Origin of the sequence: Burkholderia sp. BCC1988, assembly GCF_905339895.1 — a bacterium.
GTDB lineage: Bacteria > Pseudomonadota > Gammaproteobacteria > Burkholderiales > Burkholderiaceae > Burkholderia.
This window is the reverse complement of record NZ_CAJPHA010000017.1, coordinates 114,466-172,136: the sequence shown is the minus strand read 5'-3', so window position 1 is coordinate 172,136 and position 57,671 is coordinate 114,466. Positions and strand designations below refer to the sequence as shown.

Annotated in this window: 49 protein-coding genes (2 of these 49 only partly in view); 20 read left to right on the top strand and 29 right to left on the bottom strand. The window is 68.3% G+C overall.

Going from position 1 to position 57,671, the window contains the following annotated elements; genetic code table 11:
* On the bottom strand, nt 1-1,264 hold the 5' portion of the coding sequence (locus U4012_RS24090) for a heavy metal sensor histidine kinase (protein WP_321801980.1). Its footprint begins 197 nt before the window's first position; only the first 1,264 of its 1,461 coding nucleotides appear in the window; it begins with the start codon at nt 1,262-1,264; its stop codon lies beyond the left edge, outside the window.
* Complete coding sequence (locus U4012_RS24085) at nt 1,261-1,938, bottom strand: heavy metal response regulator transcription factor (RefSeq protein WP_027786146.1); 678 nt, start codon at nt 1,936-1,938, stop codon at nt 1,261-1,263. The genes U4012_RS24090 and U4012_RS24085 overlap by 4 nt, the downstream gene beginning before the upstream one ends.
* Nucleotides 1,939-2,292: 354 nt before the next feature.
* Between U4012_RS24085 and U4012_RS24080 the strand changes: the two genes are divergently transcribed.
* From U4012_RS24080 to U4012_RS24065, 4 genes are read left to right on the top strand one after another with little or no spacing between them, the layout of a single operon-like run.
* Complete coding sequence (locus tag U4012_RS24080) at nt 2,293-3,135, top strand: transporter substrate-binding domain-containing protein (RefSeq protein ID WP_044844255.1); 843 nt, start codon at nt 2,293-2,295, stop codon at nt 3,133-3,135.
* Nucleotides 3,132-3,866: an amino acid ABC transporter permease gene (locus U4012_RS24075; protein ID WP_321801978.1), complete on the top strand. Its 735-nt coding sequence runs from the start codon at nt 3,132-3,134 to the stop codon at nt 3,864-3,866. Before U4012_RS24080 ends, U4012_RS24075 begins: the two co-directional genes overlap by 4 nt.
* The gene (locus U4012_RS24070; RefSeq protein WP_124487261.1) at nt 3,856-4,641 is read left to right on the top strand and encodes an amino acid ABC transporter permease; all 786 of its coding nucleotides are present in this window, start codon (nt 3,856-3,858) and stop codon (nt 4,639-4,641) included. Before U4012_RS24075 ends, U4012_RS24070 begins: the two co-directional genes overlap by 11 nt.
* A complete protein-coding gene (locus tag U4012_RS24065) occupies nt 4,628-5,467 on the top strand; it encodes an amino acid ABC transporter ATP-binding protein (RefSeq protein WP_321801977.1) in 840 nt (279 codons plus the stop codon). Before U4012_RS24070 ends, U4012_RS24065 begins: the two co-directional genes overlap by 14 nt.
* A 1-nt stretch (nt 5,468) precedes the next feature.
* Here U4012_RS24065 and U4012_RS24060 read toward each other — a convergent pair whose 3' ends face one another.
* From U4012_RS24060 to U4012_RS24050, 3 genes are all read right to left on the bottom strand, one after another.
* Nucleotides 5,469-6,800 (bottom strand): LLM class flavin-dependent oxidoreductase, encoded by a 1,332-nt coding sequence (locus tag U4012_RS24060; protein WP_321801976.1) that lies wholly within the window; start codon nt 6,798-6,800, stop codon nt 5,469-5,471.
* A complete protein-coding gene (locus U4012_RS24055; RefSeq protein ID WP_321801975.1) occupies nt 6,797-8,164 on the bottom strand; it encodes an MmgE/PrpD family protein in 1,368 nt (455 codons plus the stop codon). Before U4012_RS24055 ends, U4012_RS24060 begins: the two co-directional genes overlap by 4 nt.
* Before the next feature lie 445 nt (nt 8,165-8,609).
* A complete protein-coding gene (locus U4012_RS24050; RefSeq protein ID WP_124519856.1) occupies nt 8,610-8,786 on the bottom strand; it encodes a CsbD family protein in 177 nt (58 codons plus the stop codon).
* A 234-nt stretch (nt 8,787-9,020) separates the two neighbouring features.
* On the opposite strand from U4012_RS24050, the gene U4012_RS24045 reads away from it, so the two are divergent.
* Together U4012_RS24045 and U4012_RS24040 are read left to right on the top strand one after the other, a co-directional pair.
* On the top strand, nt 9,021-9,167 hold the full coding sequence (locus U4012_RS24045) for a DUF3096 domain-containing protein (protein WP_082088472.1): 147 nt from the start codon (nt 9,021-9,023) through the stop codon (nt 9,165-9,167).
* 688 nt (nt 9,168-9,855) lie between these two features.
* A complete protein-coding gene (locus U4012_RS24040) occupies nt 9,856-10,155 on the top strand; it encodes a hypothetical protein (protein ID WP_044844263.1) in 300 nt (99 codons plus the stop codon).
* A 320-nt stretch (nt 10,156-10,475) separates the two neighbouring features.
* On the opposite strand, the gene U4012_RS24035 is transcribed toward U4012_RS24040, so the two are convergent.
* From U4012_RS24035 to U4012_RS23975, 13 genes are all read right to left on the bottom strand, one after another.
* Complete coding sequence (locus U4012_RS24035; protein WP_415750399.1) at nt 10,476-11,696, bottom strand: M20 aminoacylase family protein; 1,221 nt, start codon at nt 11,694-11,696, stop codon at nt 10,476-10,478.
* 36 nt (nt 11,697-11,732) lie between these two features.
* Entirely contained in the window at nt 11,733-13,202 is a 1,470-nt protein-coding gene (locus tag U4012_RS24030; RefSeq protein WP_321801974.1) for an aldehyde dehydrogenase family protein, read from the bottom strand.
* Between the two features lie 86 nt (nt 13,203-13,288).
* Entirely contained in the window at nt 13,289-14,614 is a 1,326-nt protein-coding gene (locus tag U4012_RS24025) for an FAD-binding oxidoreductase (RefSeq protein ID WP_321801973.1), read from the bottom strand.
* 2 nt (nt 14,615-14,616) lie between these two features.
* On the bottom strand, nt 14,617-15,351 hold the full coding sequence (locus U4012_RS24020) for a cupin domain-containing protein (RefSeq protein WP_321801972.1): 735 nt from the start codon (nt 15,349-15,351) through the stop codon (nt 14,617-14,619).
* 116 nt (nt 15,352-15,467) lie between these two features.
* A complete protein-coding gene (locus tag U4012_RS24015; RefSeq protein WP_321801971.1) occupies nt 15,468-15,920 on the bottom strand; it encodes an AraC family transcriptional regulator in 453 nt (150 codons plus the stop codon).
* Nucleotides 15,921-15,931: 11 nt separating this feature from the next.
* The gene (locus U4012_RS24010) at nt 15,932-16,060 is read right to left on the bottom strand and encodes a hypothetical protein (protein WP_260444565.1); all 129 of its coding nucleotides are present in this window, start codon (nt 16,058-16,060) and stop codon (nt 15,932-15,934) included.
* Between the two features lie 25 nt (nt 16,061-16,085).
* Entirely contained in the window at nt 16,086-17,420 is a 1,335-nt protein-coding gene (locus tag U4012_RS24005) for an FAD-binding oxidoreductase (RefSeq protein WP_321801970.1), read from the bottom strand.
* Between the two features lie 153 nt (nt 17,421-17,573).
* Nucleotides 17,574-19,448: an ABC transporter ATP-binding protein gene (locus U4012_RS24000; RefSeq protein ID WP_321801969.1), complete on the bottom strand. Its 1,875-nt coding sequence runs from the start codon at nt 19,446-19,448 to the stop codon at nt 17,574-17,576.
* Nucleotides 19,448-20,407 (bottom strand): ABC transporter permease, encoded by a 960-nt coding sequence (locus U4012_RS23995; protein WP_124487274.1) that lies wholly within the window; start codon nt 20,405-20,407, stop codon nt 19,448-19,450. The genes U4012_RS24000 and U4012_RS23995 overlap by 1 nt, the downstream gene beginning before the upstream one ends.
* Nucleotides 20,408-20,437: 30 nt before the next feature.
* Nucleotides 20,438-21,391, bottom strand: coding sequence for an ABC transporter permease (locus U4012_RS23990; protein ID WP_044844269.1), 954 nt, complete (start codon nt 21,389-21,391; stop codon nt 20,438-20,440).
* A 79-nt stretch (nt 21,392-21,470) separates the two neighbouring features.
* A complete protein-coding gene (locus U4012_RS23985) occupies nt 21,471-23,054 on the bottom strand; it encodes an ABC transporter substrate-binding protein (RefSeq protein WP_044844270.1) in 1,584 nt (527 codons plus the stop codon).
* An 848-nt stretch (nt 23,055-23,902) separates the two neighbouring features.
* On the bottom strand, nt 23,903-25,441 hold the full coding sequence (locus tag U4012_RS23980) for a methyl-accepting chemotaxis protein (RefSeq protein WP_321801992.1): 1,539 nt from the start codon (nt 25,439-25,441) through the stop codon (nt 23,903-23,905).
* 212 nt (nt 25,442-25,653) lie between these two features.
* A complete protein-coding gene (locus U4012_RS23975) occupies nt 25,654-26,322 on the bottom strand; it encodes a haloacid dehalogenase type II (protein ID WP_044844272.1) in 669 nt (222 codons plus the stop codon).
* A gap of 470 nt (nt 26,323-26,792) precedes the next feature.
* Between U4012_RS23975 and U4012_RS23970 the strand changes: the two genes are divergently transcribed.
* The 10 genes from U4012_RS23970 to U4012_RS23925 all read left to right on the top strand — a co-directional run bounded on the left by U4012_RS23970 (nt 26,793) and on the right by U4012_RS23925 (nt 38,198).
* Nucleotides 26,793-27,653 carry a GNAT family N-acetyltransferase gene (locus tag U4012_RS23970; RefSeq protein WP_321801968.1) on the top strand — a complete coding sequence of 287 codons (861 nt, stop codon included), beginning with the start codon at nt 26,793-26,795 and terminating at the stop codon, nt 27,651-27,653.
* Between the two features lie 12 nt (nt 27,654-27,665).
* Complete coding sequence (locus U4012_RS23965; RefSeq protein ID WP_044844274.1) at nt 27,666-28,592, top strand: 2-hydroxyacid dehydrogenase; 927 nt, start codon at nt 27,666-27,668, stop codon at nt 28,590-28,592.
* 160 nt (nt 28,593-28,752) lie between these two features.
* The gene (locus U4012_RS23960) at nt 28,753-30,153 is read left to right on the top strand and encodes an aspartate aminotransferase family protein (protein WP_321801967.1); all 1,401 of its coding nucleotides are present in this window, start codon (nt 28,753-28,755) and stop codon (nt 30,151-30,153) included.
* 86 nt (nt 30,154-30,239) lie between these two features.
* Nucleotides 30,240-30,731, top strand: a complete 492-nt coding sequence (locus U4012_RS23955) for an Lrp/AsnC family transcriptional regulator (RefSeq protein WP_006749694.1) — start codon at nt 30,240-30,242, stop codon at nt 30,729-30,731.
* A gap of 97 nt (nt 30,732-30,828) precedes the next feature.
* Entirely contained in the window at nt 30,829-32,301 is a 1,473-nt protein-coding gene (locus tag U4012_RS23950) for an NAD-dependent succinate-semialdehyde dehydrogenase (protein WP_321801966.1), read from the top strand.
* A gap of 202 nt (nt 32,302-32,503) precedes the next feature.
* Nucleotides 32,504-34,024: a GGDEF domain-containing protein gene (locus U4012_RS23945; protein ID WP_321801965.1), complete on the top strand. Its 1,521-nt coding sequence runs from the start codon at nt 32,504-32,506 to the stop codon at nt 34,022-34,024.
* Nucleotides 34,025-34,263: 239 nt separating this feature from the next.
* Nucleotides 34,264-36,222 carry a phosphatase PAP2 family protein gene (locus tag U4012_RS23940; protein ID WP_321801964.1) on the top strand — a complete coding sequence of 653 codons (1,959 nt, stop codon included), beginning with the start codon at nt 34,264-34,266 and terminating at the stop codon, nt 36,220-36,222.
* Between the two features lie 297 nt (nt 36,223-36,519).
* A complete protein-coding gene (locus U4012_RS23935; RefSeq protein WP_321801963.1) occupies nt 36,520-36,810 on the top strand; it encodes a hypothetical protein in 291 nt (96 codons plus the stop codon).
* Nucleotides 36,811-37,003: 193 nt separating this feature from the next.
* Nucleotides 37,004-37,855 (top strand): alpha/beta fold hydrolase, encoded by an 852-nt coding sequence (locus U4012_RS23930; protein WP_321801962.1) that lies wholly within the window; start codon nt 37,004-37,006, stop codon nt 37,853-37,855.
* A gap of 172 nt (nt 37,856-38,027) precedes the next feature.
* The gene (locus U4012_RS23925) at nt 38,028-38,198 is read left to right on the top strand and encodes a hypothetical protein (RefSeq protein WP_185640854.1); all 171 of its coding nucleotides are present in this window, start codon (nt 38,028-38,030) and stop codon (nt 38,196-38,198) included.
* A 165-nt stretch (nt 38,199-38,363) separates the two neighbouring features.
* Here the strand turns inward: U4012_RS23925 and U4012_RS23920 are convergent, their stop codons facing one another.
* The 5 genes from U4012_RS23920 to xylA all read right to left on the bottom strand — a co-directional run bounded on the left by U4012_RS23920 (nt 38,364) and on the right by xylA (nt 45,171).
* A complete protein-coding gene (locus U4012_RS23920) occupies nt 38,364-39,563 on the bottom strand; it encodes a sugar ABC transporter permease (protein WP_321801961.1) in 1,200 nt (399 codons plus the stop codon).
* Nucleotides 39,560-41,119, bottom strand: a complete 1,560-nt coding sequence (xylG, locus tag U4012_RS23915; protein ID WP_321801960.1) for a D-xylose ABC transporter ATP-binding protein — start codon at nt 41,117-41,119, stop codon at nt 39,560-39,562. The genes U4012_RS23920 and xylG overlap by 4 nt, the downstream gene beginning before the upstream one ends.
* Before the next feature lie 84 nt (nt 41,120-41,203).
* Entirely contained in the window at nt 41,204-42,232 is a 1,029-nt protein-coding gene (xylF, locus tag U4012_RS23910; protein WP_321801959.1) for a D-xylose ABC transporter substrate-binding protein, read from the bottom strand.
* A gap of 133 nt (nt 42,233-42,365) precedes the next feature.
* Nucleotides 42,366-43,844, bottom strand: coding sequence for a xylulokinase (gene xylB / locus U4012_RS23905; RefSeq protein ID WP_321801958.1), 1,479 nt, complete (start codon nt 43,842-43,844; stop codon nt 42,366-42,368).
* Between the two features lie 4 nt (nt 43,845-43,848).
* The gene (gene xylA / locus U4012_RS23900; RefSeq protein WP_321801957.1) at nt 43,849-45,171 is read right to left on the bottom strand and encodes a xylose isomerase; all 1,323 of its coding nucleotides are present in this window, start codon (nt 45,169-45,171) and stop codon (nt 43,849-43,851) included.
* A 266-nt stretch (nt 45,172-45,437) separates the two neighbouring features.
* Here xylA and U4012_RS23895 point away from each other — a divergent pair, with 266 nt between their 5' ends.
* The 4 genes from U4012_RS23895 (at nt 45,438) to U4012_RS23880 (ending at nt 50,237) form a co-directional block, all read left to right on the top strand.
* Complete coding sequence (locus U4012_RS23895; RefSeq protein WP_044844283.1) at nt 45,438-46,631, top strand: XylR family transcriptional regulator; 1,194 nt, start codon at nt 45,438-45,440, stop codon at nt 46,629-46,631.
* Nucleotides 46,632-46,658: 27 nt separating this feature from the next.
* Complete coding sequence (locus U4012_RS23890; protein ID WP_321801956.1) at nt 46,659-47,747, top strand: aldose epimerase family protein; 1,089 nt, start codon at nt 46,659-46,661, stop codon at nt 47,745-47,747.
* A 350-nt stretch (nt 47,748-48,097) separates the two neighbouring features.
* Complete coding sequence (locus U4012_RS23885; RefSeq protein ID WP_044844285.1) at nt 48,098-48,676, top strand: DUF4337 domain-containing protein; 579 nt, start codon at nt 48,098-48,100, stop codon at nt 48,674-48,676.
* 394 nt (nt 48,677-49,070) lie between these two features.
* Nucleotides 49,071-50,237 (top strand): arabinogalactan endo-1,4-beta-galactosidase, encoded by a 1,167-nt coding sequence (locus U4012_RS23880; RefSeq protein WP_321801955.1) that lies wholly within the window; start codon nt 49,071-49,073, stop codon nt 50,235-50,237.
* Between the two features lie 108 nt (nt 50,238-50,345).
* On the opposite strand, the gene U4012_RS23875 is transcribed toward U4012_RS23880, so the two are convergent.
* From U4012_RS23875 to U4012_RS23850, 6 genes are all read right to left on the bottom strand, one after another.
* Nucleotides 50,346-51,599: a sugar efflux transporter gene (locus U4012_RS23875; protein WP_321801954.1), complete on the bottom strand. Its 1,254-nt coding sequence runs from the start codon at nt 51,597-51,599 to the stop codon at nt 50,346-50,348.
* 4 nt (nt 51,600-51,603) lie between these two features.
* Nucleotides 51,604-53,574 (bottom strand): beta-galactosidase, encoded by a 1,971-nt coding sequence (locus U4012_RS23870; protein ID WP_321801953.1) that lies wholly within the window; start codon nt 53,572-53,574, stop codon nt 51,604-51,606.
* A gap of 36 nt (nt 53,575-53,610) precedes the next feature.
* The gene (locus tag U4012_RS23865; protein ID WP_321801952.1) at nt 53,611-54,462 is read right to left on the bottom strand and encodes a carbohydrate ABC transporter permease; all 852 of its coding nucleotides are present in this window, start codon (nt 54,460-54,462) and stop codon (nt 53,611-53,613) included.
* A gap of 11 nt (nt 54,463-54,473) precedes the next feature.
* Nucleotides 54,474-55,391: a sugar ABC transporter permease gene (locus U4012_RS23860; protein WP_321801951.1), complete on the bottom strand. Its 918-nt coding sequence runs from the start codon at nt 55,389-55,391 to the stop codon at nt 54,474-54,476.
* A gap of 155 nt (nt 55,392-55,546) precedes the next feature.
* Nucleotides 55,547-56,728 carry an ABC transporter substrate-binding protein gene (locus tag U4012_RS23855; protein ID WP_321801950.1) on the bottom strand — a complete coding sequence of 394 codons (1,182 nt, stop codon included), beginning with the start codon at nt 56,726-56,728 and terminating at the stop codon, nt 55,547-55,549.
* 63 nt (nt 56,729-56,791) lie between these two features.
* Nucleotides 56,792-57,671: the 3' portion of a sn-glycerol-3-phosphate ABC transporter ATP-binding protein UgpC gene (locus U4012_RS23850; protein ID WP_321801949.1), read on the bottom strand. 275 nt of this gene lie beyond the right edge of the window; only the last 880 of its 1,155 coding nucleotides appear in the window; the start codon falls outside the window, past its right edge; its stop codon occupies nt 56,792-56,794.

Genomic DNA, 57,671 nt, shown 5'->3' with positions numbered 1-57,671 from the left:
CCGGATCGATCGGCTCGCCCGGATTCGCGACGACGACGCGCACCGCGTCGGCGGCGTCATCGACACTCAGCGTAATGACGCCGCCGGCGGGCGTGTAACGCAGCGCGTTCGCGAGCAGGTTGCCGACGGCGCGACGAAACAGCTCGACGTCGGCGGTCAGTTGCCCCCGCCCTTCGACGCGCAACGTCGAGCCCGCTTCGTCCGCGAGCCCCTCGAAATACTCCGCGATGCGCTCGAGTTCGTCGTGCACGTCGAACGCGCGCTGCCGCGTGACGAAGCTCGGATGCTCGGCGCGCGCGAGAAACAGCACGTTCTCGATCATCCGTGCGAGACGATCGTATTCCTCGAGATTCGATTCGAGCAGCGCCTGGTACTCGTCGGCCGCACGCGGCCGCGCGAGCGCGACTTCAGTGGCGCCACGCATGTTGTTCAGCGGCGTGCGCAGGTCGTGCGCGAGATCGGCGCTGAATTGCGACAGATGCGCGAATGCCTGCTGCAGGCGGCCGAGCATCGCGTTCTGCGCGTCGACGAGCGCGCGCAGCTCGCTCGGTGCACGCGACGCGTCGAGCCGCGTGTCGAGCTTGTCGACGGTGATCCGGCCGGTGTTGTCGACGATCTCGCGCAGCGGCGCGAGCGCCGTGCGGATCAGCCAGTAGCCGAGCAGCAGCGCGAACAGCGCGCCGAGCCCGCCGGCGATCTCGAGCCGGTCGCGGTAGCCGTCGAGCAGGTCGGCGCGGTCGTGCATGTTGCGCGCGATCGCGATGCGGATCGGCGTGCGGTCGCCGAGCGCGGCCTCGATCACGACGCCACGCATCGGCGTGCCGTTGTCGGCCGTCCACGTGACGAGCCGGTCGGCCGTGATCCGCTCGTCCGCCGGAACCGGCGCCGCATGCGGCGCGAACAGCTGCGCGTCGGCCAGCGGAACCGACGCGGCGGCAGGCGCATCGTCGAGCGCGGCGAGCCGCACGTTGTGGCGCGCGAGCACGTCGCCGCGCGCATCGACGGCGGCCATCGACAGCGCCTCGTTGCCGAGCACCTGGCTCGTCAACCGCTCGGCATGCGTGCGGACTGCATCGAGCGACTCGAGCTCGCCCGCGAGCCGGCGCGTGTGGCGCGCGGCCAGCACGATGTCGAGGTCGTCCTGCGTGTTCACCTGCCGTTCGAGGCCCGCATACACGTATGCGCCGACCAGCGCGAACGCGGCGAGCGTGGTCGCGGCGAACGCGAGCGCGAGCGTCGCGGCAAGCGAGCGCGGCCGCGTCATGCGTCGTCCTTCGGTTCGAGCACATAGCCGACGCCGCGCACGGTATGGATCAGCTTGACCGGAAACGCGTCGTCGATCTTCGCGCGCAGGCGCCGGATCGCGACCTCGACGACGTTGGTGTCGCTGTCGAAATTCATGTCCCATACATACGATGCGATCTGCGTGCGGCTCAGCACCTCGCCCTGCCGGCGCGCGAGCAGCTGCAGCAGCGAGAATTCGCGCGGCGTGAGGTCGATGCGCGTGGCGCCGCGCTTCACGCGGCGGCGCACCACGTCGATTTCCAGATCGCCGACCGCCAGGTGTTCGGTCTCGCGCGGCGGCCCGCGACGCGCGAGCGTCCGGATGCGGGCAAGCAGCTCGACGAACGCGAACGGCTTCACGAGGTAGTCGTCGGCGCCGAGTTCGAGGCCGTGCACGCGATCCTGCACGTCGTCGCGCGCGGTCAGGAACAGCACCGGCGTCGTATGCGTGTCGCGCAGCCGCTTGAGCACGCCCCAGCCATCGAGCACGGGCAGCATCACGTCGAGCACGATCACGTCGTAACGCTCTTCCTGCGCGAGCGTCAGCCCTTCGCCGCCGTCCTTCGCAAGATCGACGCTGAAGCCCGATTCCTCGAGCCCCTTCTTCAGGTAGGCCCCCGTCTTCGGTTCGTCTTCGACTATCAGGATACGCATGGCCGGCTCCGTCGCTTTCGTGATGACATCCGGCGATGTTACCGGCAAACGGTGACAAGGGATCGCTGCGTGCGGGCGCAAACGCCTTTGATTACAAAACGGTAATCGGGCGGTCAGCGTAGCGTGCGGTTGCGAAGCCGTGCACGGCGGAGTGGGTAACCTGCATAAACCCTCCGCCACATCGCCATTCCAGCCGCTAGAGCGCCGCCTTCCTCTGCGTAAATCTAAGGACCAGATAACGGTATGAGAATTTCTTGGTTCTTGGATGCGTTCCACATCCCGAAAATACGAGCTCCCGACAACCGGGCGCGCGATGCGCCGCCCCGCGTCGCTCAAACAACGTTCCTCTTTCCCATGTTCAGCAGATCGTTTCGCACTACGTCGGGCCACGCGCTGTGCGTCGCCGCCCTCCTTTCCGTTTTTTCCGGCGTCGCCCGCGCGGACAGCACGCTCGATCGCATCCATCAACGTCACACGATCACGATCGGCGTGATCCTGTCGGGCCCGCCGTTCGGCTCGCTCGATCCCGCGACGCAAAAGCCGGTCGGCTTCAACGTCGATCTGGCGAACGACGTCGCGAAACGACTCGGCGTCGACGTCGAGCTGACACCGGTTCAGCCGTCGAACCGCGTGCAGTTCCTGCAGCAGGGCAAGGTCGACGCGCTGATCGCCAACATGGAGCTGACGACGGAGCGCGCGGAGATCCTGTCGTATGCGCCGACGCCGTTCGAATCCATCGGCGGCGCGCTGATCGCGCGCAAGGACAGCGGCATCAAGTCCTGGGCCGACTTGCGCGGCAAGCCGGTCTGCGTGTCGCAAGGCAGCAACTACACGAAGCCGCTCGCGACGGAATACGGCGCGCAGGTGAAGGCCTTCCGCGGCCAGCCGGAATCGCTGCTCGCACTTCGCGGCAACAACTGCGTGGCCGCCGTGCACGTCGCGCCGACGTTGCGCATGCTCGTCGCGCGCAACCCCGACTGGAAGGACTATACGACGCCGCTGTCGACCGACCTGATTCCGTCGCCGGCGGTGATCTGGGTCCGCAAGGGCGAGACCGACACGCAGGGCGCGCTCGACCGGATCGTTCAGGATTGGCACCGCAGCGGCTGGCTGCTCGACGTCGAGCGCAAGAACGGCATGACGCCGTCGCAAGCCGTGCTCGACCTGCACGCGAAGCTCAAGGCGCAGCGCACATGACGGTGGCCGCCGCCGTCGAAGCGCTCCGCAAGTTCGGCCTCGATTACAGCTTCGTGCTCGCCCCGGACGAACGCGCGTCGTTCGTGCACGGGATGGGCGTGACGCTCGAACTGTCGATCGCGACCGCGGTCGGCAGCCTCGCCTGCGGCGTCGTGCTCGCCGCGCTGCTGGTGTCGCCGAGCGCGGCGCTCGCGCGCCCCGCGCGCGCATTCGTCGAGGTCACCCGCAACACGCCGACGCTCGTGCAATTGTTCTGCGCGTTCCTCGTCGTCAACATGCTGATCAGCGCCGCACTGCGCAATCTGGGCGGCAATCCGCTGACGCCGTTCATCTGGAGCGTCATCGTGATCTCGCTGCACAAGGGCGCGTTCCATGCGGAAGCGCTGCGCGCCGGCCTCGAAGCGGTACCGCGCGCAACGCTCGAGGCTGCGCAGTCGCTCGGCTACAGCCGCCGCCAGCGGCTCTGGCACGTGCAGCTGCCGCTCGCGATACGCTTCGCGCTGCCCGCGCTCGTCAACAACCTGGTCGATCTCGTGAAGATGACGACGGTCGCCTCGGCGATCGCCGTCGGCGACGTCACCTATGCGTCGATCATGATCTGGACGCAACGCGACAATGTGCTCGAGTTGATGATCCTGATCCTGCTCTTCTTCGGCGCGCTCACGTTCACGGTCAACCTCGCGGGACGTTGGCTGGAACACCGCCTGAGGATACCCGGCTATGGCCATTGACATGCACGCGCAGCCCGCGCGCCTCGTGCGATGGCGCGCCGTCGCGGCAACCCTGGCCGCGCTGGCCGTCGTCGCGCTGGCCGTCGCGGGCCGCCGTCACCCGACCCTCGTCGCGCTCGCCACATGGCTGCCGGCGCTCGGCAAGGCGATGCTGGTCAACATCGGCATCAGCGCGATCGCGATCGCGATCGGCACGCTCGCCGGCCTCGTACTCGGCCCGCTGACGCTGTCGCGGCTCGGCATCGCGCGCGTGCTGGCGCGCGCGTACGTGCAGTTGTTCCGCAACGCGCCGCTGCTCGTGCTGATCTATTTTTCGACCTACGTGTTCCCGTTCGAAATCAGGTTCGGCCATGCGTCGCTGCCGTTTCCGGACTGGTTCAAGGTAACGCTCGGCCTCGCGCTGCCCGCGAGCGCGAACTTCGCGGAAATCTTCCGCGGCGCGATCCAGTCGATTCCGCATGCGCAGTGGGACGCCGCACGCTCGCTCGCGTTCAGCCGCGCGCAAGTGTTCCGCTGGATCATCCTGCCGCAATGCGTACGCCGCATGCTGCCGCCGTGGATGAACCTGTATGCGAGCATCGCGATGGCCACCGCGCTCGCGTCGCTGGTCGGCGTGCACGACCTGCTCGACACCGCGCAGGTCGCGAGCAACACCGTCGCGCGAGCCGACTTCACCGTCGTCGTCTATTTCACGGTACTCGGCCTGTTTTTCGCGTACTGCTACCCGATCGCCCGTTTCACCCGCCTTCTCGAAAGACGTCATGCATTCCACTGAAACTCCGCGCGGCGCGGACGAGCCGCTCGTCCGCCTGCGCGACGTGCACCTGTCCTACGGCACGACGCCCGTGCTGCGCGGCATCGATCTCGACGTGCACCGCGGCCAGGCCGTGTCCATCATCGGCCCGTCCGGCTCCGGCAAATCGACGATCCTGCGTTGCATCACCGGGCTGTTGCGGCCGCAGCGCGGCCTGATCGAGGTCGACGGCACGCGCGTCGACCTGCTCGCATCGGAGCGCGACGAAATCGCGCTGCGCAAGCGGGTCGGCTTCGTGTTCCAGCAATACAACCTGTTTCCGCACCTGAGCGTGCTCGACAACCTCGTCGTCGCCCCGGTCCGGATTCTCGGCCGCGATCGCAACGATGCGGTGCGCACCGCACACGCGCTGCTCGAACGCGTGCGTCTCGCGGACAAGGCGCACGCCTACCCCGGCGAGCTGTCGGGCGGCCAGCAGCAGCGCGTCGCGATCGCCCGCGCGCTCGCGATGCAGCCCGACCTGATCCTGTTCGACGAAGTGACGTCCGCGCTCGATCCGGAAACCGTCGGCGACGTGCTGTCGGTGATTCGCGATCTCGTGCGCGACGGCATGACCTGCGTGCTCGTCACGCACGAGATGCGCTTCGCCGAGGAAATCAGCGACGTCGTCTATTTCACCGAGGCGGGCGTGATCGTCGAGCACGGGTCGGCCGCGCAGCTGTTCCGCGCGCCGCAAAGCACGCGCACGCGGGCCTTCCTCGCGCATGCGCTCGGCCCGGCCGGCAGCCCACAGGCAAGCCGCGACAGCGCGCCGATCGCACTCGACCTGACGCGCTTCGCGGTCTGACTCAGCGCGCTGCGTAGCGGCTCGGCGGGCGCGCGAGCCCGAGATGGTCGCGCAGCGTCGTGCCCTCGTATTCGGTGCGGAACAGGCCGCGCCGTTGCAGTTCCGGCACGACCTGCCCGACGAAATCGTCGAGTCCGCCCGGGAAATACGGCGGCATGATGTTGAAACCGTCCGCGGCGCCGCCGTCGAACCATTCCTCGAGCGCGTCGGCGACCTGCGTCGGCGTGCCCCATACGATCCGATGCCCGCGCGCGCCGGCGACGAGATAGTAGAGTTCGCGCAGCGTGAGGTTCTCGCGGCGCGCGAGATCGGTGAGCAGCTTCGCGCGGCTCTTCAGCTGATCGGATTCGGGCAGGTCGGGCAGCGGGCCGTCGAGCGGATACTTCGACACGTCGTGGCCGAGACGGTCGGACAGCAGCGTCAGCGCGCCCGACGTATCCGTCCATTGCTGGAGCTGCGCATACTTGTCCTTGGCCTCCTGCTCGGTGCGGCCGATCACCGGAAACACGCCCGGCATCACGGCAAGCGCGTCCTCGGCGCGGCCGTATGCCGCGAGCCGACCCTTCAGGTCGCGATAGAAGGCCTGCGCTTCCTCGAGCGTCTGCTGCGCGGTGAACACGACTTCCGCGGTGCGCGCGGCAAGCTCCTGGCCGGGGCCCGACGAGCCGGCCTGAATCACGACCGGATGGCCCTGCGGCGGGCGCGACGCGTTGAGCGGCCCCTTCACGTTGAAGAAGCGCCCGGCGTGATCGAGCGTGTGCACCTTCGCCGGGTCGAAATACACGCCGCGCGCCTTGTCCCTGACGAGCGCGTCGTCGTCCCAGCTGTCCCACAGCCCCTTCACGACATCGACGAATTCGCCGGCCATCTCGTAGCGCTGCGCGTGATCCGGATGATTGCCGCGCGTGAAATTCGCGGCGGTGCGGTCATACGAAGTCGTCACGACGTTCCATGCCGCGCGCCCGCCGCTCAGGTGGTCGAGCGATGCGAACACGCGCGCGATATGGTAAGGCTCGCTATACGTCGTGGACGCGGTCGCCGCAAGGCCGATGTGCCGCGTATGCATCGCGAGCGCCGACAGCAGGCTCAGCGGCTCGAAGCGCATCGCCATCGACGGATGCGCGTCGGGGCCGCTCGTCAAGCCGTCGGCCAGGAAGACCATGTCGAACTTCGCGCGCTCGGCGGTCTGCACGACGCGGCGCAGCAGATCGAAGTTCTCGCTGCCGGATTCGGCATCGGGATGGCGCCAGCCGGCGACGTGGTGTCCTGCGCCCTGGAGGAACAACCCGAGGCGCATCTGGCGGCGGGAAGGTGTGCTGCGTTCGGTGCTCATGATTGAAGCGACGTAAAGGTGTGGAAAAGTCGGGCAAGATCGGCCGTGCTGCGCATCGTATCGATCAGTTCCGGGACGAACGCGAGTGCGGGATCGTGGGCGGTCGCGTCCGCGAACTTCGCGGCAAGGTCGTCGGCACCGACGAGGCGTTCGGTGCGTTGCCGAAGCGTGTCGCCGTTGCGCAGCGCAATCTCGACGACCGAGAAACGCGTCGCGGGATCGGTCGACGCGCGCGGCGCCGCGGCATCGTGGCGCCGCGTCACGCGTGCGGCGAGCGCGATCAGGTCGTCGCGCACGGGCACGTCGGCGAACGTCGCGACGCCGGGCGGCCCGTCCGTCAGTGCGGCCGCCACCGCGTATTCCACGCTGAAGCGCGCTTCGAGGCCGGTGGCCGGCAGTCGGTCCGACAGCGGCGTGTCGCCGCCCGGCGGGAACGTGACCACGATGCCCTCGATGTCCGCCGGCGCGATGCGGTGGCGCTCGCGCAGATCGAGCGCGGCCTGCACGGCGTAATGGGTTGCCGTGCAGCACGGCCACGGCTTGAAGTACAGGCCGGGCGACACGATCTGCCACGGCGCGCCCCAGTCGGCCAGCACGCGCGCCGGCTGCGACGCGCCGCCGCCGAACACGGCGAAGAATCCTTCCGGGCCGTCGAGTGCGCCCGGTGCGCCGGTCAGTCCGGCCTCGGCGAGCGCCACGGCGAACAGCCCCGCGCGCGCGGCAAGGCCCGCGTGCAACGGCTTGATCTCGGTGCCGAACTGCAGGCGCAGCCCGGCCGATTGCGTCGCGGCGATGCCGAGCGCGTTTTCGGTGGCCGCCGCATCGAGCCCGGCCAGACGCGCCGCGGCGGCGGCCGCGCCGAGCGTGCCGAGCGTCGCGGTGTTGTGGAAACCGAGTTCGTAGTGGCGGCTGCCGAGCGCGAGACCGATCCGCGCCATCGTCTCGACGCCGACGACGTAGGCGTCGAGCAGTTCGAGCGCGCTGCGTGCGCGCACCTGCGCGAGCGCGAGCAACGCCGGCAGCAGCACGGTGCCGGGATGGCCGCGCACGCTGCTGTGCACGTCGTCGTAATCGAGCGCATGGCCTGCATAGCCGTTGAGCAGCGCGGCATGTTGCGGCGACGCCGGTATCGCACTGCCGATCACCGCTGCGGCGCCGGCCGAATCCCGACCGCACGCCGCCAGCAGCTTGCGGTAACCGTTGTCGCGAGCGCCGGCGAACGCGGCGGCAAGGAAGTCGAGCAGGCCGCGCCGCGCGGCAGCGATGGCGGGCGGATTACGCGCGGGCTCGGCGCACGCGATCGCTGCGGCCAGCCGGCGCGTGACGTCGCCGGCCGTGCCGTCGGGATTCAAGTGGGGAGACATGTCAGCCGTTGGAAAGTCGCGAAATGCCGCAACGGGCGGCGCAACCGGGAACCTTCCGGTTCCTGCTCGCATGGGAGCGTTGGATACTAGCGAAGCATCCTTGCGTGCCCAACCAAGTATTCGAGCTTTCGATATCGCGTATTCAGCGTTGCTTGAACGGGGGGCGACGAGTTCGCTCCCATGAGCGGTTCCCCGTACGTAAACAGTGCCGTTGTGTGAACGGGTTTTCGGCGGACTGACCTTCGTAGTCGGCTCACGCTGGCGACGGTGTCCCGCCCGGCCCGTGTCAGGCCGGCTGATGATTCGTTCATCAACGAATGGACCGCTGCCGATCGGCAGCTCGCCCAACTGGCGGAGCAATTCGGGGTTCATTACTTACCGCCTCACCTGCGTTGAGCGAAGCCAGTGCCTATGGCTTCCAGTTCGGTGTCTCCCACGTCAGGCTCTATTGCCGCTTCTTGAGTCGCTCCTTCGCATCGCCGAATGATGCCTGTGTCTTGCCGACGATCTGTTCGGCCTTGCCCGTCAATCTGTCCGTTGGATTTCCCACGACCTTGCCAACCAGCTCCTTCAGTTTGCCCTTTGCTTCCCTGAGGCGGCCCTTTACCTGATCTTTGTTCATGAGTTTCTCCTTGAGGCTGACGGGTGCGCGAACCGCGAATGCCGATCCGGCACGCTGAGCGAATCGCGATGAAAACGTCGGTGCAGGCACGGCGCTTGCGACGGCTGAAGCGTTCGCGCTTGTGACCAGCGAGTTGACGGTCGAAGGCTGGACGCTCGCCGGCTCGCGCGTCTGTAACGGGTGCCGGAGGCAAGGCAGGCTGTGGCCACTCGTTGCCAATCTTGCGGAGGAAGCATGAATATCGTCACTAGCGCCGGCCCGCTGGTTTCGCTGATCGCCGGCATTCTCATCCTCGTGGTACCGCGCCTGCTGAATTACATCGTTGCGCTCTACCTGATCATCATCGGGCTGCTCGGTCTGTTCGGCGGACGTATCCATTGAATGGACATGAGCACGAGATAGCCGGTTACGGACGCGCATCAGTCCATCGTGACGCCATGCTTGCGTTCACGGCGGCGAACACCGCCAGCGCAATGAGCAACACCTATGCCGTCTGCACGTGGATGCGTAACCGAGAAAGACGACGCCATGGCGCGTCTTTCCTTGACGCAATGACTCGCCGCCTCTGCGCCGGGCGGCCTGATGCGGAAAACCGTGATCCCGACGAGTGCGCGCCTTCTCGCAACGCGGTGCAGGGGCTTCCCTTCGGATAGTTGTGATATTCGACCCGACATCGCATGGCGGGAACGGGTAATCTTCACGCCCCTCGATCGCAAATTCGATTCCCCCTGGTCAGACTTTTCCCCGTTTCCCTCCATTTCGTTTCAATTCGATGTAAGTGTTCCTTTGTCGGATCGGAACCGAAATGACGAGTGCGCCGTACACCTGTCCGCGTGTGCGTACGCTTCGCGTCATCATGCTCTGTACTCCTTCCCTTTAAGCGTCGCACTGTGCCTCGAAGCGATTGCATGTCAAATCCGCAGCGACGATGACGTCGTGCGTGCCGCCGCCGGATGGGTGCTGGCTGCGAAGCGACGCGGGTGGCGTGGTTGACATAGCAACGAAGCGCTGCCGCCCCGTTTGGGAACGAATCGTGCGCGTTCTCCGGTATTGAATGGAGGACAGCGCTATGAAGCCCATGACCATTGCAAACCGCCGAATTCTGGCGACACTCGTGGCAGGCGGCGCGCTCGTCGCGGCCGGCACGGCCTTCGCGCAAACCTACGTCGTACCGCCACCGAGGTACGAGGAGCCCGCCCCGGCGCCGGGTGTGTCGGTCACGATTGGCATGCACGGCGACCGCTACTGGGACGGCCATCGTTACTGGGAGCACGAGGCATGGATGCATCGTCATCCGCGTGAACGTGATCCGTGGCGCGAACACGAACACGAGCATGAACACATGCACGAACACGAGTATCGTGAATAGCGACGACGGGCCACCGGAAACTGCGGAGACCTCTCCGGCTTGACACGCTCGTTGCTTGCGCACGGACTTGCCTGATCGCTTCGGACCATTTCAGTCCTGGTTCGTGCGCACGGCGATTCGCCGTCCACCGCCTTCGCTGAACAACCTGCCGAAGGTCGAGCAACCGGCGCGCGCGGTCGGCATGCACGAAAGCGCCTGTCTCGCGCGTTTCGCGGGCAACCTCGGACCGACGATATTCGAGTCTCCGCGGTACGAGCGCCTGCGAATCGCGCGGTCTCAGCCGGATTGGATTGGACGTCGCCCGCCGTTGCGGCACGCACTCACGACGATCGCGTGAAGTAACGCTGTGCCAAGGCGACCCAGTAGCGAACGCCGGCCGGAATGATGTCGTCGTTGAAATCGTACGTCGGGTGATGCAGCGCCGGCGCGGCCGCTCCCGCCGGCGCGTTGCCGATCAGCACGTACGCGCCCGGGCGCTCCTCCAGCATGAAGCCGAAGTCTTCGGACGTCATGTTCGGCGGCACGTCGGGGTGAAGCCGCTCGTCGCCGAACGTGTCGCGAATCACAGCTTCGCAGAGTGCGGTCTCGGCCGGCGTGTTGACCGTCGCCGGATAGTACTGAAAGAACTCGACGTCGACGTGCGCGCCATAAGCCGCGGCCAGCCCTTCGCACACGAGCCGGACGTCGCGCTGCAGTTGTTGCTGCAATGCCGACGACAGCGTGCGGATCGTCCCGCGCAACTCGGCGTTGTCCGGAATGACGTTGTCCGTCGTGCCCGCATGGAACATGCAGACGGAAATGACGGCTGGGTCCACCGGATCCTTGTGCCGCGCGGCAATGGTCTGACACTGCAGCACCATCGAACAGGCGAGCGGCACGGGGTCGATGCCCAGGTGCGGCTGCGCCGCATGCGCGCCCTTGCCCGTCACCGTGATCCTGAATCGGCAGCCGGCGGCCATGATGGCGCCGGTACGCAACCCGAACTGCCCGGCCGGCAAACCGGGCCAGTTGTGCATGCCGAACACGGCTTCCGTCGGACATTGCGCGAACAGCCCGTCGTCGATCATCTTGCGCGCGCCGGCGCCGCCCTCTTCCCCGGGCTGAAACACGAAATGCACGGTGCCCGGCAACTGCGGCAGGCCCTTCAGGATGCGCGCGGCGCCGAGCAGCATGACGGTATGCCCGTCATGCCCGCACGCATGCATGACGCCTTGCGCGCCCGATGCGTGCGCGAAGTCGTTGGCCTCCTGGATCGGCAACGCATCCAGGTCCGCGCGGAGCACGATTCCGCGGCCCCGGTCCGCACCCGGCAGGCTCGCGACGACGCCCGTGCCGCCCAGCCCGCGCGACACCGCATAGCCGAGATCTTCAAGCTCGCGGGCGACGACGTCGGCCGTCCTGTATTCCTCGAACCGCAACTCGGGATGCGCATGCAGGTCGCGACGCAAGGTCGCCCAGTGCGCGCAATGGGCTTTCAGGGACGTCTCGGGGAGGTCGGAATTATCCAATGTCGGCACCTTCGGAAAGTAGACGGCTTCCATTCTGTACTGCGGCCGCGCTCGCACGCAGCGGCTACGTCAATCGCCAAAACCCACGATCGACTTGACCTCCATGTACTCCTCCATCCCTTCGATCCCGTACTCGCGGCCGTTGCCCGACTGCTTGTACCCGCCGAACGGTGCCTGAGGATCCCACGCCGGGTAGTTCAGATGGACCTGACCCGAGCGCAGGCGCGCGGCCACCGCGCGCACGCGTTCCTTGTCGGTGCCCTGCACATGCGCGCCGAGCCCATAGACCGTATCGTTCGCGATGGCGACGGCCTCGTCGACGGTATCGTAAGGCAGGATCGCGAGGACCGGACCGAAGATCTCCTGCTGCGCGATCGTCATGTCGGTGCGGACGTCGGAAAACACGGTTGGCCGCGCATAAAAGCCGCGGTCGAATCCCGCCGGCCGCCCGGGGCCGCCGGCGATCAGTTTCGCCCGTTCGTCGAGGCCCGCGTCGATCATCTGCGCGACCCGGCCGAACTGCGCGCGATTGGCCAGCGGACCATGCGTCGTCGTGTCGGCGAACGGATCGCCGACGACCAGCTGCTGCGTTGCCGCGACGGCCAGCGCCTCGACGCGGCCCAGCACGCTGCGCGGCACGATCATCCGGGTCGGCGCGCTGCACGACTGGCCCATGTTGCGGAACGCGGCGGCGACGCCCGGCGCGATGGCGCGCGACAGGTCCGCATCGGGCAATACGATGTTCGGCGACTTGCCGCCAAGTTCCTGCGCGACGCGCTTGACGGTCGGCGCCGCGGCCTGCGCGACCAGCACGCCGGCACGCGTCGACCCGGTGATCGACACCATGTCGACCTCCGGGTGCGACGCGAGCGCCGCGCCCACTTCGGTTCCGCTGCCGCTCACCAGGTTGAACACGCCGGCGGGCACGCCCGCATCGGCGATCACTTCGGCAAACAGCAACGCGCTGAGCGGCGACAGCTCGCTGGGTTTCAACACCACCGTGCAGCCTGCCGCGAGCGCCGGGCCGACCTTCGCCGTGATTTGATAGATCGGCCAGTTCCACGGTGTGATCAGCGCGCACACGCCGATCGGCTCGCGCACGATCGCGGTCGTCCCGCGCCGTGTCAGGAACGGGTAACTGGCCAGATTGTCGCGCGCGACGCGGATATGTTCGGCTGCGAGCGGCACATGGGCGCCGCGTGCGTAATTGATCGGCGCGCCCATTTCCATCGCGAGCGCGAGCGCGAACCGTTCGGCACGCTCCAGCATCAACGCGTGAACGCGGTCGAGCAGTGTGGCGCGTTGCTGCGGCGAAGTCGCGGCCCAGCGCTCGAAAGCATTGCGCGCGGCCTGCACCGCGCAGTCGGCGTCGCGTGCATTGCCGAGCGGGATCTCGCACAGCGTGTCTTCGGTGGACGGGCTGACGACCGCGAACCGGTCGCCGCCGTCAGGCAAGACCCAGTCGCCGTCGATGAAGAAGCGCTCCAGCCTGCCGGCTTCCATCAGGTGACGAACCGGTGAATCGATGGGTGAATGCATTGCGGGGTGTCCTTGAATCGATACCATGCACCGGCGAACGGCGGAAGCCCGGAGGCCGCCACCATCGTCCGCGAGACGGCCTCACACTAGAAATCGGCAACCTTGCCCCAGGCGGAATCGGCGAACCGGCCCGGCTGATACGGTACCGGGTCCACGATCGGCGGCGCCCCGGTGGCGAGATCCGCGATCAGGTGACCGGCGCCGGGGCCGATGCCGAAACCGTGTCCGGAAAAGCCTGCCGCCAGGATCAATCCCGGCACGCCCGGCACTTCGCCGATACCCGGGACGCCGTCCGGCGTGCTGTCGACGTACCCGGCCCATGCGTGCGTGATCGTGGCTTCGCGCAGTTCGGGCAGCAATTCGACGGCACGACGATAGGTTTCGGTGACGGTCGGCATGTCGGGCTTCGGATCGAGGATGCGCACCGCCTCCATCGGGGTCGGCGCATCGAGCCGCCACCGCTTGAGCGTTTCGTGGCCGCCGCGCATGCCCTCGAGGCCGCCCGGCAGCAGATTGCGCCAGCGCTTCGCGAACATCGGCACGAACTGCGGGGCGAACCGCAGGAACTGCGGCGTCACGTCCACGCGCGCGCGGCCGCTGATGGCCAGCGCGTAGCGTCCGTCGTCGCGGCGCGTGACGGACACGCCGGAGGTGTACAGCGCGTCCGGCAAGCGCTGTTCGACGGGCGACACGCTCAGGATCGACTGACGGATCGACGCCTGCGGAAAGCGGATGCCGAGCTGGCGGCAGAACGACGACGCCCACGCGCCGCCGGCGAGCACGACCGTCTTCGTCCTGATGACGCCGGCCTCGGTGACCACGCCGCCGACGCGCCCGCCCTCGAGTTCGATCCCGCGCGCAGCACACTGCTGGTGGACGCTGCCGCCCAGCTTCATCAGTGCAGCCGCCACGGCCGGCGCGGCCTTGCCCGGGTCGGCCGTGCCGTCGGTCGGCGAGAACACGCCGCCCTTCCACTGCCGGCCCGTCACGCGCCCGCGCTCGCCGGCCTGCTTGCTGTCGAGCATGTACGTCGTCACGCCCGCGGTCTTCGCGAAGTCGCCCCAGCTGGCCCAGCGGGACAGCTCGGCCTCGTCATTGCTCAGATACAGCAGCCCGCAGCGATGAAAGCCCGTGTCTTCGCCGGATTCGGCGGCGAATCGTTCCCACAGGTCGATGCTCTTGCTCGCCATCGGCAATTCGCGCGCGTCGCGGTTCTGCTGCCGGCACCAGCCCCAGTTGCGGCTCGACTGCTCGGCGCCGATGCGGCCCTTCTCGACCAGCGCGACCGACATGCCGCGCCGGGCGAGGTAGTACGCGGTAAAGACGCCGATGATGCCGCCGCCGATCACGACGACGTCGGCCGAGGCCGGCAGCGTGGGCGAGGTTTCGATAAGGCGCAGCGGAGGGGACATGGTCAGTCTCGTTCGGTGGATACGTGGACGTTCTGCACGACGTAGAATTTCGCCACGCGCTCGCTGCTTTCCCACCCGATCGACGCGCCGCGCGGCACGAACAGCGCGTCGCCGGCGCCGAGCGACAGCACGCTGCCGTCGGGCGCCGCGAACCGGACGCTGCCGGCCAGCAGGAGCATGAACTCGTTCACGCGATGCGGGCGAACGATCCGGTGATACGGCGTCGAATCCCACGTGCCCGCGCAGTACGCGGCGCCGTCGTCGACGAACACGTTGTCGCTGCGGCATTGCGGCGCGGGGCCGAGCAGGACCTCCGGCGGCAGCGTCGCGGACGGCTTGAAGTCGGCGTCGGCACGCAGCGCGAACACGCCGCGCTGCGTCGGTGTCGCGCACGCGGCCGCGCAGAACGTGAACAGCACGCGCGATGCCGCGGTGACGCGCAGCGCCGTGCCGCCGCCGATCACGGCCCCTTCTCCCGGGCCCAGTACGAGCGGTGCGGCGCCGGCCGCTTCGAGCGTCAGCTCGCCTTCGATGATCGCGATGGTTTCGATGTGCGGAAAGCTCGCCACGTCGAGTTCGCCGGCGAAGGCGATACGTCCGGCGGCCATCGCGTCGGGCCCTTCCCAGGCGATCTCCCGATGGCGCGCGAACGGATCGTTCGCGCCGAACGCCTGCTGGCGAAACGCGGTTGACGAAGGTGCGCCGTCGGCACGGTGCAACACGAAAGCTGCGGTCATTTCTGCTCCTGTGCAGTGCGCGGCGGCCGGGTTGAAAACCGTCGCGCGATATCGGAAATGGTCGTTCGCCGGCGCGCTCGCCGGCCATCCGTCAGGCGTGCCCGTCGCCGTTGCGCCTACGCGGCGTGACACGACGCTGCGCGGCGCTCGGTGTGCGCGCGCATCGAAGACGGCCGCGCAGGCGTGCCCGGCCGCGCGACCACGTAATCGCGCGGCGTGATCCCGAGTACCCGCCGGAAATGCCGGCACAGGTGGCTCTGATCGAAGAAGCCGACCTCGGTCGCGACGACCGAAGGCGCGAGGCCGGCGCGCAGCAAGTCCTGCGCACGCCGCACGCGCACGAGGCACAGATACCGGTGCGGCGACAACCCGACTTCGCCGCGAAAGCGTGCGGTGAAACGCGACACGCTCAATCCGGCCACCGCCGCGAGCGTGTCGAGGTTCAGCGGCTGCGCGAATGACGCATCGATCGTGCGCAGCACGTCGCCGATCGCCGGCGATACGGGCTGCGGAACACGCGGTGCGCGAGGCGTCGCGCCTTCGTCCGCGTCGTGGAACAGGGTGACCATGCTCGCCGTCCTCATGCGGCCGCCTGCGCGGCAGCGCGCGGCGCGGCGCCGGGCGCGCCCGGCCCGGCCATCGTGTCGCCGCCGGTCCCGTCGCGGCGGCCGTTGCCGGCGGCGAGCGGGCAAACGAATCGTGCGGTCATATCCAATCCTCCGGGGGCAGTCGCTTCAGTGCAGGAAATCCTGGATCCGGTAATACGCGCCGACGATCGGCAGAAACCACGCGTGCCCGAAATGGCCGGGCATCGCCGGCCATTCGAGGTCGCGCCACGGATTCGACGCGGCGGCGCCGTACAGCACGTCGGCCATCACGCGGCCCATGTGCACCGACATCTGCACGCCGTGGCCGCTGTAGCCCATCGAGTAATAGAGCCCGTCGTGCTGGCCCGCGCGCGGCAGCCGGTCGGCGGTGATGTCCACCAGCCCGCCCCAGCAGTAATCGAGCCGCACCTTGGCCAGTTCCGGGAAATACCCGGCCATGCCGGCGCGCAGGATGTCGCCGCTTTTCGCGTCGGAGCGCGGGCTCGACATCGCGAAGCGCGCGCGGCCACCGAACAGCAGCCGGTTGTCGGGCGTCACGCGGAAGTAGTTGCCGATCTGGCGCGACGTCACGTAGGCGCGGCGCTGCGGGAACAGCCGGTTCAATTGCGCGTCGGGCAGCGGCTCGGTCACGACGATGAAGCTGCCGACCGGCGCGATGCGCCGGCGGAACCAGCCGAACGGGCCGTGCTGCGATGCGCCGGTCGCGACCAGCACGCGATCGGCGACGATCCTGCCGCGCGTGCAGGTGATCGCGTGGCGCTCGCCGTCGAGCCGCTCGAGCTGCGTGACGGCCGCATGCTCGTACACGCGTGCGCCGGCGCGCACGGCTGCCTGCGCAAGCCCGACGCCGAACTTGCCCATGTGCATCTGCGCGCCGTTGCGCTGCAGGAGTCCGCCGTAGAAACCGTCGGAAGCGACTTCGTCGCGAATCCGCGCCGGCTCGATCAGTTCGATGTCCGGATCGACATCGCGGCGCAACGCGTCGAAGGTCTTTTCGAGCCCCGCGAAATGCTGCGGCTTCGCGGCGAGCTTCAGCTTGCCCGCCCGCCGGAAATCGCAGTCGATCGCGTGCTCGGCGACGATCGTCTCGACGCTCTTCACCGCGCTTTCGTACGCGCGATAGAACTGCTTCGCCGGCTCCGCGCCGATGCGCGCGGCCAGCGACGCGTAATCCTGTGCGACGCCCGTGTTGCACTGGCCGCCGTTGCGGCCGGACGCTTCGCCCGCGACCTGCGCGGCTTCGAGCACGACCACCGATACGCCGCGCTGCGCGAGCGCCAGCGCCGCCGACAGGCCGGTGAAGCCGCCGCCGATCACGACCACGTCGGCGCGCCCTTCGACGGGCCCTTCGCAGCCGGCGCGAAACGCGGGGCGGGTATCCAGCCAGTACGATTCGAATTTCATCGGATTCTTCTCGAGCATGTCGGCGACGACGATCGGCGGCCGTTCATGGGAAATCATTTAATCACCATCAAAAACCGCAGTTGCCGCGTATTCGCGCGCGGCACGCGCACAAAGCGCCGTTTTGCGCGACCGCCGCAGCAGACTATGCGGTGCGCCGTTCGCCGCTTCACTTGCCACGTCGCGCGCGGTGAACTTCCGGCGTGTCGCGCGCTACAGCTGCACCGGCTGCTCGGGCGCGGCACCCACCGGCGCCGGCTCCGCCTGGAAGCGCGCGAGGTCTTCCTCGCTGCGATGGCACAGCACCTGCGCGCCGTTGCCGAGCGTGCGCAGCGCCGGTGCCGTCCGGTTGCAGACGCCGTCCACGCGCATCGCGCAGCGCGACAGGAACGGACACAGCTCGGCGTCGTTCTCGCGCTCGCCGATCGGCACCAGCGGCCGGTGGCAACGCTCGGCCGCATCGTCGAGCCAGCCCGCGCGCAGCTCCGGCGCGGACGACACCAGCAGATGCGAATACGGGTGATAAGGCGGCGCGCACAGCGCGTCGCGGCTACCGGTTTCGACACGGCGGCCCGCGTACAGCACGACGATGTCGTCGCTGATCGCGCGCACCTTCGCGATGTCGTGCGTGATGAACACGTACGACACGCCGAGCTTCGCCTGCAGGTCGCGCAGCAGATCCATGATCGCGGCACCGACGACCGTATCGAGCGCCGACGTGACTTCGTCGCACAGGATCAGGTCGGGCTCGGCCGCGAGCGCGCGCGCGAGGTTCACGCGCTGCTTCTGCCCGCCGGACAGCTCGCCGGTACGCCGCGAGGCCACCGCGGGCGGCAGCCGCACGAGTTCGAGCAGCTCTGCGACGCGCTGCCGCGCACGCGCGCCCTTGATCCCGTGATAGAACGCGAGCGGCCGCGCGAGCGTGCGCTCGACGGTATGCACCGGATTGAGCGCGGTATCGGCGTTCTGGAACACGATCTGCACGCGGCGGTGCTGCTCCTTCGTGCGCTTGGCGATATCGAGCGCGAGCGGCTCGCCGTCGAGCAGAATCTTCCCGGCCGCCGCCGGGACCAGGCCCGCGATCACCTTGGCGAGCGTCGTCTTGCCCGAGCCCGATTCGCCGATCACGCCGACCGTCTGCCCGCGCCCGATGCGCAGGTCGACTTCGTGCAGGATCAGCTTCGCGGGCCAGCCCTTTGCCGTCCGGCCGCCGTAACCGGCGACCGCACCACGCACGTCGAGCAGCGGCGCCGGTTCGGCCGGCGCCGGTTTCTCGTCGCGTTGCGCATCGTTCGGCGTGACGGCCGCGATCAGGCTCTGCGTGTACGGGTGCGCCGGCGCATGCAGGATCTGCCCGGTCGCGCCGGCTTCGCGGATCACGCCGTCGCTCAGCACGACGATCCGGTCGGCCATCTGCGCGACCACCGCCAGATCGTGCGACACGTACACCGCGCTCATCCCGTAGCGCCGGATCACGCTCTTGAACGCCTGCAGCACGTCGATCTGCGTGGTCACGTCGAGCGCGGTGGTCGGCTCGTCGAGGATCACGAGCTCCGGATCGGTGATCAGCGCCATCGCGGCCATCAGCCGCTGCAGCTGGCCGCCCGACACCTGGTGCGGATAACGCTTGCCGATCGTCTCGGGCTCCGGCAGCGCGAGCGCGCGGAACAGCTCGACCGCCTTCGCCTGCGCGTCGCGCTTCGTCATCGTCTTGTGGATCAGCGCACTCTCGATCACCTGGTCGAGAATCGTGCGCGACGGGTTGAACGCGGCGGCCGCGCTCTGTGCGATGTACGCGACCTTGCGACCGCGCAGCGCGGTCAGGCCTTGCGCGGACAGCGTGCAGACGTCCGTGCCGCCGATCTTCACCGCGCCGCCGGCGATCCGGCAGCCGGTGCGCGCATGGCCCATCAGCGACAGCGCGATCGTCGTCTTGCCGGAGCCCGATTCGCCGATCAGCGCGAGCACCTCGCCGCGCGCGATCTCGAAGTCGACGCCGTGGACGATCGTCGTTTCCTCGCCGCCCGGCCGGCCGCCGACCACGCGCAGCCCGCGCACCTCGACGAGGGGAGTCGATTCATCTCGCATCAGTGTTCTCCCGCGGCCGCGGCCGCGCCCTTGCGGCGGCCGCGATGCGGCAGGCCATCGATCAACAGGTTGACGCCCACCGTCAGGATCGCGATCGCGACCGCGGGCATGATCGCGACGGCCGAGCCGTCGCCGAGGCTCGCGATGTTCTCGCGCACGAGCGAGCCGAGGTCCGCGTACGGCGGCTGCACGCCGAGCCCGAGAAAGCTCAGGCCGCTCAGCAGCAGCACGACGAACGTGAAGCGCAGCCCCGTATCGGCGAGCATCGGATGGATCATGTTCGGCAGCATCTCGACACAGGCGATGTACAGCGCGCTCTCGCCGCGCGCCCGCGCCACCTGCACGAATTCGAGCGTGCTGATGTTGACCGCCAGCGCGCGTGCGATCCGGTACGAGCCCGGCATGTAGCTGACCGCGGCGGTGAGGACCAGCAGCGGCAGCGACGAGCCGAAGGCCGCGACGAACATCAGCGCGAACATCTTCGACGGAATCGACGTGAGCGCGTCGAGCAGCCGGCTCATCGTCTCGTCGACCGCGCGGCCCGACACGGTCGCGAGCAGCCCGAGCGTCGTGCCGGTCAGCGCGGCGAGCAGCACGGCCGCGAGCGCGAGCAGCACGGTCAGCCGGGTGCCGTACAGGATCCGGCTCAGCATGTCGCGGCCGAGGAAGTCGGCGCCGAACGGCAGCTTCGCGCTGAACGGCGCGAACACGTCCGGCGTGACGATCGCGCCGACGTCGTGCGGCGCGAGCAGCGGCGCGAACACCGCGATGAACAGCATCAGGCCGACCATCGACAGGCCGATGCGGCCGCCGGTCGTCAGTCTGATGCGCGCGGCGCGGCGCTTGCGCGGCTGGTCGGGGGACGGCGCGGCGGGCGGCGTCGCGCCTCCCGACGGCGAGCGCGGTTCGCCTGACGGCGGCAGCGCGCTGCTGCGATGAACGGGTTCGGTCGGGTGCATGATCGGCATCTCGGAAGGTGGGCGGGACGCTCAGGTCCGCAATCTCGGGTTCGACACGATCGAGCAGAGGTCGGCGAACAGCACGAGCGTCAGGTAGGCGACGCAGAAGATCAGCGTGCAGGCCTGGACCAGCGGGAAATCGCGATTGCCGACCGCATCGACCATCAGGCTCGCGAGGCCCGGATAGTTGAAGATCGTCTCGACGACGATCACGCCGCCGAGCAGGTACGACAGGCTCAGCGCGATCGCATTGGCGATCGGCCCGATCGCGTTCGGCAGCGCATGGCGCAGCACGACGCGCGCGGGGCTCGCGCCCTTCAGCACGGCCATCTCGACATACGACGCGCTCAACTGCTCGATCACCGCGGCGCGCGTCATCCGCGCCATCTGTGCGATCACGACCGCGCACAGCGTCAGCACCGGCATCGCGTACGCGCGCAGGAAATCGTGCAGGCTCTCGATCGGGCCGCTGTACGACAGCGCGGACAGCCAGTGCAGCTTCACGGCGAGCACGAGCACGGCGACGGTCGCGATCAGGAACTCAGGCGTCGCGACGAGCGCCAGCGTGCCGAGGCTGATCACGCGGTCGACCACCGACTCGCGCTTGACCGCCGCGAGGATGCCGAGCAGCAGCGCGATCGGCACCGACACGGCGGTCGTGATCGCCGCGAGCGCGAGCGACTTCGGCAGGCGCCCGCCGATCATCGCCGACACCGGCATGTCGCCGGACAGCGAACGGCCGAAATCGCCGTGCAGCAGCCCGGTGAGCCAGTTCAGGTAGCGCACGTGGGCCGGCATGTCGAGGCCGAACTGCTGGCGCAGCGCGGCGACCGTCTCGGGCGTCGCCGACTGGCCGAGCGCGGCCTGCGCGGCATCGCCCGGCAGCAGGTTCGTGATCGTGAAGATGATCGCGGACACGATCAGCAGCGTCAGCGCGGTGACCGCGATGCGCCGGCCGATCAGTCCAAGCAGGATTCGATTCATGAAACTTCACTCCCGTAAAGGCCGCGTGCGGCCGGCGCGGCAATCCGCACCGGCCGCACGGCGGCGGCACGCGCCGGCGTCAGGCGTTCCACCACACGTGCTCGGCGAACATGAAGCCCATCATCCCGCCGGTCGGGATCGAGCCGAGGCCCGCGATCCGCTTGTCGTAGCCGTCGAGGAAGCTGATGAAGGCCGGGATGCCGACCCTGCACTGCTGCGCGACGAGCACCTGCATGTCGCCGTACATCTGCTTGCGCTTCGCGTCGTCGGTTTCCGAGCGCGCGGCGAGCAGCAGCTGGTCGAACTTCGGGTTCTTCCAGCCCGACTCGTTCCACGGCGCGTCCGACTTGAAGAACTGCGTGAACAGCACGTCGGCGCTCGAACGCGGGTTGATATTGCCGAAGCCGAGCGGATGCTTCATCCAGTGATTCGACCAGTAGCCGTCCGCCGACACGCGGTTCACCTGCAGGTTCAGCCCGATCTTCTGGCCGGCCTGCTGCAGCAGCACGGCCATCTCGATCGACCCGTTCGCGTCGGAGGTCGCATAGATCGGCGGCAGCGCGGCGCCCAGCGCGCCCGCCTTCTGGAACAGGAACTTCGCCTTGTCCGGATCGTACGGCCGCTGCGGCAGCGACGCGTTGAAGTAGCGATGCCCCGGCGGGATCGGCTGGTCGTTGCCGATCACCGCGTAGCCGCGGAACACAGCCGAGCGGATCTGCTCGCGATTGAACAGGTACTTCATCCCTTCGACGAAATCGGGGTTCGCGACGATCGGGTTGTCGCTGCGCATGATCAGGTCGGTATAGAGCCCCGACTTGGTTTCCTGCAGCGCATAGCCCGGCGTCGACGCGACCCGCTGCGTCGAGCGCGGATCGATCGCGTTGATCAGGTGCACGTCGCCCGACAGCAGCGCGTTCAGGCGCGCGGCGCTGTCGCTGATGCCGATCAGCTCGATCTCGTCGAGGTACGGCATCCCCGGCTTGAAGTAGCTGTCGTTGCGCACGCCGACGGTCGACACGCCCGGCTTGAACGACTTCAGCTTGTACGGGCCGCAACCGATGCCGGTGCTGAAATCGGTCGTGCCGTCCTTGACGATCACGAGTTGCGGCGTCGCGAGGATCACCGGCAGATCGGCATTCGCGCTCGCGAGCACGAGCGTGACCTCGTCCGGGCCGCTCGCCTTCGCGTCGGCGAACTGATCGGCGAGCGGCTTGACCTTCGACGCGGTGGCCGCGTTCTTGTGGCGCATCAGCGAGTACACCACGTCGGCCGGCGTGACCGGCTTCCCGTCGTGGAACGTGACGCCCTTGCGCAGCTTGATGATCCACGTCTTCGCGTCGGTCGTCTGCAACGACTGGGCGAGATTCATCTGCGGCGTCAGGCTCGCATCGAGCTGCGTGAGGCCGCTGTAGAACATGAAGAAACGAATGTAGTCGGCGCCCGTCGAACCCTTGGCCGGGTCGAGCGTATCGGCCGTCGAGCCCGATTCGTTCGCAACCCGAATCTTGCCGCCGCGCTTGGGCGCGGGTGCCGCAAAGGCAGTCCCGGGTTGCATCAGCAGCCCGCCGGCGCCGGCGGCCATCATGCCGCTCGCCGCCATGACCCGCATCATGTCGCGGCGCGTGAAGCCGCCCTTGCTGCCGTTGTCGATATCGTCGCTCATCCGAACTGCTCCTGACTGTGGAAAGTGGGTCCTGGGGTCCAGCGTGGTTCGAGAATCCCGTCGTGCCCGTGTGCTGGTCGCGGGCGCGACGTCGTGCGCATTGAGTTCATTTAAGCATCGCCAAAATGCGGGTTATCGCGATTCGGGGCGGCTGCACGATACGATTCGACCGTTTTGGACCGCCCGCGCAGCATGATTTGCTGCGTGACCACGCGTACCGCCATCGGCTCGATGCCGCGTCGCGACCGCTGCGCGATACGTGCGCGACGAAGGAAATCGTAAAGTGATACGCGCGGCAGATTGCGCCGACAAAATTGGCCGCGCGGCATCCGAAACGCGTTCGACACTCGCAAACCGCATGTTTGTGTGGAATGCGCGCTCGCGGCCCGCGGCGCCCGGTGCGACCGGAACGTCGCGCGCGCACCGGACGGCGGGCGCCGGCCGCGAGGACGCCCGGCGCATGAAAGGTCAGGAGATTTCCGCGACGTCGAAGCGGCTTTGCCGGACGACGGGCGGACAACAGGGATGCGGCCGGATGATCCGACGCCGGGCGCGAACCCGTGACGGGCCGTCAAGCCGCGACTCCCCGCTGCGACGCGGTCGGCGCCGGCAGGTTGGTGAGCACCACGCCGAACACTTGCCGGCGTGGCGTCAGGAAAACGAGGTGATGGCGTTGCCGGCGGGTGCGCACGCGGCGGCCAGCAGTCGGGCGGTCAGGCGGTCAGGCAGTCAGACGTCGAGCAATCAGGCAGTCGGGCAGTCGGGCAGTCGGGCGGTCACACGGTCACGCAGTCACGCAGTCACGCAGTCACGCAGTCAGACAGTCAGACAGTCAGACAGTCGAGCAATCAAGCCGTCAGCCTGAACACCGATACGGCGGCCCTCAACCGTGCCGCCTGTTCATCCAGCGAGGACGCGGCCGCGGCGGCCTGCTCCACCAGCGCGGCATTCTGCTGGGTCACTTCATCCATCTGCGCGACCGCCAGGCCGATCTGTTCGATGCCGGTACTTTGCTCGGCGGATGCCGCGGTAATCTCGCCCATGATGTCGGCGACCCGGTCGATCGACCGGACGATCTCCGTCATGCGCGCGCCGGCCGTCTCGACGAGCCGGCTGCCGCTGCCGACCCGCTCGACCGACACCTCGATCAATCCCTTGATGTCTTTCGCGGCCGCCGCGCTGCGTTGCGCGAGCGAGCGGACCTCCGCGGCCACGACCGCGAACCCGCGCCCTTCCTCGCCGGCCCGCGCGGCTTCGACCGCGGCATTGAGCGCGAGAATGTTGGTCTGGAACGCGATGCTCTCGATCACGACGGTAATGTCGGCGATCCGCACCGATCCGTCCGAAATCTGCCGCATCGTTTCGACGACTTCCCGCACGGCCGCGCCGCCGAGTTCGGTCGCCTCCTTCGCGTGGGTCACGAGCGCATTCGCCTGACGCGCATTGTCGGCATTCTGTTTGACCGTCGACGTGATCTGTTCCATGCTGGCGGCCGTTTGCTGCAGCGACGCGGCCTGTTCCTCCGTGCGCTGGGACAGGTCCAGGTTGCCTTGCGCGATCTCGCCGGTGCCGACGGCAATCGAGCGGGTCGTGGTCTGGATGTCGGCGATGGTTTCGGTGAGTCGCGCCTTCATGTCGCCGAGCGCGACGAGCAGGCTGCCCGGCGCGGCGCGCGCCGTATCGAACTGCACGTCCAGTTCGCCGGCGGCGATGCGGGCCGCGATCCCGGCCGCCTGTGCGGGCTCGCCGCCCAGCGTCCGCCGGACGCTGCGCAACACCCCCCACGCGATCGCCGCGAGCGCCGCGGCGATGACAAGCGTGATGGCGCCGAGCACCTGCGCGAGCCGCGCAAACGCCGCGTTGATGTCGTCGTAGAAGAATCCGGTGCCGATCCACCAGTCCCAGTCCGGAACGGCGACCACGCCCTGGAGTTTCGGCTCCACGTCCGCGTCCGGGCTGCGCTTGATCAGCACGTCGACGAGCGCGAAATGCGCCTGGGCCATTCCGGCGCGGTAAGCCTCGCTGTCGGTCAGGCCGCTGGTCGTGCGGTTGCCCTTCGCGCGGGTGCCGATGAACTTCGCGTTCGGATGCACGAGGTTGACGCCGTCGGATGTCGTCACCCAGTAGTAGCTCTTCGAATTCGCATTGAGCGCGGACAACGCGGCCTTGGCCTGCTGCTGGGCCTGCTCCCGGGTGAGCGTTCCGCTCGCCTGCATCGCGCGATACGAGTCGACCAGATGCTCGGCTTTGGTCAGCAGAATGACGATCTCGTCACGACGGCTGTCGATCAGCGCGTCGCGCAGCGTGTGCAGCGACATCGCGGCGAGCAATGCAACGCCGAGCAGCGCCGCGACGACGAGCATCAGCAGTTTCGTGGACAACTTCATGCGGGGGCCTCGCGATATTAACCGTTCGGTACATATATCGGCTCGGACGGCCCCGCCTTGAATGGCGCCGTATCGGTAATTACCCTTGGTTCGTGCGGTGAGCGAACGCGTAAAGCGGCAAGGCCGTCGCGCCCCCTCATGGCCGATCTCGACGGGCATGCCGGCACGGCCGCGCACGCAGCGCACGCCGCCGCGCGCCGGCGCGGCGACGCTTACAGCCCGAGCTGCGTCGCGAGGTGGCCGATGTCGGACACCTCGTAATAGTTGTAGAACGGCGTGCCCGGCTCGTGCCCGCGATTGACGAACGCCTTGTGCTTGATGCCGAGATCCTCGGCCGTCATCAGGTCGTAGCGCAGGCTCGACGACACGTGCAGCACGTCCTCGGGCTTGCAGCCGAGCTTGCCGAACATGTATTCGAAGCCCTGCATGCGCGGCTTGTACGACTGCGCCTGCTGCGCGGTGAACACCGCATGGAACGGCGCGCCGAGCTTGTCGACGTTGCTCATGATCTGCTCGTCCATGGCGTTCGACAGGATCACGAGCTTGTACTTCTGCGCGAGCCGCGACAGGCCGGCCGGCACGTCCGGATGCGGGCCCCACGTCGGCACCGCATGATAGAAGCGCTCGGCCTCGGCTTCGTCGAACGGCGTGCCGATGCGCGCGCAGGTGCGCCGGATCGCGTTGACGACGACGTCGCGGTACGGCTTCCACGCCCCGAGCACCTCGTCGAGCCGATAGGCGGCGAACGCGCGCACGAAATCCTCCATCGCGACCGGCGACAGCCGGTCCGCGTAGATCTCGCGCGCCAGGTCCGCCATCTGGAAGCGGGTCAGCGTGCCGTAGCAGTCGAACGTGATGAACTTCGGTTCAAATTGGATCATGGTGAGGTCCTGTCGGTATGAAACCCCGGCAGGGCCGGGGACGGGCTGGGTTCAACGCAATTGAATCAGGGCAAAAAATCCGTCGCGCATCGTTCGACGCCGGTCGAAACGCAGATTCGCCGCGTGTTGCAGGCCGCGGGCAGCACGATCTGCGGCACGGCCGCGCGCGGCGCCGCGGGCCGCCCGGCATGCTTCGCGCAACCGCGGCGCGCCAACTACCCGGCGGGCCCGGCGCGGCTCGCCCGGGCGGCGCCGCTGCAGTTCCATCGTAGTGTCATTCCCACAGCAGAAGCTGTCGGATTGGCGGGCCGCGCCGGCATGAAGCGCGCGTTCGCGCGCGCCGATCGCGCCGGTTTGCGTCGATCTCGCCCGGCCGCCCGCCGTCGCCGGAAAACAGGCGAATCGTCCTATCCGCGCCGCGGTGTCGCTGGCAGAGTCGATATGTCATTCCTACCCATCCGGAGTCCGGCGTGTCCGATCTCAACCCTTCCAGCACGCTCATCTATCGTCCGTTCACCGACACCGACCTGCCCGCCGCGCATCGTCTGTCGGAAGCGGTCAAGTGGCCGCACCGTCTCGACGACTGGCGCTTCGCGCTCCAGCTCGGCCACGGCTTCGTCGCCGAAGACGAAGGCGGCATCGTCGGCACCGCGCTCGGCTGGCGCTTCGGCGACGCGCACGCGTCGCTCGGCATGGTGATCGTGTCGCCCGAGCGCCAGAGCCGCGGCATCGGCCGCGAACTGCTCGCGCGCGTCGTCGACAGCCTCGGCGCACGCACGATCTTCCTGCATGCGACGCCGTCCGGCGAACCGCTCTACGTGAAATTCGGCTTCGAGGCGATCGGCACGATCGACCAGCACCAGGGTGCCGCGTTCCAGCCGCCGCTGATCTCGCTGCCGCCGGGCGAGCGCCTGCGCCCGCTCGGCACCAACGACGGCCCGCGCCTCGCGGCGCTCGCCTCGCGCGCGGCAGGTTATCCGCGCGACGCGGTGATCGATGCGCTGCTCGGCGTCGCGAACGGGATCGCGCTCGATCGCGACGGCGAACTGCTCGGCTTCGCGCTGTTCCGCCGCTTCGGCCGCGGCCATGTGATCGGCCCGGTGATCGCGCCCGACGCGCTGCGCGCGCAGGCGCTGATCAGCCACTGGCTCGCGCTGCACGAAGGGATGTTCGTGCGGCTCGACGTGCCGGGCGACAGCGGGCTGTCGGACTGGCTGCAGGGGCTCGGGCTGCCGCGCGTCGACACGGTCGTCGCGATGGCGCGCGGCGCGGCGCCCGCGCGCGACCCGGCGCTGCGCACGTTCGCGATCGTCAACCAAGCACTCGGCTGAGCGGCACGCGCGATGAGCTTTCTCTACAAGGCCGACCCGGTGCGCGGCGCGCAATGGGCGCAGCGCTTCGCGCAACAGGCGCCCGACCTCCCGTTCCGGATCTGGCCGGACCTCGGCGATCCTGAAACCGTCCGCTATCTCGCCGCCTGGCAGCCGCCCGACGATCCGGCCGCGCTGCTGCCGAATCTCGAGGTCGTGTTCTCCGTCGGCGCCGGCATCGACCAGTTCGACCTGTCGCGCGTGCCCGCGCACATCCCGGTCGTGCGGATGATCGAGCCGGGCATCGTCGAAGGGATGGTCGAGTACGTGACGCAGGCGGTGCTGACGATCCACCGCGACCTGTTCGACTACGCGACGCAGCAGCGCGCGCAGGTGTGGCGCGAGCGGCCGGTGCGCGCGGCCGCGTCGCGGCGCGTCGGCGTGCTCGGGCTCGGCACGCTCGGCCAGGCCGTGCTCGACACGCTGCGGCGCTTCGGCTTCCCGTGCGCCGGCTGGAGCCGCACGCCGCGCACGCTCGACGGCATCGACTGCTACGCGGGCGACGCGGCACTCGACGCGTTCCTCGCGCGCACCGACATCCTGATCTGCCTGCTCCCGCTCACCGACGGCACGCGCGGGCTGCTCGGCGCGCGCGTGTTCGACGCGCTGCCGGCCGGCGCGTCGCTCGTGCAGGTCGGGCGCGGCCCGCAGCTCGACGAGGCCGCGTTGCTCGCGGCGCTCGCGAGCGGCCGGCTCGACAGCGCGATCCTCGACGTGACGGACCCCGAGCCGTTGCCGGCCGGCCACCCGTTCTGGACGCACGCGCGTATCCGGATCACGCCGCACATCGCGAGCGCGACGCGGCCCGATACCGCGGTCGACGCCGTGCTCGCGAACCTCGCGCGCCACCGCGCGGGCCAGCCGATGATCGGCGTCGTCGATCGCGCGCGCGGCTACTGACGCGCGCGCCCGGCCCGGCGGGGCGCGCAGCAGAAAATGCCGAAGCGTCCCGTGCAAACACCGTTTTCATACGTTTCAGGGCGCAAATTGAAGACACGTGCGGATTTCTCGCCCGGTAGCATGAACTCACGCTGACACCCGACGAGAGTCCCTCCCCGCCATGAACCAAGCCGCGCTGATCGAAGCCGATCGTCAACACCTGATCCACCCCGTCGTCAATTACCGCGTGCACGAGGCGCGCGGCGTCACCGTGCTCGACTCCGCGAGCGGCGTGTTCCTGCGCGACGCCGACGGCCATACGCTGCTCGATGCGTTCTCGGGCCTGTGGTGCGTGAACGTCGGCTACGGCCGCGACAGCATCGTGAAGGCCGCCGCCGACCAGATGGCGAAGCTGCCCTACGCGACCGGCTATTTCCATTTCGGCTCGCAACCGGCGATCGAGCTGGCCGAGCGGCTCGCCGCGCTCGCGCCGCCTTCGCTGAACCGCGTGTACTTCACGCTCGGCGGCTCGGACGCGGTCGACTCCGCGGTGCGCTTCATCACGCACTATTTCAACGCGACCGGCCGCCCGTCGAAGAAGCACATGATCGCGCTCGAGCGCGGCTATCACGGCTCGTCGTCGATCGGCGCCGGCCTGACCGCGCTGCCGGCGTTCCACCGTCATTTCGACCTGCCGCGCGCGGACCAGCACCACATCCCGTCGCCCTACCCGTACCGCCATCCGCTCGGCGACGATCCGCAGGCGCTGATCGCCGCGTCGGTCGCCGCGCTGGAAGCGAAAGTCGCCGAACTCGGCGCGGACAACGTCGCCGCGTTCTTCTGCGAACCGGTGCAGGGTTCCGGCGGCGTGATCGTGCCGCCGGCCGGCTGGCTGAAGGCGATGCGCGACGCGTGCCGGCGCCTCGGCATCCTGTTCGTCGCCGACGAGGTGATCACCGGCTTCGGCCGCACGGGCCCGCTGTTCGCGTGCGAGACCGAACAGGTCGACCCGGACCTGATGACCGTCGCGAAGGGCCTGACCGCCGGCTACGCGCCGATGGGCGCGGTGCTGATGTCCGACGAAATCTACGAAGGCATCGCGGGCAGCCGCGCGGAGTCGGCCGCGGTCGGTCACGGGCATACGTATTCCGCGCATCCGGTCAGCGCGGCGATCGGCCTCGAGGTGCTGAAGCTCTATCACGAAGGCGGGCTGCTCGCGAACGGCCAGGCGCTGGCGCCGCGCTTCGCGGCGGGGCTCGATGCGCTGCGCGCGCATCCGCTCGTCGGCGACGCGCGTTCGGCCGGCCTGCTCGGCGCGCTCGAGCTGGTGGCCGACAAGGCGCACAAGACGCGCTTCGACCCGGCGCTGAACGTGCCGGACAAGATCGCGGCGGCCGCGTACGCGAACGGCGTGGTGTTTCGCGCGTTCGGCGACGGCGTGCTCGGTTTCGCGCCGGCGCTGAGCTTCACCGCGGGCGAGTTCGACCTGATGTTCGAACGCGTGCGCAACACGCTCGACGACGTGCTGGCCGACCCGGGCGTGCAGCGCGCGCTCGACGTCGCGCATGCGCAGCCGGCCTGACGGGCCGAGGGAAAGCCGGGCTTGTGGCGGCCATCGTTCGACTCTAAAGTAACCGGACATTCCATTTTTTCCCCTCTCACGTAACCATGACGGACAGCAAGCTGGATCGCATCGACCTGCGCATCCTCTCCCAGTTGCAGAAGCGCGGCCGCATGACCAACGTCGAGCTGGCCGATGCGGTCGGGCTGTCGCCGAGCCCGTGCCTGATCCGCGTGAAGCGGCTCGAGAAGGCCGGCTACATCGGCGGCTACGGCGCGCACATCCAGCTCGAGAAGCTCGGCGACGTGCAGGTCGTGTTCACCGAGGTCACGCTGGCCGACCACCGGCGCGAGGACTTCGACCGCTTCGTGGCGGCGATCCGCAACGTCGACGAGATCGTCGAATGCCACCTCGCGAGTGGCGGCTACGACTATCTGCTGAAGTTCATCACGCGCAGCGTGAGCCATTACCAGACGATCGTCGAAGGGCTGCTCGAGCAGAACATCGGCATCGAGAAGTATTTCAGTTACGTGATCATCAAGTCGCCGTTCGTCAAACGGCACTACCCGCTCGAATCGCTGTTCGGCGAACGGCACTGACCGCAGCACGCGGCACCCTTGAACGCGGCAGCCCGCTGTCCGCGCGGGGTCGTCGCGCGCCGGCGTCGCCGCCGAACCGCCTCACCAAGGACCTGTCATGCCGCTTACGCTGTCCCGCACCGAACTCGTTCGCGCCGCCAACCTGATCGACGGCACCTGGCGCGACGCGCTCGACGGCCGTCGCTTCGACGTCACCGATCCGGCGACGCTCGACCTCGTTGCCCACGCACCCGACAGCGGCACCGCCGACGCGCGCGCCGCGACCGACGCGGCCGCACGCGCGCTGCCCGGCTGGCGCGCGACGCCCGCGCGCGAACGCGCCGCGATCCTGCGCGCGTGGCACGCGGCGATCGTCGCGCACACCGACGATCTCGCGAAGCTGATGTCGCGCGAACAGGGCAAGCCGCTCGCCGAAGCGCGCGGCGAAGTTGCCTATGGCGCGTCGTACGTGCAGTGGTTCGCCGAGGAAGCGACGCGCACGTATGGCGACCTGATTCCGCAGCAGCAGCGCGGCAAGCGGTTGAGTGCGGTGAAGGAGCCGATCGGCATCGTCGCCGCGATCACGCCGTGGAATTTCCCGCTCGCGATGATCGCGCGCAAGATCGCGCCCGCGCTCGCGGCCGGCTGCACGGTTGTCGCGAAGCCGGCGGAGGACACGCCGCTCACCGCGCTCGCGCTGGCCTTCCTCGCGCAGGAAGCCGGCGTGCCGCCCGGCGTGCTGAACCTGATCGCCGCGTCGCGCGAACGCGGCATCGACGCGGTGGCCGACTGGCTCGCCGACGGCCGCGTGCGCAAGATCACGTTCACCGGCTCGACGCCCGTCGGCAAGCTGCTCGCGCGCGAGTCGGCCGCGACGCTGAAGAAGCTGTCGCTGGAGCTCGGCGGCAATGCGCCGTTCATCGTGTTCGACGATGCCGAGCTCGACGCCGCGGTCGACGGGCTGATGGCCGCCAAGTTCCGCAACGGCGGCCAGACCTGCGTGTCGCCGAACCGCGTGTACGTGCAGGCCGGCGTCTACGAGGCTTTCGCCGCGAAGCTCGCCGCGCGCGTTGCCGCGCTGAAGGTTGCGCCTGCAACCGACCCGGCCGCGCAGATCGGCCCGATGATCAACGCGCGCGCGGTCGACAAGATCGCGCGCCACGTCGGCGACGCGATCGAGCGCGGCGCGCGCGTGCTGACGGGCGGCACGCGCCTGACAGAACTCGGGCCGCACTACTACGCGCCGACGGTGCTCGCCGACGCAACCGCCGACATGCAGCTGACCTGCGAGGAAACCTTCGGCCCGGTCGCCGCGCTGTTCCGGTTCGATACCGAGGACGAAGCCGTCGATGCCGCGAACGACACGCCGTTCGGGCTTGCCGCGTATTTCTACACGCAGGACGTGCGGCGCATCGCGCGCGTGTCGGCGCGGCTCGAAACCGGCATCGTCGGGATCAACGAAGGCGCGCTCGCGAGCGAGGCCGCACCGTTCGGCGGCGTGAAGGAATCGGGCTACGGCCGCGAAGGCTCGCGCTACGGGCTCGACGACTATCTGTCGATCAAGTACCTGTGCCAGGGCGGGCTCGACTGATCCCGCGCCGATCGCATGCAGCCGCCCGGCGCCGCCGCGGCTGCATGCCCGTTGCGCGGTGCGCCGCTGCCGCACACGTTTGCGGCGCCGGGTGCGGCGATCTCGGCGCGAATCGACCTCGATTTCCGGGCATACTTGCCGTTAACCCGGATTTGACCCGCGCCGCTGCAGACGCAGCGAGCTTCCCGCACGAGCGCCAGCCATGCCTGCACCCACTTCGATCGAGAAAATTGCCGACTGGGCCGGCCGCAATTACTTGATCGTCGGCGTGCTGGGCACGCTGATGTCGCTGGCGGCGCTCGGCATCAGCGCGGCCACGCTGTGGGCCGCACGCAGCGAAGTGGTCGAACATGCGCACGAGACGTCGCGCAACGTCGCCGCCGTCCTGGTCAGCGAGATCGGGCGCACCGTCGAAACGTCCAACAATGCGCTCGTCGCACTCGCCGCCAACCTCCGCAACCCCGCGGTCGCGCGCATCGACACCGGGCTGCGTCACGACGTGCTGTTCGAGCGCACGACCGCGCAATACATGACCGGCATGGGCGTGACGAACCGCGACGGCCGGCAGATCGACGGATGCTGCGGCCCGCTCCACAACTGGGATTTCAGCGATCGCGACTACTTCAAGGTTCATCGCGATGCGCACAACGTCGGCCTTTACGTGTCCGAGGCGTATAGCGCACGTTCGCGCGGCGGCACGAGATCCATCGCGCTGTCGCGGCGCATCGAACGGCCGGATCACTCGTTCGACGGCATCGTGGTGGTCGCGATCGACCTCGCCTACTTCGATCACCTGCTGTCGCGCCTGAACGTCGGACCGCACGGCGTCAGCGCGATCCTGCGCGCGGACGGCACGATCCTCGCGAGAAACCCGCCGTTGAGCGATCAGCAGATCAGCCGGCTGCGCCGCACGAAGTCGTTCGCGCAGATGCTGAGCCGCGACTCGGGCTTCTATGCGGCGCGCTCGAGCATCGACGGCGTCGCGCGGCTTTATACGTACCAGCACGTGCCCGGCACGCCGTTGATCGCGGTCGTGGCCCCGGCCGAGGGCGACGTGCTGGCCGGCATCACGCGCCTGACGTGGACGGTCGGCGTGTCGGCGTCCGTCATCGGCGCGCTGTTCTGCGCGGTGGTGTGGCTGCTCGCGTTCGCGCTGCGCGACAACCTGCGCAAGCAGACGCTGCTCACCGACCAGACACGCACCGATCCGCTGACGGGCCTGCACAACCGCCGCGCGCTCGATGCCGCGCTCGCCGACGAATGGGCGCGGCTGCAGCGCGGCAGCGGCGGCAGCCTGTCGGTGCTGTTCATCGACGCCGACCACTTCAAGCAATACAACGACCGCTACGGCCATGCGCAAGGCGACACGGCGCTGCGCTTTCTCGCCGAATGCATCCGCGCGAACGTGCGGCGGCGCGGCGACATCGCGGCACGCTACGGCGGCGAGGAATTCGTCGCGGTGCTGCCCGATACGGACGAAAGCGGCGCCGCGGAAGTCGCGGAAGCGATCCGGTGCGCGGTCGAACACAGCCGGCTCGACGGCTTCGATGCAACGATTCCGCCGTTCACGGTCAGCATCGGCTGCGCGACCGGCCATCGCGCGCACCCGCGGACCGTGCATGCGCTGTCGCATCAGGCGGACCTCGCGCTCTATGCGGCCAAGCGGCACGGCAGAAACCGCGTGTGCCGCGCCGACGCGGATTCGGCCGCCGAGGCGGCGTGATCGCGCCGGTTATCGTCGTCGTTCCGGGGAACACCAGTCCGGCCGGACGCACGCATGGCCGGCGCGTTGCGATGCGCTGCCGATGGCCGGCTCGCCTCGTCCATCACGTTCAGTATCACGAATTCACCAAATAGTGAGCATTCGCGCGCTTCGACCGCGCCCCGCAACAAATCCTTAACGGCTGCGTCACGATCGCCCACGACAATCCGCCATCTTCAACACACCGGATGGAGTTTTGCATGTTTGCGTCACGAAGCCGTTTCCCGCTGCACGTCGCAGCGCTGTCGAGTGCGATCGTTCTCGCCGCGTGCGGCGGCGGCGACGATGTCGCGTCGACCACCCCGACCAGCGCGGCCATGCCGGCGCCGCCGGCCGACCCCGGCTTCGTCGACAGCGCACCCGTGCCGAGCGTGCCGGCCTTCGTCGACAACATCGCGACCAACCAGCGCGGCGACGCGCGCTATGCGACGCTGTCGACCAACGCCGCGGTACGCGTGGTGAGCCGCTTCCTCGACCTGTGGCAGCCGTCGACGATGCTCGTCGACGCGGGCGTGACCGCGGCCGCGAACGGCGCGTTTCCGGCGATCTCGCCGTCGACCTGCTCGGGCCTGCCCGGCAGCGGCACGCCGTGCGGCACGATCCTGAACGACACGGTGCTGGCAGCCAATGTTCAATACGTGGTCAACGCAACGACCGCGCGCACGCAACAGCAGGCCGATGCCGCCTACTTCGACGACCGGCGCGGCAAGGGTTACAGCGTGACCGACGGCATGGGCCCGCTCACCGACGTGTGGCGCACGGCCGCGCAGCAGACGACCAGCATCACCAGCGTGCCCGCCGACGCCACCACGGTGCTGTACAACGACAGCGGCAACAACGTCGGCGTCGGCAGCAGCGCCAACGCGAACTTCGGGAAAGTCGTCGACCTGCTCAACGAAATGGGCAACAACGCGTCGACCGAACCGTCGAAGCGCTTCTACAAGTACGCACGGCCGTACCGCTGGAGCGCGAGCGTGGTCGTCGCGCCGACGCTCGTGCCGGCGGAAAGCACGACGCCCGCGACCGACGGCGGCTTCATCAGCGGTCACACGGCCGAAGCGATGCGCGACGCGATGACGATGGCGTGGCTCGTGCCGGAGCGCTTCCAGGAGATGGTCAGCCGCGGCCTCGAACTGGGCGAGAACCGGATCCTCGCCGGCATGCACTCGCCGCTCGACGTGATCGGCGGCCGCATGCTCGCGCTGGCCATCAGCGCGGCGAACCTCACCGCGTACGCGAGCGACGCGCAGGCCGCGTACGGTCAGGCTCACCAGGCGCTTCAGCAACTCACGGGGACGACCGGCGCAACCTTCGCCGCGTTCGCGCATTCGGGCACGACGGCCACCGACCGGTTCGCCGATTACGCGACCAACAAGGCCGCTTTCACGCGCCGCATGACGTTCGGCTTCGGCGCGATCGAATCGACCGATGCACCGCCCGTCGTGCCGAAGGGCGCGGAGGTGCTGCTGCAGACGCGCTTCCCGTACCTGAGCGCCGACCAGCGGCGCGTCGTGCTGAAGACCACCGAAGTGCAGTCCGGCTATCCGGTGATGGACGATGCGGAAGGCTGGGGCCGCCTGAACCTGTTCGCCGCGGGCGACGGCTACGGCGCGTTCAACGGCAACGTGATCGTGTCGATGGATGCGTCGCAGGGCGGGCTCAATGCGGCCGACCAGTGGCGCAACGACATCGCGGGCGCGGGCAAGCTGACGCTGCAAGGCACCGGCACGCTGACGCTGGCGGGCGACAACCGCTATACGGGCGGCACGCAGGTCAGCGGCGGCACGCTCGCCGCGGCATCGGCAAGCGCGTTCGGCACCGGCGACGTGTACGTCGGCGCCGGCGGCAGCGTGAAGATCGCGGCCAGCGCACCCGTCACGATCGCGACGCGCTACACGCAGCTCGACAACACGACGCTCGAACTAGACATCGACGGCAACGGCGGCGGGCGCCTGCGCGTGGGCGGCCCGTTCACCGTCGCCGGCGGCACGCTGCACGTGAAGTTCGTGAACGGCTATGCGCCGAAGGCCGGCGACACGATCGCGCTGATCGACGGCGCGGCGGCTTCCGCGAAGTTCTCGACGGTGACGGTCGACGGGTTCAAGGCGACGCCGGTTTATACGGCGACGGGGGTATCGGTCAGGTTGTCGGCGTCGTAACCGGCAGCGGCCGTCGGGTCACGCCGGGCGCACCGCGTAGCCTGTTTGCGTCGATCACTAACGCGTTTCAGTTCGATTCGGTTTGCCGTCGGCCGTCCCGTCGGCGGCAAACCGCCATTCTGCTTCGAAGGTCTCGTTTCTCGGTCGTCTAGGTCCGAGTGCATGTGTCCACCCGGACACTCAGCATGAGCTTTCGCACAGATAATGACAAATTTCACATACTTTTCGCGCAGCAGATTCGCTAGGATCATTTCCCTGCTTTTCCGATTCATATTTTCTCGCAGGGAATGGCGAAAAATGAAGAAACCTGTCCGACGCGCAATCATGGCATTTGCGCTTTTGATAAATGCGCAGCTTTCGCACGGTCAAGCCATTGCGGCTGACACGCCGCAATCCGATGGCGCTCTGCCCGTGACGCTACCTCAACCGGATTACGCTTCGCAGCGCGTGAAAGTCCGTTTGTCGAGCGCAGAAACGACGCTCGTCCTTCCGTGGTTCGTGGAGGAACTGATCGCGACAATCGACACCAGCCATTCATTGAATGAAGCAGCCAGTGATTATGCAGGGCGTTTAAAGCGTGGTCTTTAATCAATAGTCCGTTACCAAACCTGACGGTAACCAGACGCCAGAACGCCCGCTGCGCCGCATCGGGCATTTTCTGTTTCAGCGCGTACGACGGACATCCGCCATATTTTGAATTGTCGACGGGTCCTATAAGCCATTAACCGTCGGCATGCTTGCCCGGCGTTGATGCCGGCACCTTTTCATCAGGAGGTAGCGCATGAACCGCATACCGGACGAATCGACCGCGTTCCGGATCGGTGCTCGCCGCGTTCGAACGATGCAGCTGGACGGCGGCATCCTGGCCGCACAGGTGGGTAGCGAACCGCCCGCGGTCATCGTACTGAACGGCGGACAAGCCTTCGTCTCGAAGACGACCAAGCGCCGGCTGCGGCGCGACCTGCTCCGCGTCGCCGGTATCTTGCCGCCCGACACGCCATTCGTCCTGCTCGGGTATCCTGACAAGCCCGGTGCGCAATACCGAATCGCCGACATCGTCGAGCATCTCGCGCGCGGCATCGCCGCGCATTGGCAGTGCACGACGCTCATCGGCATCTCGTTCGGCGGCGTCGTGGCGGCGCGCCTCGCGGCCGCCCACCCGGAACGCGTCTCGCGACTCGGGCTGGTGTCGAGCGCGCATCGCCTTGCCCCGAAAGGCTACCGGCTCATCGAGCAGCAAATCGTGCATACGACCCGCTCCGATTTCGTCCGTCTGCTCGAAACGATGTCCGGATGCTTCCGCGCCAGCTGGCGCAACATGCTCCTGCGCGCGGCGCTGTTCAGTCGACGCCGCCACGTCGCGTCATCGGTCAACGAACGACACGTCATCGTCCGCACGCTGCGCGCATTGCGTGACGATGCACGCGACGATACGCCGTGGCCGCGGCGGATCCGCGCGGATACGTTGATCGTCGGCGGCGCCGACGACCCGATCTTCGCCGACGCGGCGCTCGAAACTTCCGCGTGGGTGCCGTCGGTGACCCATCATGCGCTGCCAGGCGAAGGGCACATGGTGATGATCGAGCGCAGGAAGCAGGTTGCGCGACTCGTTCGGACTTGGCTCGCCGCGTGATCCTGATGTTCGCGTCCGAATAGACGCCTGCGCACAATCGATCCCTGAGATCTGGCGCACGACGCGGCCGCACCGGGTACGAAATATGCGCACATCCCGGATTGCCGGTTGCCCGGCAGATATTGCAACGCAGGCAACCGGCGTCATGACCCACAATTACAGGAGAAAAGTGATGACCCTGCTTATCTACCTGCTCGGATGGATCGTTTTCATCGCCGGCGTGGCATGGGGCCTGATGACGCTGCATGTGTCGCAGCACATCATCGAGATCGTCGCCGTCATTCTGTTCGGCATCGCGGTAATCACGGGCGCGACGCGCGCGCGCCATCGCGACCGCACGTAGTCGCGGAACGGGCGCCGGATTCCGCTGCATTCAGGCGTCGCGCAGGTCAACGGCCCGTCGCCGGACGCCCGCGCGGGTTATCCGTACTACCCGCGGCGGCGCTTCGTGCCGCCGCCGCGGGCGTGCGTCGATTTCATCGAGGCGCAGGCGCGGTAGAACGCCGCCTCAGCGCCGGTTCGAGCGCGACACCACGTCGATCCACACGGCCAGCACCAGCACCGCGCCCTTGACGATCATCTGCCAGTACGCGTCGACGTCGAGCATCGACATCCCGTTGTCGAGGCTCGCCATCACGAGCGCGCCGATCAGCGCGCCGTAGACGGTGCCCGACCCGCCGCGCATCGACGTGCCGCCGATGAAGCACGCGGCGATCGCGTCGAGTTCGCCCATCGTGCCGGCCGACGGCGAGCCGGCCGCGAGCCGCGCGGTGTTGACGATGCCCGCGAACGCGCACATCAGCCCCATCAGCGCGAAGATCGCGAGCTTCACGCGATCGGTGTCGACGCCCGACAGCCGCGTCGCCTCCAGGTTCGAACCCACTGCATAGATGCGCCGGCCGAACACGGTCTGCGTCGCGATCCACGAGAACGCGCCGAGCAGCGCGAGCAGCAGCAGCACCGGCACCGGAATGCCGCCGTAGCGGTCGAGCGTCGCGACGAACGCGAACAGCACGGCCCCGGCGCCGACGACCTTCGCGACGTCCTGCCACAGCGGCGCGACGGCGAGCCGGTAGCGGTGCCGCGTGGCGCGCTGCCGCAGCACCAGCAGCGCGACGAGCGCGAACAGCAGCACCGCGAGGCCGTCGCCGGCCGCGCGCGGCAGATAGCCCTGGCCGATGAACACGAAGCCGTCGGACACCGGCGCGATCGTAGAGCCGCCCGTCACGCCGAGCAGGATCCCGCGGAACGCGAGCATCCCGCCCAGCCCGACGATGAACGACGGCACGCGCCGGTAGGTCGACCACCAGCCGTTGAACAGCCCGACCAGCACGCCGAGCGCGAGCACCGCCGGCACCGTCACGGCGACCGGCCAGTGCCGATTGACGTCGAGGATCGCCGCGACACCGCCGAGCAGCCCGAGCAGCGAGCCGACCGACAGGTCGATCTCGCCCGCGATGATCGCGAACACCATGCCGCACGCGAGCATCCCGGTGATCGACATCTGCCGCAGCAGGTTCGACACGTTGCGCGGCGTGACGAACGCGCCGTCGGTCAGCACCGAGAAGAACACCCAGATCGCCGCGACCGCGAACAGCAGCGCGAGGACCTTGTAGCGCACGAACACCTGGCGCAGCGGATGGCCGTGCGTGCGACGCGCGTCGGCGCCCGGCGGCACGGCGGGAGAAGAAGAAAGTTCGGTATTCATGACGCACTCGCTGCAATGGGTTCGGACGGCTGCCGCGCGGGTTTCAGCGCGGCGCCGAGGATCTGTTCCTGCGTGAGACCGTCGTTGACGAAATCGCCGCGCAGCTCGCCTTCGCCGATCACCAGCACACGATCGGCGAGCCCGAGCACTTCCGGCAGCTCCGACGACACGACGATCAGCGCGACGCCGCGTTTCGCGAGCGCGAAGATCAGCCGGTAGATCTCGGCCTTCGCGCCGACGTCGACGCCGCGCGTCGGTTCGTCGAGGATCAGCACCTGCGGGTCGGCCAGCAGCATCCGCGCGAGCACGGCCTTCTGCTGGTTGCCCCCGGACAGGCTCGCGATCGGCAGGAACGGGTGTGCCGCGCGCACCGACAGCCGCTGCATCTCGGTGCGGATCGCATCGAGTTCGGCGGCCGCGTCGATCCGCCCGCGCGCGGCGAAACGGCGCAGCACCGACAGCGTGATGTTGTGGCCGACACCGAGTTGCGGCACGATCCCGTGGCGCTTGCGATCCTCCGGCACCATCGCGATGCCCGCGCGGATCGCATCGGCCGGCGAGCGGATCGCGAGCGGCTGGCCGTTCATCCGCACGGTCGCCGTGCTCGCCCCCGGATACGCGCCGAAGATCGCCTGCATCAACTCGGTGCGACCCGCGCCGACGAGCCCGGCGACGCCGAGGATCTCGCCGCGCCGCACGCTGAACGACACGTCGTCCACGCGCTTGCGGCGCGGGTTCGTCACGTCGTGACAGGTCACGTTGCGCGCCTCCAGCACGACGTCGCCGATCTCGTGCGGCTCGCGCGGATACAGGTTGCGAATCTCGCGGCCGACCATCATCGCGATGATCCGGTCGGTGGTCAGCGCATGCATCGGCTCGGTCGCGACATGGCGGCCGTCGCGGATCACGGTCACCGTGTCGCACACTGCGTCGACTTCGTCGAGCTTGTGCGAGATGTATACGCACGCGACGCCGCGGCGCTTCAGGTCGCGCACGATGTCGAGCAGGATGCGCGTCTCGGCGGCACTCAGCGACGACGACGGCTCGTCGAGGATCAGCAGCTTCGCGCGCTTGTTCAGCGCCTTCGCGATCTCGATCAGCTGCTGATGGCCGCCGCCGTAGTTCATCACCGGCTGCGCGACGTTGATCGCGTCGATCCGCAGCTCGCGCAGCAGCGCTTCCGAACGCCGCACCATCTCCGCATAGTGCATGCGCCCGCCGGGCAGCGTGATCTCGTTGCCGAGGAAGATGTTCTCGGCGACCGACAGCTCGGGCACCAGCATCAGTTCCTGGTGGATGATCACGATGCCCGCGCGTTCGGTGTCGCGCACGCCGGACGCCGCGAGCGGCGCGCCTTCCCAGCGGATCTCGCCGTCCCACGTGCCGTGCGGGTAGACGCCCGACAGCACTTTCATCAGCGTCGACTTGCCGGCGCCGTTCTCGCCGCACAGGCCGACGCACTCGCCGGGGCGCACGGTCAGGTCGATGCCGTCGAGCGCCTTCACGCCGTCGAATGCCTTGACGATGCCGCGCATCGTCAGCAAGGGTTCGGTCATACGTTCATTGCCTCGCAGTGCGCACGCGGCCGGACCATGTGCGGCCGCATCTCGCCGGCCGCGTGCATCATGCCCATCGAGCGGTTACTGGCTCGCGAGCTGGGCCTGGGTGTAGAAGCCGTCCTTCACGACGACGTCGACGTTGCGCTTGGTCAGGAGCGTCGGCTGCAGCAGCACCGTGTCGACCTTCATCTTGCCGTTGTCGTATTGCGCGTTGAACGCGGGCTTCGCACCCTTCGCGAGATCGACCGCGAGCTTCGCGGCTTCGCTCGCGATCAGCTTCAGCGGCTTGTAGACGGTCATCGTCTGCGTGCCGGCGATCACGCGCTTGACGGCCGCGAGGTCCGCATCCTGCCCGGACACGGGCACCTTGCCGGCCAGGTGCTGCGCGGCGAGCGCCTGGATCGCGCCTCCCGCGGTGCCGTCGTTCGACGCGACGATCGCGTCGATCTTGTTGTTGTTCGCGGTCAGCGCGTCCTCGACGATCCGCAGCGCGGTCGATGCGCTCCACTCCGGCACCCACTGCTGGCCGACGACCTTGATGTCGCCGCGGTCGATCGCCGGCTTCAGCACCTTCAGCTGGCCCTCGCGCAGCATCTTCGCGTTGTTGTCGGTCGGCGCGCCGCCGAGCAGGAAATAATTGCCCTTCGGCTTCGCGTCGAACACGCCCTGCGCCTGCAGCTCGCCGACCTTCTGGTTGTCGAACGAGATGTACGCGTCGACATCCGCGTCGAGGATCAGGCGGTCGTACGACACGACCTTGATGCCGGCCTTGCGCGCTTCGGCGACGACGTTGCCGAGCGTCTTCGAATTGAACGGCACGATCACGATCACGTCGACGCCGCGCGAGATCAGGTTCTCGATCTGCGAGATCTGCCGCGCCTCGCTCGCGTCGGCCGACTGTACGGATACCTTGGCGCCGAGCTTCGTCGCGGCCGCGACGAAATAGTCGCGATCGCGCGACCAGCGCTCGACGCGCAGGTCGTCGATGCAGAAGCCGATCTCGGGCTTGTCCTTGCTCGCATGCGCGAGCGGCGCGCCCAGCGCGAACATCGCCAGCGCAGCGGCGCCGGCAAGCGAACTCAATACGGTACGACGCGTCACGGATTTCATTGTCTCCACTCCTTGTTATCAAACTTGTCGAACAACCTCACGAACATCGGGCGGGCGCATGAGTGCGCCGCCCGCATCGAGTCCTCGCAACGCGCGGCATCGTGCGATGCGAACCGCACGCGCCATCCGCGCGTCACGCGCCCGTCGCGAACACCGGTTCGAGCGCGCGATAAAGCGCACGAAACGTCGGCCGCCGCATGTCGCGATACCACGCGTGCCGCGCGAGATCGGGCTCGCGCACCGCGACGACCGGCGGTTGCGGGCACACGTCGCCGAGCGGCGTATCCGGTTCGAGCGCGAGGCGAGCAAGGCGCGCGGCACCGAGCGCCGGACCGACCTCGCCACCCGCGCGCAGCGTCAGCGCGCGTCCGCTCAGGTCGGCGAGCATCTGCGTCCAGTAAGCACTGCGCGAGCCGCCGCCGATCACCGTGATGCCGGCGGGTTCGAGCCCGGCCGCATGCAGCGCATCGATGCCGTCGACCAGCGCGAAGCCGACGCCTTCGAGCGTCGCGTTCGCGAGATCCGCGCGCTGCGTGTCGGGCGTGAGCCCGTAGAACACGCCCTTCGCATTCACGTCGTTGTGCGGCGTGCGCTCGCCGCTCAGGTAAGGCAGGAACCACGGACGGGTCGCGCGCGCGTTCGCCTCGGCATCGGCGAGCAGCGCCGCGACGCCGTCGTAACCGGTCAGTTGCGCGGTGAAGTCGACGCAGCCGGCCGCGTTCAGCATCACCGACATCAGGTGCCACGTATCGGGCAGCGCATGACAGAAGCTGTGCACCGCCGATTCGGGGTTGGCGCGAAACCCGTCCGACACCGCGAAATACACGCCCGACGTGCCGAGCGACAGCATTGCATCGCCGGGCCGCACGATCCCCACGCCGACCGCGCCGGCCGCGTTGTCGCCGCCGCCGGCCACCACCGGGATCTCGCGCAGCCCGAGTGCGCGCGCGACGGCCGGCAGCAGCGTGCCCGTCACGCGGTTGCCCTCGAACACCACCGGCATCTGCGCGCGCGACAACCCGCACGCGGCGAGCAGCGTGTCGTCGTAGTCGCGCTTCGCGACGTCGAGCCACAACGTGCCGGCGGCATCCGACGGATCGGTTGCGAACGCACCGGTCAGCCGGTAGCGCAGATAATCCTTCGGCAGCAGCACGTGCGCGATGCGTGCGAACACATCGGGCTCGTGCCGGCGCACCCACAGCAGCTTCGGTGCGGTGAAGCCCGGCATCGCGACGTTGCCTGCCACCGTGCGCAGCGCGGGCGCGAGCCGCTCGAGTTCCGCGCACTCCGCATCGGCGCGGCCGTCGTTCCACAGGATCGCGGGGCGCAGTACGTCGCCATGCGCGTCGAGCAGCGTCGCGCCGTGCATCTGGCCGGTGAGCCCGAGTGCGGCGATGTCGCGCGGATCGATGCCGCCCGCGCTGGCATCGGCGACGACCGCGGCGAGCGCGCCGCAGGCGGCGTCCCACCAGTCGTGCGGCGCCTGTTCCGACCAGCGCGGCCGCGGCCGGCTCACCGCCAACGGGTGGCTCGCGCTTGCCCGCACCGCACCGTCGCGATCGAGCAGCACCGCCTTCACGCCCGACGTGCCGAGATCGAGTCCGAGATACATGGCGTCAGCGCAGCCCGTAGATTGCCTGGTTCACGATGTTCTCGAGCCGCTCCTGCGCGCCGCTCGCGTGCCGCGGGTCCACGCCGCGCGCGAGCGCGTCGTCCGCGAGCGACTGCAGCGTGTAACCGCCCGACAGGATCTTGCGGCCGAACGCGTCGTCCCACTGCGCGTAGCGCTGCCGGCGCAGCGCGTCGAGCCGGTCGTTCTCGACCAGCACCGCCGCGCGTTCGAGCGCGAGCGCGAGCACGTCGATCGCGCCGACATGGCCGTAGAACAGGTCTTCCGGATCGACGCTCTGGCGCCGCACCTTCGCGTCGAAGTTCATCCCGCCGGTCGTGAAGCCGCCGTGGCGGAGGATCTCGTAGAACGCGAGCGTCAGCTCCTCGACGCTGTTCGGGAACTGGTCGGTGTCCCAGCCGTTCTGCGGATCGCCACGGTTCGCGTCGACGCTGCCGAACACGCCGAGCGCGAACGCGTTCGCGATTTCGTGATGGAACGAATGACCGGCGAGCGTCGCGTGGTTCGCCTCGATGTTCACGCGGATCTCGTTCTGCAGTCCATACTGCACGAGAAAGCCGTGCACGGTCGCGACGTCGTAGTCGTACTGGTGCTTGGTCGGCTCCTGCGGCTTCGGCTCGATCAGCAGCGCGCCCGTGAAGCCGATCCGGTGCTTGTGCTCGACCACCATCGACAGGAAGCGCGCGAACTGCTCGCGCTCGCGCTTCAGGTCGGTATTGAGCAGCGTCTCGTAGCCTTCCCGGCCGCCCCACAGCACGTAGTTCTCGCCGCCGAGCCGGTGCGTCGCGTCGAGCGCGTGGCACACCTGGGTCGCGGCCCACGCGAATACGTCCGGGTTCGGGTTCGTCGCGGCGCCCGCCGCGAAGCGCGGGTGCGAGAACAGGTTCGCGGTGCCCCACAGCAGCCGCACGCCGCTCGCCTTCTGGCGCTCGCCGAGATAGTCGACCATCCGCGCGAAATTGGCCGCGTATTCGCGCAGGGTGTCGCCTTCCGGCGCGACGTCGGTGTCGTGGAACGTATAGAAAGGCGTGCCGAGCTTCGTGAAGAACTCGAATGCCGCGTCCGCCTTCATGCGCGCACGTTCGAGCGCGTCGCCAGGCTGCTGCCACGGCCGCTGGAACGCGCCCTGCCCGAAGATGTCGTGCCCCGGCCACACGAACGTATGCCAGTAGCAGACGGCAATCCGCAGATGCTCGGCGAGCGTCTTGCCGAGCACGCGCTTCTCGGCGTCGTAATGGTGGTAAGCCAGCGGATTGTCCGACTGCGGGCCTTCGTAGCGAATCGCGGGAATGTGTTCGAAATACGACATGGCGTCTCCGTGCAGGGTCTTGTTGCGGCGCAACGCGCGTCGCGACGACGACGCACGCGGCCGAATCCGGTTGGCTGGATCGTGCCCGCGCGCCTGCCGGCCGGCAATTGCGAAATTGCGCAGCATGCTTAACGTTTCTTGCCAGCCGCTGCGCGCGGTGCGCGTTCCGGCCTACAATCGCCGGACACCAGAGCATCGCGCGGCACCGTCCGCGCGCCCCGGAGACAACGGCAAGACGCCCGAGCGGCGCCCGCCCCGAGACCGACATGACCCGCGCCTCTTCCGCCCAGACACCGCACCGCATCGCGCTGCTGTTCAACGCGAACAAGGTCTACGACCGCGAGATCATCAGCGGCATCGGCCAGTACCTGCACACGACGCGTGTCGTGTGGGACCTGTTCCTCGAGGACGACTTCCGCTGCCGGCTCGCCGGCATCGAACGCTTCGACGGCGACGGCATCATCGCGGACTTCGACGATCCGGCCGTCGCCGACGCGCTCGCCGGCTCGCCGCTGCCGATCGTCGCGGTCGGCTCGTCGTACGAGGATCCCGCGCAGTATCCGCACGGCGTCCCATATATTGCGACCGACAACCCGAAGCTCGTGTCGCTCGCCTATACGCACCTGATCGGCGCGGGGCTCGCGCATTTCGCGATGTACAGCCTGCCGGTCGCGCAGGAGAACCGCTGGGCGCAGCAGCGCGAGCTCGCGTTCGATCGCCTCGCGCGCGCGGACGGGCTCGACGCGCCGATCTACCGCGGCCTGTCGACGAGCGCGTCGGGCTGGAATCACGCGATCGAGCAGCTGATCGGCTGGCTGCATGCGCTGCCGAAGCCCGTCGGCGTGATCGCGGTCACCGATGCGCGCGCGCGGCATCTGCTGCAGGCGTGCCTGATCGCCGGCATCGCGGTGCCGGAACAGGTCGCGATCATCGGCATCGACAACGATCCGCTCACGCGCACGCTGACGCGCATTCCGCTGTCGTCGGTGATCCAGGGCACCGAGGAAATGGGCCGCACCGCCGCGCACCTGCTGCACCGGATGCTGCGCGGCGCGCGTTTTCCCGGACAGCGCATCCTCGTTCCGCCGGTCGGCATCAACGTGCTCGAATCGACGCGCCACCAGCCGCTCGCGAGCCCGCACGTGATGCGCGCGCGGCATTTCATCCGGCAGTACGCGTGCCAGGGGATCAAGACCGAACAGGTCGCCGACTATGTCGGCGTGTCGCGCTCGCTGCTCGAAGAGCACTTCCGGCGCGAACTGCAGCGCACCGTGCACCAGGAAATCCTGCGTCACAAGCTCGAGGCCGCGCAGGCGCTGCTCGCGAGCCGCAACGCGTCGAGCGCGGAAGTCGCGATCCGCTGCGGCTTCACGTCGTTGCAATACATGTACGCGGTATTCCGCCGCGAACTCGGCTGCACCCCGCGCGAATACCAGGAGCGCACCGCGCCCGCCCACTGAATTCACCGCTCACGAGCGAACCCACTCATGCATATCGACACCGACTCTCCCTGCCCGGCATCCGACGCGGGCCGCATTCCGTCCGAACCGTGGGGCACGCTGCCCGGCGGCGATCCGGTGCGGCGCTACACGCTGCGCAACGCGCACGGGATGCGCGTCGTCGTCAGCGATCTCGGCGCGACCGTCGTGTCGTGGCTCGCCCCCGACCGCACCGGGCGCTTCGCCGATATCGTGCTGGCGCACGACACGCCGGCCGACTACGTCGAGTCGGGCGCCTACCTCGGCGCGACGGTCGGCCGCTGGGCGAACCGGATCGCGAATGCGCGCTTCGCGCTCGACGGCGTCGACCACACGCTCGACCGCAACGAGAACGGCAACCTGCTGCACGGCGGCGCGAGCGGCTTTCACCGCGCGCGCTGGGACGTGGTCGACGACCGTGGCGGGCTGACGCTGCGGCTCGATTCGCCGGAAGGCGATGCGGGCTTTCCGGGCAACGTGACGGTGCAGGTGCGTTATACGCTCGACGACGACGGCACGCTGACGATCGACTACGCGGGCGTGACCGATGCGCCGACGCCGCTGAACCTGACCAATCACAGCTACTTCAACCTGAGCGGGCGCGCGGGCAGCGACGTGCGCGGACACTTGCTGCAGATCGACGCCGACGCGTTCGTCGAAGTGGACGACGCGCTGATCCCGACCGGCACCGCCGACGTGACGGGTAGCGCGTTCGATTTCCGGCAGAGCGCGCCGATCGGCGCGCGCCTCGACTGGCCGCATGCGCAGCTCACGCGCGGGCGCGGCTTCGATCATTGTTATGTGCTGCGCGAGCCTGGGCGCGGCGTGCGGCCCGTCGCATCGATCTACGATCCGGAAAGCGGTCGCGAACTCGCCGTGTCGACTGATCAGCGAGGGCTTCAGCTGTATACGGGCAACTATCTGGACGGTGTGCGCGTGAGCGGCGGCGGGTCTTGCGTACGACATGCGGCGCTGTGCGTCGAAGCCGGGTGCTTTCCGAACCAGGTCAACATGGACGCGTTGCGCGACGAAACCATCCTTCGTCCGGGCCGGACCTATCGCCAGACGACGCGATATCGGGTCGGCGTTCGCGGGTAGCGGTAGCGGACACGTCGGGCCGGGTCGGGTCGCATGCGAACGCGCCAGTCCGCAAACTGCCATGTACACCGGTCGGCATGCCCGCTCCGAAACCACTGGGTCAATCACGTCAACCGGGATACCGAATCCGTCCAGGCAGCGGCCGCCTGAGGTTTATCGTTTATCCGCCGCGATGCGGTCCTAGAGGGTCCGGATCCGTCGCTGAACATGGCGCGAGACGCGCCGGGCTGGCGCGTCGCGCGAAAGCATCGCCAGCACGCAAACCTGTGTCAGACTCCCATGTGCGATCGAGCGTCCGTGCGCAGTCGGCCGGCGCCGGATTTCATTCAACTCTTGCGGGTTCCTTACGGATGTCTGAAGAATACGAAGTTCATGGCCCTCACGACCATGCGGCGGAACATCATGCGGCTCACGGCGGCGATCAAGGTACGTCGCGCATCGCCGTGCTGACGGCCGTGCTTGCCTGCTTCGGTGCGATATCGGCCTACCAGAGCGGTGCCGACGAAAGCCTCGCGCTACTGTACAAGAATGACGCCGCGATCCGGAAAACCGAGGCTGCGAACCAGTGGGCCTACTATCAGGCGAAGGGCAACAAGCAGAACCTCGCCGAACTCGGCGCGGCGTTGAGCCCGGACGCGTCGCCGCAGCGCAAGCGGTTCGAGGCGGACGCCGCACGATACCGCGCCGACAAGGAACCGATCCGGGCGCAAGCCGAGGCGCTCGAAAAGGAAGTCGAGAAGAACAACGCGGCCAGCGAGGCGCGGATGCACCGACACCATCGTTGGTCGCAGGCAACGACCGTCATTCAGATCTCGATCGCACTGGCGGCGATCACGATCCTCACGCGCCGTTCATGGATGCAGGGTCTGTCGATCGGCGTGGCCGCAATCGGCATCGTGATCGCGGGGTTGGCGTTCTTCGGGGTTTGATTGACGGCGAGGCCGTCGCAGTCCGGTCATATCCCGACCATGCCGTGTTGCCTACGTGAAGCCACGCGCGCATCGGACCCAACGTGCTCCCGGCGCGGCGATCATCGCCGTGGTCAGTGGGGCTTCATGCAGTCAGACGGCTCAGGATTCGCCACGAACGGCACCTGAGAAAAAGCACGACTCTGCGCCGGGCGCAAGATTGATCCGCCTGTCTCTCCTCACCGTCCCCACGCCTGTCGCCAGATAGTAGGCAACGCACGCGTTCTTTGCGTTAGCAACGGCGGCTGCGCTACGCTCGATCCGGCCTCGTATCGAGGCTGAAATTTAAGCGCTTAAACCAACGAAGCCCGCGATCCTGCGATCGATCGACCGGGCCCGATACTGGAGGATGACGATGAACAGACGATCGATGTTGCGCTGGAGTGTCTCGACCGCGGCGCTCGCGTGCGTCGACCTGGCCGGCGCGTTGCCGGCCGTCGCGCAAGGCGTCGCGCGCGCCGCAGGCAGCGCGGGTATCCCGTTCGCGATGGGCGCCGACGTGTCGACGCTGCCGGAACTCGAGGCGCACGGTGCACGGTACTTCGACCGCGGGCATCCGCGCGACTGCCTGAAGATCCTGCATGCGCATGGCGTCGATTCGATCCGCATCAAGGTATGGAACGATCCCGGCAATCCGGATTTCTTTCCCGCGAACCAGAGCGATGCGGCAGGCTACAACGACGCGGCCCATGTCGTGGCGCTCGCGAAGCGCGCGGCCGCGCTCGGCATGCGCATCCTGATCGACTTCCACTACAGCGACTGGTGGGCCGACCCCGGCAAGCAATACCCGCCGCATGCATGGGCCGGCAAGAATCTCGCCGACACGTGCGCACTGCTGTCGGCCTATACGACCGACGTGCTGCGCCAGCTTCAGCGCGCCGGCGTGCGGCCCGAGTGGGTGCAGATCGGCAACGAGATCACGGGCGGCATGCTGTGGCCGCTCGGCCGCTACGACCAGTGGGATAACCTCGCGCAACTGCTGAAGACGGGCCACGATGCGGTGAAGGCCGTCGATCCGCGCATCAAGGTGATGCTGCACATCGACAGCGGCGGCGACAACGCGAAAAGCCGCTGGTGGTTCGACAGCGCGACGCAACGCGGTGTCGCGTTCGACGTGATCGGCCTGTCGTATTACCCGCAGTGGCAAGGCGCGCTCGACGACCTGCGCAACAACGCGAACGACCTCGCCGTGCGCTACGACAAGGAGCTGATCGTCGTCGAGACCGCGTATCCGTGGACCACCAGCGACGGCGACTCGGAGCCGAATGCGATGACGAACACCGGCTCGACCGCGTTCCCGCCGTCGCCGGCCGGCCAGGCGCAGTTCCTCGCGGCGGTCGTCGATATCGTGAAGGGCGTGCCGGGCAATCGCGGCAAGGGCGTGTTCTGGTGGGAACCGGAATGGATCCCGACACCGGGCGTCGGCTGGAAGCTGGGCGCGGGCGATCAGTGGGACAACAATACGCTGTTCGACTTCCACGGCAATGCGCTGGCGTCGCTCGACGCGTATCGCAAGCGTTGACGCGTCACGGCATCGTCGATTCACCGCACCGGCGCATCGTGCGTCAGTGCGGTGGGTTGAAGCGGTGTCGTGCGGGCGGTGTGGTGTCGCTTGTGTCGCTTGTGTCGCTCATACCGCTCGCTGCGCCGTTCCGCTCACACCGCCCCGCTCGCCGCGCGCATCCAGCGCGAGCAGCACGCACGCCACGAGCGCGAGCCCGCAGCACCCCGCGAACGTCGCGCGATAGCCGAACAGGTCGACGCACGCCCCCGACAGCACACCCGACGCGATCGAGCCGACGCGCGCGGTGCTGAAGAACATCGCGGTCGCGGTGCCGGGGCGCGTGGGCATCAGGTCGCATACGCGCGTCATCCCGAGGCAAGACGTGATCGCGACCACGCAAGCGCTCAACAACTGCAGCGGCAGGATCAGGTCGACTCGCGTCACCGCCGCGAGCCCGATGAAATACGCCGCATGCACGACCGCGCATGCGGTCAGCCAGCGTGCCTTGTCGAGCCGCGTCGAGCGGATGCCGAGCCACAGCATCATCGGAATCTCGAGCAACGCGGCCAGACCCAGCGCAGCCGACACGTTCGCCGGCGTGCCGCCGAGCCCGCGCACGATGTACAGCGGCAGCACGATCATCGTCGCGTTCGCCGCGAGCCCCATCAGCGTCAGCGCGACGAGAGTCCGCAGCACGCGCGCGCGCGGCGCGACGACGCCCGACGCAGCATCGCCCGACGGCGCCGGGGCGTGGTCGACCGCGCGCACGTGAACGGCGGCCGGACGCCGCGCAGGCTCCGGAATCCGCGCGACGATCGCCGCGCACGCGACGAAGCCCGCCGAAGCCGCGAGAAAGAGCCCGGTGAAACCCGTCTGCGCGAGGATCATTGCGCCGAGCGCGGGCCCGAACACCCACGCGACCGACAGCATCGTGCGCAGCGCGGCCGACGCGAGCTCGCGCTGTGCATCGTCATCGACCGGCAGCACCGCGCGCGCGAACGAGAAGATCTGCGACAACGACACGGCCCCCGCGCCGAGCAGGATCGTGCCGGCCGCGATCACCGGTCCGTGCGCGCGCAGCACGCACAGCAGCGCGAAGCCGAGCGCGGCAGCGGCGAGCAACAGCCGGTGGCGGTCGCGGCGATCGGACCAGCGTCCGGCCCACGTGCTGGCGACGACACCGCTCGCCGCGATCAGCGTCATGAATACGCCGGCCAGTGACGGCGACATTGCTGCCGCCTGCACGCCGAACAGCGACAGGTACGGCGCCGTAAACGACATCGCGACGCCGAGCATCAGCGCCGCCGCGGACAGCGGCACGAAATGCGCGATCCCGGCGAGGCGCGCGAACTGCAATCGCAGCGGCTGCAACGACTGCATCGCGTCAGTCCGGCTCGACCCATGCGGCGACGTCGACCGCGCCGAGTTCGCGGCCGCCGAGCACGAAACGCGCACCGTCCGGCGCGGGCAGCGTGCACGTTGCGTCGCCGTAGTTGAACGCGAACACGACGCGCCCGCGCCGGCGCAAGCGCACGCCGTCGGGCAATGCACGCACCGGCAGTCCGGCGTCGCGCGCGCAGCGGCCGACGATCGCACGCAACAGCGTGCGATCGAAGCAGGCGGTCGCCATCGTCACGTGGCCGCGCCGCACGAGTGCGGGCACGCCGTCATCGCAGGCCGCGAGCACGTCGACACCGGTGACCGATTCCATATCGACGTGATCGCGCCATTTCAGCGCGTGGCCGTCGATGCCGTCGAACGCGACGCGCGGGGCGAGCGACGGCCGCAGCGATTCGACCTGGCCGATCCGCACCGGCAGCACGTCACGCAGCTTGCCGGGTGCGAGGCCCGGCGCGATGGCGAATGCCGCCGTACGCGAACCCGTGCGCGGCCCGAACAACCAGTGCGCGGTCCCGCGCGCGGCCTGCTCGACGATGCGATCCGTGACGACCGGCAGCGTCGGCGCGACGACGAACGCATAACGCGACACGTCCGCACCGGCCGCGACGATATCGACGTCGATCCCGAGTTCGCGCAGCGCGCGATACCAGTCGAACGCATGTTGCTGATAGTCGAAGTCGGCGCCATGCGGCTGGATCCGGATCATCCAGTCCGCCTCGTAGTCGAACAGCAGCGCGACGCGCGCCGGACGCTCCGAACCCGCGAAGCACCCGGGATCCAGCGCAGCCAGTTCACGCGCGACGCGCGCCACTTCATGACCGCCCGGCGACAGCCGGTCGTCCGGCGCGTTGAGCCCCGAATGCAGTTGCTCCTGCGCATGCGGATACTGCCGCCAGCGGAAATACGATACGAGCTCCGCGCCATGCGCGAACGCTTCCCACGTCCACAGCCGCACCGCGCCGGCATTCGGCACCGGGTTGTACGGCCCCCAGTTGACGGGCCCCGCCTGTTGCTCCATCACCCACATCCGGCCGTTGCCGACGCCGCGATACAGGTCGTGCGAGAACGCCGACACGTCCGGGTGCCCGGTGCGGGCCCAGCGCCGCTTGTCCGCTTCGTCGAGCGGCAGCACTTCGGTGCGCGGCACCGGGTAGCTGTCCCACGCGGCCACGTCGAGGCCGCCGCGCGCGAACGCGTAGTGATCGAACTCGGTGAAAAAGCCCATGAAGTTGTGCAGCACGTCGCGGCCCGGTGCGTGCGGGCGGATTGCATCGACCTGCACGGCATGAAACCGCGCGACCTCGTCCGACTGATAGCGCCTGAAGTCGAGCAGATGAGCGGGATTCGCGTCGGTCGGTGTATGGCGCGGCAGTTCGATCTCGTCGAAGCCGCGATACTCCATGCTCCAGAACACGTTGCCCCACGCGCGGTTCAGCGTGCCGATATCGCCGTAGCGCACGGCGAGCCATGCGCGAAAACCTTCGAGCGCCGCACGCGTATAGCTCGGCAGCGTGTTGTGGCAGCCGATCTCGTTGTCGGTCTGCCATGCGATCACCGCCGGATGCGCGCCGTAGCGCCGCGCCATCGCGTCCACGATGCGCACGCAGTGCTCGCGATACACGTGGCTCGCGATATCGTAGTGGCGACGCGAGCCGAACTGCCACACCGCGCCGTCCGCGCCGATCGGCAGGATCTCCGGATGACGATCGACGAGCCATTTCGGCGGCGCGGCGGTCGGCGTGCCGAGCACGATCTTCAGCTGCTGGCCGGCGAGCGTGTCGATCGCTTCGTCGAGCCACGCCCAGTCGTAGCGGCCGGGTTCCGGCTCCATCCGGCTCCACGCGAATTCGGCGATCCGCACGCGGGTCAGGCCCAGTTCGGCCATCCGCCGCGCATCGCGCTCCCATTGTTCGCGCGGCCAGTGTTCGGGGTAGTAGCAAACGCCGAGGTGCATCGTGGATTCCTTGCAGATGAAAGAGGATGGGACGGGTCAGCCCTTGGTCGCGCCGAACGTGAGCCCGGTGACGAAGTGCTTCTGCATCGCGAAGAACATCAGCACCGACGGCAGCGCCGCGAGCACCGAGCCGGCCGACACGATGTTCCAGGCGGTCGTCCACTGCCCCTTGAGCGCGGCGACGCCGACAGTAATCGGCGCCGCGTCGTCGCCTTGCGTGAGGCACAGCGCCCAGAAATAGTCGTTCCACACGAACGTAAATACGAGGATCGCGAGTGCCGCGAGCGCCGGCCGCACGAGCGGCAGCACGACGCGCCAGTAGATCGCCCATTCGGACGCGCCTTCGACGCGCGCGGCCTCGATCAGCTCGAACGGCAACTCGCGGATGAAGTTGCGCAGGAACAGCGTGCAGAAACCGGTCTGGAATGCGGTATGGAACAGCACGAGCGCCCACACGGTGTTGTATAGGCCGACGTCGAGCATGATCTGCCGCACCGGGATCATCAGGATCTGGATCGGCACGAAGTTGCCGGCGACGAACAGCCCGAGCAGCACGAGATTGCCGCGGAACCGGTAGTTCGCGAGCGCGTGCCCCGCGAGCGACGCGAGCAGGATCGATGCCGCGACCGACGGCACCGTGATCAGGATGCTGTTCGCGAAGTAATGCAGCATCGGCGTCTGCGTGAGCGCGGTGCCGTAGTTGTCGAGCAGCGCGAACTGCTTCGGCCAGCTCCAGTAATGACCGGCGATGATCTCGTCGGTCGAGCGGATCGACGTGACGAGCACCGCGAGCAGCGGCACGAGCCACAGCGCGAGCGCGCACGGCAGCGACAGCCGGTACAGCAGACGGGCGGGTCGTCCCCAACGGGACACGGGCATCGGATACATGTTTGCGATCCTTACGATTCGACGCGCACCAGCTTGCGCAGCTGCCACACGATATAGACGAGCATGATCGCGAACAGCACGACCGCGATCGCGGCCGAATAGCCTTCGCGGTAGTACTTGATCGCCTGGTCGACCATGAAGTACGCGAGCACGGTCGAGCTGTCGAACGGGCCGCCTCCCGTCATCACGGAGATCAGGTCGAAGCTGCGCAGCGCGCCGATTACGGTCAGCACCACCGCCATGAAGGTCGCCGGCCGCAATTGCGGCAGGATCACGTGCCACAGCAGCGTGAAGCCGCGTGCGCCTTCCATCCTCGCCGCTTCGACGATCTCGCCGTTGATGCCGGTGAGCCCGGTCAGGTAGAGGATCATGCAGAACGGAATCTGCGGCCACAGCGCGGCGACGATCACGCCGTAGGTCGCATAGCGCGGATCGCCGAGCACCGGGATCCCGTGTCCGACGATCAGCTTCAGCAGTCCGAACGTCGGATCGTAGAACCACGAGAACACCAGGCCCACGACGACGCCGGGCAACACGAATGGTGCGAAGAACAGCGACTTCACGAGCCGGATGCCGAACACGTTCTGGTTCAGGTACAGCGCGAGCGCGAGGCCGAGCGGCGGCGCGGCGAGGAACAGCGCGAGCCACAGCACGTTGTTCTTCAGCGCGACGTAGAACGTATCGGACTGCAGCAGCTCGCGATAGTTGTCGAGCCCGGCATACGTCATCGGCGTCATCCCGTCCCAGTGATGGAAGCTCAGCCAGATGCTGCTGACGATCGGATACAGCACGAACACGGTGAAAAGCGCGAATCCCGGCAGCACGAACCACAGGGCCGCGCGGTTGCGCCGGCGCGCGAGCGACGCGCGCGCATGCCGCTGCGGGCCGGCTTCGCGGCGCACGGCGCTTTCGGACAGGCTGGTTGACATGAGGTGACCTTCGACGAAACGAACCAAACGAACCCAACGAACGAGACGGTGACAACGACGCACCGGACCGGCATGCGCCGGCCCGGCCGCGCGGCGCGTTATTTCCGGTAGATGCGCTTGCGAGTCTGCTCGAGGCGCTGCAGGATCGCATCGAGCTACGTCGGGTCGGACAGGAACTGCTGCATCGCCTTCATCCCCTCGTCCGCCATTTCCTTCGTCATGTCGCGATCGTAGAACTGCGCGATGCCGCCGGGCGTCGTCGCGAGCGTGCGGAAGCCGATCTTCGAGATCGGGTCCTGCGGCTCGGGCGCCTTGTTGTTCGACGGCAACTGCCCCATTCCCTTCGCGAACTCGCCGCTCACCGCCGGTTGCCCCATGAACGCGAGGAAGCGACGCGCGTCCGTCTTGTTGTGCGCCTTCGCCGGCACGATCAGCACGTTGACCGGGCCATCTTCCGCAAGCGGCACCGACGCATCGATCACCGGGAAGCGGAAGAAGCCGATCGGGTTGCGCGCCGCACTCAGCAGGCCCGCCGAATACCAGGTGCCCATCAGCGTCATCGCGGCCTGGCCGTTGACGATCAGCGGGCTCAGCGAATCGACGTCGTAGGACAGCGCGTTGTCGATGAAATACTTGTCGTCGATCAGCTTCTTCCATGCCGCGTACACGGCCCGCACGCGCGGATCGGTATACGCGACGTCGCCGGCCATCAGCTTCTGGTGGAATGCATAGCCGTTGATCCGCAGGTCGAGATAGTCGAACCACGCGGCGAGCGTCCACGCATCGCGCGCGGCCACCGCGACCGGCGCGATGCCGGCCGCCTTCAGCTTGCGGCACGCGTCGAGAAACTGCGCCCAGTCGGCCGGCTCGCCGTGAATGCCGGCCTTCTCGAACATGTCCTTGCGGTAGAACAACCCATACGCGTCGTAGCCGAGCGGCAAACTATAGAGCTTGCCGCCGTAGGTCGACGACTGCTTCACGGCCGCATACGTGTCGTTCCAGCCGTTCTTCTGCCAGTCCGCGCTCAGGTCCTCGATCAGCCCGCGCTTCGCGAAGTACGCGAGCCGTTCGCCGTTGTTCCAGCTCAGCACGTCGGGCGGATCGGTCGCGAGCCAGCCCGACATCTGCACCTTGTACGCCTCCTCGCCCACGTAGCTGACCTTCAGGTCGATATCCGGATTCGCCTTGTGGAACTGGTCGAACGCCGCCTGCCACGTCGCACGCTGGTTGCCGCGCGCGGCGACGTTCACCTTCAGCGTGCCCGCATCGGCCGTCCCCGCGGCGCATGCCGCGGCAGTCGTCAGGGCAAGCAGCAATCGGCTCGCACGAAGTCTCATCGTTGTCTCCTGGTATTGGTGTGATGGGTGCCGCGTCGCGCGCGGCGGGTCGGCAGTGCGCCGCTACGCGAACGCCGCTTCGGCGTGGACGGCCGGCAACGCGATGCCGGCCTCGTCGAACAGGTGGCAGCACGACGGCGACACGCGGAATGCATGCCGTTCGCCGCGCCGCAACGCGGCCTGGCCCGGCAGTTTCGCGAGCAGCGGCACGCCGCCGGGCTGGTCGAGATGCACGTACGCGGCTTCGCCGAGCTGCTCGACGAGTACGACGTCACGCACGATCGCCGGCAAGTCGGCATCGCCCGCCGTGGCGACCGTCAGATGCTCGGGACGAATCCCGAGCGTCACGCGCGCGCCGCTGCCGACGTGGCGCGGCAACGGCCGATCGTGCAGCGTCAGCGTTTCGCCGGTTCCATCCAGGCGCAGCCGGCAGCCATGCGCATCGCCCGCTTCGACGACCGCCGGCAGGAAGTTCATCCGCGGCGAGCCGATGAATCCCGCGACGAAGCGGTTGGCCGGCCGGTGATACAGCTCGAGCGGTGCACCGGCCTGTGCGATGCTGCCGAAGCGCGCGACGTCGTCGCCCGCGTGCAGCAGCACGATCCGGTCGGCCAGCGTCATCGCCTCGATCTGGTCGTGCGTCACGTAGACGGAGCTCGATTGCGTGAAGCGTGCGTGCAGGCGGGCAATCTCGACGCGTGTCTGGCCGCGCAGCGTCGCGTCGAGATTCGACAGCGGCTCGTCGAACAGGAACACGCGCGGCTCGCGCACGATCGCGCGGCCGATCGCGACGCGCTGCCGCTGGCCGCCCGACAACGCCTTCGGCTTGCGATCGAGCAGCGCGTCGAGCTGCAGCACGCGCGCGGCTTCGGTCACGCGGCGCCGGATTTCATCCTTCGGCGTGCCGGCGATGCGCAGGCCGAAGCCGATGTTGTCGAACACG

What these genes read in the sequence shown, in the direction of transcription:
- U4012_RS23945 (WP_321801965.1), top strand. Translation starts at nt 32,504, where the DNA reads ATGCCTGCACCCACTTCGATCGAGAAAATTGCCGACTGGGCCGGCCGC.
- U4012_RS23950 (WP_321801966.1), top strand. Translation starts at nt 30,829, where the DNA reads ATGCCGCTTACGCTGTCCCGCACCGAACTCGTTCGCGCCGCCAACCTG.
- U4012_RS23920 (WP_321801961.1), bottom strand. Translation starts at nt 39,563, where the DNA reads ATGAATACCGAACTTTCTTCTTCTCCCGCCGTGCCGCCGGGCGCCGAC.
- U4012_RS24050 (WP_124519856.1), bottom strand. Translation starts at nt 8,786, where the DNA reads ATGAACAAAGATCAGGTAAAGGGCCGCCTCAGGGAAGCAAAGGGCAAA.
- U4012_RS23935 (WP_321801963.1), top strand. Translation starts at nt 36,520, where the DNA reads ATGAAGAAACCTGTCCGACGCGCAATCATGGCATTTGCGCTTTTGATA.
- U4012_RS23975 (WP_044844272.1), bottom strand. Translation starts at nt 26,322, where the DNA reads ATGATCCAATTTGAACCGAAGTTCATCACGTTCGACTGCTACGGCACG.
- U4012_RS23965 (WP_044844274.1), top strand. Translation starts at nt 27,666, where the DNA reads ATGAGCTTTCTCTACAAGGCCGACCCGGTGCGCGGCGCGCAATGGGCG.
- U4012_RS24015 (WP_321801971.1), bottom strand. Translation starts at nt 15,920, where the DNA reads ATGGTCACCCTGTTCCACGACGCGGACGAAGGCGCGACGCCTCGCGCA.
- U4012_RS23860 (WP_321801951.1), bottom strand. Translation starts at nt 55,391, where the DNA reads ATGTCAACCAGCCTGTCCGAAAGCGCCGTGCGCCGCGAAGCCGGCCCG.
- U4012_RS24040 (WP_044844263.1), top strand. Translation starts at nt 9,856, where the DNA reads ATGAAGCCCATGACCATTGCAAACCGCCGAATTCTGGCGACACTCGTG.
- U4012_RS23875 (WP_321801954.1), bottom strand. Translation starts at nt 51,599, where the DNA reads ATGCAGTCGTTGCAGCCGCTGCGATTGCAGTTCGCGCGCCTCGCCGGG.
- U4012_RS23880 (WP_321801955.1), top strand. Translation starts at nt 49,071, where the DNA reads ATGAACAGACGATCGATGTTGCGCTGGAGTGTCTCGACCGCGGCGCTC.
- U4012_RS23995 (WP_124487274.1), bottom strand. Translation starts at nt 20,407, where the DNA reads ATGCACCCGACCGAACCCGTTCATCGCAGCAGCGCGCTGCCGCCGTCA.
- U4012_RS24005 (WP_321801970.1), bottom strand. Translation starts at nt 17,420, where the DNA reads ATGATTTCCCATGAACGGCCGCCGATCGTCGTCGCCGACATGCTCGAG.
- xylB (WP_321801958.1), bottom strand. Translation starts at nt 43,844, where the DNA reads ATGTATCTCGGACTCGATCTCGGCACGTCGGGCGTGAAGGCGGTGCTG.
- U4012_RS24085 (WP_027786146.1), bottom strand. Translation starts at nt 1,938, where the DNA reads ATGCGTATCCTGATAGTCGAAGACGAACCGAAGACGGGGGCCTACCTG.
- U4012_RS24025 (WP_321801973.1), bottom strand. Translation starts at nt 14,614, where the DNA reads ATGTCCCCTCCGCTGCGCCTTATCGAAACCTCGCCCACGCTGCCGGCC.
- U4012_RS24065 (WP_321801977.1), top strand. Translation starts at nt 4,628, where the DNA reads ATGCATTCCACTGAAACTCCGCGCGGCGCGGACGAGCCGCTCGTCCGC.
- xylA (WP_321801957.1), bottom strand. Translation starts at nt 45,171, where the DNA reads ATGTCGTATTTCGAACACATTCCCGCGATTCGCTACGAAGGCCCGCAG.
- U4012_RS23940 (WP_321801964.1), top strand. Translation starts at nt 34,264, where the DNA reads ATGTTTGCGTCACGAAGCCGTTTCCCGCTGCACGTCGCAGCGCTGTCG.
- U4012_RS23980 (WP_321801992.1), bottom strand. Translation starts at nt 25,441, where the DNA reads ATGAAGTTGTCCACGAAACTGCTGATGCTCGTCGTCGCGGCGCTGCTC.
- U4012_RS23870 (WP_321801953.1), bottom strand. Translation starts at nt 53,574, where the DNA reads ATGCACCTCGGCGTTTGCTACTACCCCGAACACTGGCCGCGCGAACAA.
- U4012_RS23985 (WP_044844270.1), bottom strand. Translation starts at nt 23,054, where the DNA reads ATGAGCGACGATATCGACAACGGCAGCAAGGGCGGCTTCACGCGCCGC.
- U4012_RS24060 (WP_321801976.1), bottom strand. Translation starts at nt 6,800, where the DNA reads ATGAGCACCGAACGCAGCACACCTTCCCGCCGCCAGATGCGCCTCGGG.
- U4012_RS23955 (WP_006749694.1), top strand. Translation starts at nt 30,240, where the DNA reads ATGACGGACAGCAAGCTGGATCGCATCGACCTGCGCATCCTCTCCCAG.
- U4012_RS24045 (WP_082088472.1), top strand. Translation starts at nt 9,021, where the DNA reads ATGAATATCGTCACTAGCGCCGGCCCGCTGGTTTCGCTGATCGCCGGC.
- U4012_RS23925 (WP_185640854.1), top strand. Translation starts at nt 38,028, where the DNA reads ATGACCCTGCTTATCTACCTGCTCGGATGGATCGTTTTCATCGCCGGC.
- U4012_RS24080 (WP_044844255.1), top strand. Translation starts at nt 2,293, where the DNA reads ATGTTCAGCAGATCGTTTCGCACTACGTCGGGCCACGCGCTGTGCGTC.
- xylG (WP_321801960.1), bottom strand. Translation starts at nt 41,119, where the DNA reads ATGACCGAACCCTTGCTGACGATGCGCGGCATCGTCAAGGCATTCGAC.
- U4012_RS23990 (WP_044844269.1), bottom strand. Translation starts at nt 21,391, where the DNA reads ATGAATCGAATCCTGCTTGGACTGATCGGCCGGCGCATCGCGGTCACC.
- U4012_RS24020 (WP_321801972.1), bottom strand. Translation starts at nt 15,351, where the DNA reads ATGACCGCAGCTTTCGTGTTGCACCGTGCCGACGGCGCACCTTCGTCA.
- U4012_RS24000 (WP_321801969.1), bottom strand. Translation starts at nt 19,448, where the DNA reads ATGCGAGATGAATCGACTCCCCTCGTCGAGGTGCGCGGGCTGCGCGTG.
- U4012_RS23865 (WP_321801952.1), bottom strand. Translation starts at nt 54,462, where the DNA reads ATGTATCCGATGCCCGTGTCCCGTTGGGGACGACCCGCCCGTCTGCTG.
- U4012_RS24075 (WP_321801978.1), top strand. Translation starts at nt 3,132, where the DNA reads ATGACGGTGGCCGCCGCCGTCGAAGCGCTCCGCAAGTTCGGCCTCGAT.
- U4012_RS24055 (WP_321801975.1), bottom strand. Translation starts at nt 8,164, where the DNA reads ATGTCTCCCCACTTGAATCCCGACGGCACGGCCGGCGACGTCACGCGC.
- U4012_RS23855 (WP_321801950.1), bottom strand. Translation starts at nt 56,728, where the DNA reads ATGAGACTTCGTGCGAGCCGATTGCTGCTTGCCCTGACGACTGCCGCG.
- U4012_RS24070 (WP_124487261.1), top strand. Translation starts at nt 3,856, where the DNA reads ATGGCCATTGACATGCACGCGCAGCCCGCGCGCCTCGTGCGATGGCGC.
- U4012_RS24035 (WP_415750399.1), bottom strand. Translation starts at nt 11,696, where the DNA reads ATGGAAGCCGTCTACTTTCCGAAGGTGCCGACATTGGATAATTCCGAC.
- U4012_RS23890 (WP_321801956.1), top strand. Translation starts at nt 46,659, where the DNA reads ATGCATATCGACACCGACTCTCCCTGCCCGGCATCCGACGCGGGCCGC.
- U4012_RS23930 (WP_321801962.1), top strand. Translation starts at nt 37,004, where the DNA reads ATGAACCGCATACCGGACGAATCGACCGCGTTCCGGATCGGTGCTCGC.
- U4012_RS23895 (WP_044844283.1), top strand. Translation starts at nt 45,438, where the DNA reads ATGACCCGCGCCTCTTCCGCCCAGACACCGCACCGCATCGCGCTGCTG.
- U4012_RS23960 (WP_321801967.1), top strand. Translation starts at nt 28,753, where the DNA reads ATGAACCAAGCCGCGCTGATCGAAGCCGATCGTCAACACCTGATCCAC.
- xylF (WP_321801959.1), bottom strand. Translation starts at nt 42,232, where the DNA reads ATGAAATCCGTGACGCGTCGTACCGTATTGAGTTCGCTTGCCGGCGCC.
- U4012_RS23885 (WP_044844285.1), top strand. Translation starts at nt 48,098, where the DNA reads ATGTCTGAAGAATACGAAGTTCATGGCCCTCACGACCATGCGGCGGAA.
- U4012_RS24010 (WP_260444565.1), bottom strand. Translation starts at nt 16,060, where the DNA reads ATGACCGCACGATTCGTTTGCCCGCTCGCCGCCGGCAACGGCCGCCGC.
- U4012_RS24030 (WP_321801974.1), bottom strand. Translation starts at nt 13,202, where the DNA reads ATGCATTCACCCATCGATTCACCGGTTCGTCACCTGATGGAAGCCGGC.